The sequence below is a fragment of the Allolucifera butyrica genome, assembly GCF_900476375.1.
Classification (GTDB): Bacteria; Bacillota; Negativicutes; order Sporomusales; family UPPP01; genus Lucifera; species Lucifera butyrica.
The window spans coordinates 1-54,768 of record NZ_UPPP01000051.1; the positions used below are offsets into that span (position 1 = coordinate 1).

The 54,768-nt window shown below is 48.2% G+C and carries 76 protein-coding genes and 1 pseudogene (1 of these 77 only partly in view); 74 read left to right on the forward strand and 3 right to left on the reverse strand.

The genetic code is table 11. The annotated features are described in order from the left end of the window. The 39 genes from LUCIF_RS00185 to LUCIF_RS00375 all read left to right on the forward strand — a co-directional run. The coding region (locus LUCIF_RS00185; RefSeq protein ID WP_503100500.1) for an EF-Tu C-terminal domain-related protein at positions 1-263 on the forward strand (263 nt) is incomplete at its 5' end. A 172-nt stretch (positions 264-435) separates the two neighbouring features. Then, positions 436-747 carry a 30S ribosomal protein S10 gene (gene rpsJ / locus LUCIF_RS00190; RefSeq protein ID WP_093796591.1) on the forward strand — a complete coding sequence of 104 codons (312 nt, stop codon included), beginning with the start codon at positions 436-438 and terminating at the stop codon, positions 745-747. A 14-nt stretch (positions 748-761) separates the two neighbouring features. Then, positions 762-1,403: a 50S ribosomal protein L3 gene (gene rplC / locus LUCIF_RS00195; RefSeq protein ID WP_122625862.1), complete on the forward strand. Its 642-nt coding sequence runs from the start codon at positions 762-764 to the stop codon at positions 1,401-1,403. A gap of 51 nt (positions 1,404-1,454) precedes the next feature. After that, positions 1,455-2,081 (forward strand): 50S ribosomal protein L4, encoded by a 627-nt coding sequence (rplD, locus tag LUCIF_RS00200; RefSeq protein ID WP_122625863.1) that lies wholly within the window; start codon positions 1,455-1,457, stop codon positions 2,079-2,081. A gap of 5 nt (positions 2,082-2,086) precedes the next feature. Continuing rightward, positions 2,087-2,371 (forward strand): 50S ribosomal protein L23, encoded by a 285-nt coding sequence (gene rplW, locus LUCIF_RS00205; protein ID WP_122625996.1) that lies wholly within the window; start codon positions 2,087-2,089, stop codon positions 2,369-2,371. Between the two features lie 30 nt (positions 2,372-2,401). Continuing rightward, positions 2,402-3,229, forward strand: coding sequence for a 50S ribosomal protein L2 (gene rplB, locus LUCIF_RS00210; RefSeq protein WP_122625864.1), 828 nt, complete (start codon positions 2,402-2,404; stop codon positions 3,227-3,229). A 26-nt stretch (positions 3,230-3,255) separates the two neighbouring features. Further along, positions 3,256-3,540 carry a 30S ribosomal protein S19 gene (gene rpsS / locus LUCIF_RS00215; RefSeq protein WP_122625865.1) on the forward strand — a complete coding sequence of 95 codons (285 nt, stop codon included), beginning with the start codon at positions 3,256-3,258 and terminating at the stop codon, positions 3,538-3,540. 20 nt (positions 3,541-3,560) lie between these two features. Continuing rightward, complete coding sequence (gene rplV, locus LUCIF_RS00220; protein ID WP_122625866.1) at positions 3,561-3,893, forward strand: 50S ribosomal protein L22; 333 nt, start codon at positions 3,561-3,563, stop codon at positions 3,891-3,893. Between the two features lie 29 nt (positions 3,894-3,922). Further along, positions 3,923-4,591, forward strand: coding sequence for a 30S ribosomal protein S3 (gene rpsC / locus LUCIF_RS00225; protein ID WP_122625867.1), 669 nt, complete (start codon positions 3,923-3,925; stop codon positions 4,589-4,591). Continuing rightward, on the forward strand, positions 4,591-5,043 hold the full coding sequence (gene rplP / locus LUCIF_RS00230) for a 50S ribosomal protein L16 (RefSeq protein ID WP_122625868.1): 453 nt from the start codon (positions 4,591-4,593) through the stop codon (positions 5,041-5,043). Before rpsC ends, rplP begins: the two co-directional genes overlap by 1 nt. After that, on the forward strand, positions 5,033-5,236 hold the full coding sequence (gene rpmC / locus LUCIF_RS00235) for a 50S ribosomal protein L29 (protein WP_122625869.1): 204 nt from the start codon (positions 5,033-5,035) through the stop codon (positions 5,234-5,236). Before rplP ends, rpmC begins: the two co-directional genes overlap by 11 nt. Positions 5,237-5,256: 20 nt before the next feature. Further along, positions 5,257-5,514: a 30S ribosomal protein S17 gene (gene rpsQ, locus LUCIF_RS00240; protein ID WP_122625870.1), complete on the forward strand. Its 258-nt coding sequence runs from the start codon at positions 5,257-5,259 to the stop codon at positions 5,512-5,514. Positions 5,515-5,547: 33 nt separating this feature from the next. Next, positions 5,548-5,916: a 50S ribosomal protein L14 gene (rplN, locus tag LUCIF_RS00245; RefSeq protein ID WP_122625871.1), complete on the forward strand. Its 369-nt coding sequence runs from the start codon at positions 5,548-5,550 to the stop codon at positions 5,914-5,916. An 18-nt stretch (positions 5,917-5,934) separates the two neighbouring features. Next, on the forward strand, positions 5,935-6,273 hold the full coding sequence (rplX, locus tag LUCIF_RS00250) for a 50S ribosomal protein L24 (protein WP_122625872.1): 339 nt from the start codon (positions 5,935-5,937) through the stop codon (positions 6,271-6,273). 25 nt (positions 6,274-6,298) lie between these two features. After that, positions 6,299-6,838 carry a 50S ribosomal protein L5 gene (gene rplE / locus LUCIF_RS00255; protein WP_122625873.1) on the forward strand — a complete coding sequence of 180 codons (540 nt, stop codon included), beginning with the start codon at positions 6,299-6,301 and terminating at the stop codon, positions 6,836-6,838. Between the two features lie 15 nt (positions 6,839-6,853). Further along, positions 6,854-7,039, forward strand: a complete 186-nt coding sequence (locus tag LUCIF_RS00260) for a type Z 30S ribosomal protein S14 (RefSeq protein ID WP_122625874.1) — start codon at positions 6,854-6,856, stop codon at positions 7,037-7,039. Positions 7,040-7,065: 26 nt separating this feature from the next. Further along, the gene (gene rpsH / locus LUCIF_RS00265; RefSeq protein ID WP_122625875.1) at positions 7,066-7,464 is read left to right on the forward strand and encodes a 30S ribosomal protein S8; all 399 of its coding nucleotides are present in this window, start codon (positions 7,066-7,068) and stop codon (positions 7,462-7,464) included. Positions 7,465-7,488: 24 nt separating this feature from the next. Continuing rightward, the gene (rplF, locus tag LUCIF_RS00270; protein ID WP_122625876.1) at positions 7,489-8,037 is read left to right on the forward strand and encodes a 50S ribosomal protein L6; all 549 of its coding nucleotides are present in this window, start codon (positions 7,489-7,491) and stop codon (positions 8,035-8,037) included. Between the two features lie 17 nt (positions 8,038-8,054). Then, the gene (gene rplR, locus LUCIF_RS00275) at positions 8,055-8,432 is read left to right on the forward strand and encodes a 50S ribosomal protein L18 (protein ID WP_442404338.1); all 378 of its coding nucleotides are present in this window, start codon (positions 8,055-8,057) and stop codon (positions 8,430-8,432) included. 18 nt (positions 8,433-8,450) lie between these two features. After that, positions 8,451-8,951, forward strand: coding sequence for a 30S ribosomal protein S5 (rpsE, locus tag LUCIF_RS00280; protein ID WP_122625878.1), 501 nt, complete (start codon positions 8,451-8,453; stop codon positions 8,949-8,951). A gap of 12 nt (positions 8,952-8,963) precedes the next feature. Beyond that, entirely contained in the window at positions 8,964-9,149 is a 186-nt protein-coding gene (gene rpmD, locus LUCIF_RS00285) for a 50S ribosomal protein L30 (RefSeq protein ID WP_122625879.1), read from the forward strand. A 16-nt stretch (positions 9,150-9,165) separates the two neighbouring features. Next, positions 9,166-9,606 carry a 50S ribosomal protein L15 gene (gene rplO, locus LUCIF_RS00290; protein ID WP_122625880.1) on the forward strand — a complete coding sequence of 147 codons (441 nt, stop codon included), beginning with the start codon at positions 9,166-9,168 and terminating at the stop codon, positions 9,604-9,606. Continuing rightward, a complete protein-coding gene (gene secY / locus LUCIF_RS00295) occupies positions 9,607-10,863 on the forward strand; it encodes a preprotein translocase subunit SecY (protein WP_122625881.1) in 1,257 nt (418 codons plus the stop codon). Between the two features lie 13 nt (positions 10,864-10,876). Further along, a complete protein-coding gene (locus tag LUCIF_RS00300; RefSeq protein ID WP_122625882.1) occupies positions 10,877-11,530 on the forward strand; it encodes an adenylate kinase in 654 nt (217 codons plus the stop codon). After that, entirely contained in the window at positions 11,527-12,273 is a 747-nt protein-coding gene (gene map, locus LUCIF_RS00305) for a type I methionyl aminopeptidase (RefSeq protein ID WP_122625883.1), read from the forward strand. The genes LUCIF_RS00300 and map overlap by 4 nt, the downstream gene beginning before the upstream one ends. 64 nt (positions 12,274-12,337) lie before the next feature. Then, a complete protein-coding gene (gene infA / locus LUCIF_RS00310; RefSeq protein ID WP_091748077.1) occupies positions 12,338-12,556 on the forward strand; it encodes a translation initiation factor IF-1 in 219 nt (72 codons plus the stop codon). A gap of 50 nt (positions 12,557-12,606) precedes the next feature. Then, complete coding sequence (gene rpmJ, locus LUCIF_RS00315) at positions 12,607-12,720, forward strand: 50S ribosomal protein L36 (RefSeq protein WP_004092858.1); 114 nt, start codon at positions 12,607-12,609, stop codon at positions 12,718-12,720. 15 nt (positions 12,721-12,735) lie between these two features. After that, positions 12,736-13,107 carry a 30S ribosomal protein S13 gene (gene rpsM, locus LUCIF_RS00320; RefSeq protein ID WP_122625884.1) on the forward strand — a complete coding sequence of 124 codons (372 nt, stop codon included), beginning with the start codon at positions 12,736-12,738 and terminating at the stop codon, positions 13,105-13,107. A gap of 17 nt (positions 13,108-13,124) precedes the next feature. After that, positions 13,125-13,517, forward strand: a complete 393-nt coding sequence (rpsK, locus tag LUCIF_RS00325; RefSeq protein ID WP_122625885.1) for a 30S ribosomal protein S11 — start codon at positions 13,125-13,127, stop codon at positions 13,515-13,517. A 24-nt stretch (positions 13,518-13,541) separates the two neighbouring features. After that, entirely contained in the window at positions 13,542-14,168 is a 627-nt protein-coding gene (rpsD, locus tag LUCIF_RS00330; protein WP_122625886.1) for a 30S ribosomal protein S4, read from the forward strand. 63 nt (positions 14,169-14,231) lie between these two features. Beyond that, positions 14,232-15,191 (forward strand): DNA-directed RNA polymerase subunit alpha, encoded by a 960-nt coding sequence (locus tag LUCIF_RS00335; RefSeq protein WP_122625887.1) that lies wholly within the window; start codon positions 14,232-14,234, stop codon positions 15,189-15,191. A gap of 15 nt (positions 15,192-15,206) precedes the next feature. Beyond that, positions 15,207-15,545, forward strand: coding sequence for a 50S ribosomal protein L17 (gene rplQ, locus LUCIF_RS00340; protein ID WP_122625888.1), 339 nt, complete (start codon positions 15,207-15,209; stop codon positions 15,543-15,545). A 129-nt stretch (positions 15,546-15,674) separates the two neighbouring features. Continuing rightward, on the forward strand, positions 15,675-16,508 hold the full coding sequence (locus LUCIF_RS00345; RefSeq protein WP_122625889.1) for an energy-coupling factor transporter ATPase: 834 nt from the start codon (positions 15,675-15,677) through the stop codon (positions 16,506-16,508). Further along, entirely contained in the window at positions 16,499-17,365 is an 867-nt protein-coding gene (locus LUCIF_RS00350; protein ID WP_122625890.1) for an energy-coupling factor transporter ATPase, read from the forward strand. Before LUCIF_RS00345 ends, LUCIF_RS00350 begins: the two co-directional genes overlap by 10 nt. Beyond that, positions 17,359-18,159, forward strand: a complete 801-nt coding sequence (locus LUCIF_RS00355) for an energy-coupling factor transporter transmembrane component T family protein (RefSeq protein WP_122625891.1) — start codon at positions 17,359-17,361, stop codon at positions 18,157-18,159. The genes LUCIF_RS00350 and LUCIF_RS00355 overlap by 7 nt, the downstream gene beginning before the upstream one ends. A 25-nt stretch (positions 18,160-18,184) precedes the next feature. Further along, positions 18,185-18,919 carry a tRNA pseudouridine(38-40) synthase TruA gene (gene truA / locus LUCIF_RS00360; RefSeq protein ID WP_122625892.1) on the forward strand — a complete coding sequence of 245 codons (735 nt, stop codon included), beginning with the start codon at positions 18,185-18,187 and terminating at the stop codon, positions 18,917-18,919. Positions 18,920-19,078: 159 nt separating this feature from the next. Continuing rightward, positions 19,079-19,519: a 50S ribosomal protein L13 gene (gene rplM / locus LUCIF_RS00365; protein WP_122625893.1), complete on the forward strand. Its 441-nt coding sequence runs from the start codon at positions 19,079-19,081 to the stop codon at positions 19,517-19,519. 23 nt (positions 19,520-19,542) lie between these two features. Then, positions 19,543-19,935, forward strand: a complete 393-nt coding sequence (gene rpsI / locus LUCIF_RS00370) for a 30S ribosomal protein S9 (protein ID WP_122625894.1) — start codon at positions 19,543-19,545, stop codon at positions 19,933-19,935. Between the two features lie 136 nt (positions 19,936-20,071). Next, positions 20,072-20,803 carry an AAA family ATPase gene (locus LUCIF_RS00375; protein WP_243638619.1) on the forward strand — a complete coding sequence of 244 codons (732 nt, stop codon included), beginning with the start codon at positions 20,072-20,074 and terminating at the stop codon, positions 20,801-20,803. Positions 20,804-20,842: 39 nt separating this feature from the next. On the opposite strand, the gene LUCIF_RS00380 is transcribed toward LUCIF_RS00375, so the two are convergent. Next, positions 20,843-21,631: a transglycosylase domain-containing protein gene (locus LUCIF_RS00380; protein ID WP_122625895.1), complete on the reverse strand. Its 789-nt coding sequence runs from the start codon at positions 21,629-21,631 to the stop codon at positions 20,843-20,845. Positions 21,632-21,773: 142 nt separating this feature from the next. Between LUCIF_RS00380 and LUCIF_RS00385 the strand changes: the two genes are divergently transcribed. The 35 genes and pseudogenes from LUCIF_RS00385 to LUCIF_RS00540 all read left to right on the forward strand — a co-directional run bounded on the left by LUCIF_RS00385 (position 21,774) and on the right by LUCIF_RS00540 (position 53,843). Continuing rightward, entirely contained in the window at positions 21,774-22,487 is a 714-nt protein-coding gene (locus LUCIF_RS00385) for an N-acetylmuramoyl-L-alanine amidase family protein (RefSeq protein WP_122625896.1), read from the forward strand. A gap of 45 nt (positions 22,488-22,532) precedes the next feature. Then, positions 22,533-23,390 (forward strand): AmmeMemoRadiSam system protein B, encoded by an 858-nt coding sequence (amrB, locus tag LUCIF_RS26365; RefSeq protein WP_122625897.1) that lies wholly within the window; start codon positions 22,533-22,535, stop codon positions 23,388-23,390. Then, positions 23,380-23,895, forward strand: a complete 516-nt coding sequence (amrA, locus tag LUCIF_RS26370; protein ID WP_122625898.1) for an AmmeMemoRadiSam system protein A — start codon at positions 23,380-23,382, stop codon at positions 23,893-23,895. Before amrB ends, amrA begins: the two co-directional genes overlap by 11 nt. Positions 23,896-24,043: 148 nt before the next feature. After that, the gene (gene amrS, locus LUCIF_RS00400) at positions 24,044-25,051 is read left to right on the forward strand and encodes an AmmeMemoRadiSam system radical SAM enzyme (RefSeq protein ID WP_122625899.1); all 1,008 of its coding nucleotides are present in this window, start codon (positions 24,044-24,046) and stop codon (positions 25,049-25,051) included. Positions 25,052-25,309: 258 nt separating this feature from the next. Next, complete coding sequence (gene argC / locus LUCIF_RS00405) at positions 25,310-26,341, forward strand: N-acetyl-gamma-glutamyl-phosphate reductase (RefSeq protein ID WP_122625900.1); 1,032 nt, start codon at positions 25,310-25,312, stop codon at positions 26,339-26,341. Between the two features lie 158 nt (positions 26,342-26,499). Beyond that, positions 26,500-27,708, forward strand: a complete 1,209-nt coding sequence (gene argJ / locus LUCIF_RS00410; protein ID WP_122625901.1) for a bifunctional glutamate N-acetyltransferase/amino-acid acetyltransferase ArgJ — start codon at positions 26,500-26,502, stop codon at positions 27,706-27,708. 10 nt (positions 27,709-27,718) lie between these two features. Then, entirely contained in the window at positions 27,719-28,606 is an 888-nt protein-coding gene (gene argB, locus LUCIF_RS00415; protein WP_122625902.1) for an acetylglutamate kinase, read from the forward strand. A gap of 12 nt (positions 28,607-28,618) precedes the next feature. After that, a complete protein-coding gene (locus tag LUCIF_RS00420; protein ID WP_243638621.1) occupies positions 28,619-29,818 on the forward strand; it encodes an acetylornithine transaminase in 1,200 nt (399 codons plus the stop codon). Positions 29,819-29,871: 53 nt separating this feature from the next. Beyond that, positions 29,872-30,807 (forward strand): ornithine carbamoyltransferase, encoded by a 936-nt coding sequence (gene argF / locus LUCIF_RS00425; RefSeq protein ID WP_122625903.1) that lies wholly within the window; start codon positions 29,872-29,874, stop codon positions 30,805-30,807. 73 nt (positions 30,808-30,880) lie between these two features. Then, entirely contained in the window at positions 30,881-32,104 is a 1,224-nt protein-coding gene (locus LUCIF_RS00430) for an argininosuccinate synthase (RefSeq protein ID WP_122625904.1), read from the forward strand. Further along, the gene (gene argH, locus LUCIF_RS00435) at positions 32,101-33,516 is read left to right on the forward strand and encodes an argininosuccinate lyase (protein ID WP_122625905.1); all 1,416 of its coding nucleotides are present in this window, start codon (positions 32,101-32,103) and stop codon (positions 33,514-33,516) included. The genes LUCIF_RS00430 and argH overlap by 4 nt, the downstream gene beginning before the upstream one ends. A 49-nt stretch (positions 33,517-33,565) precedes the next feature. Continuing rightward, on the forward strand, positions 33,566-34,639 hold the full coding sequence (locus LUCIF_RS00440; protein WP_122625906.1) for a branched-chain amino acid aminotransferase: 1,074 nt from the start codon (positions 33,566-33,568) through the stop codon (positions 34,637-34,639). A 91-nt stretch (positions 34,640-34,730) separates the two neighbouring features. Continuing rightward, the gene (cdaA, locus tag LUCIF_RS00445; RefSeq protein ID WP_122625907.1) at positions 34,731-35,549 is read left to right on the forward strand and encodes a diadenylate cyclase CdaA; all 819 of its coding nucleotides are present in this window, start codon (positions 34,731-34,733) and stop codon (positions 35,547-35,549) included. Then, entirely contained in the window at positions 35,549-36,487 is a 939-nt protein-coding gene (locus LUCIF_RS00450; RefSeq protein WP_122625908.1) for a CdaR family protein, read from the forward strand. The genes cdaA and LUCIF_RS00450 overlap by 1 nt, the downstream gene beginning before the upstream one ends. A 29-nt stretch (positions 36,488-36,516) precedes the next feature. Further along, positions 36,517-38,112, forward strand: coding sequence for an NAD(P)/FAD-dependent oxidoreductase (locus LUCIF_RS00455; protein WP_122625909.1), 1,596 nt, complete (start codon positions 36,517-36,519; stop codon positions 38,110-38,112). An 11-nt stretch (positions 38,113-38,123) separates the two neighbouring features. After that, the gene (gene glmM / locus LUCIF_RS00460) at positions 38,124-39,464 is read left to right on the forward strand and encodes a phosphoglucosamine mutase (RefSeq protein WP_122625910.1); all 1,341 of its coding nucleotides are present in this window, start codon (positions 38,124-38,126) and stop codon (positions 39,462-39,464) included. 317 nt (positions 39,465-39,781) lie between these two features. Continuing rightward, positions 39,782-41,611 (forward strand): glutamine--fructose-6-phosphate transaminase (isomerizing), encoded by a 1,830-nt coding sequence (gene glmS / locus LUCIF_RS00465; RefSeq protein ID WP_122625911.1) that lies wholly within the window; start codon positions 39,782-39,784, stop codon positions 41,609-41,611. Between the two features lie 565 nt (positions 41,612-42,176). Then, a complete protein-coding gene (locus LUCIF_RS00470) occupies positions 42,177-42,602 on the forward strand; it encodes a MarR family winged helix-turn-helix transcriptional regulator (RefSeq protein ID WP_122625999.1) in 426 nt (141 codons plus the stop codon). Between the two features lie 182 nt (positions 42,603-42,784). Then, a complete protein-coding gene (gene dmpI, locus LUCIF_RS00475; protein WP_207856738.1) occupies positions 42,785-42,976 on the forward strand; it encodes a 4-oxalocrotonate tautomerase DmpI in 192 nt (63 codons plus the stop codon). A 108-nt stretch (positions 42,977-43,084) separates the two neighbouring features. Next, positions 43,085-43,828 carry a DUF169 domain-containing protein gene (locus tag LUCIF_RS00480; RefSeq protein ID WP_122625912.1) on the forward strand — a complete coding sequence of 248 codons (744 nt, stop codon included), beginning with the start codon at positions 43,085-43,087 and terminating at the stop codon, positions 43,826-43,828. Between the two features lie 38 nt (positions 43,829-43,866). Then, on the forward strand, positions 43,867-44,004 hold the full coding sequence (locus LUCIF_RS25880; RefSeq protein ID WP_165865825.1) for a hypothetical protein: 138 nt from the start codon (positions 43,867-43,869) through the stop codon (positions 44,002-44,004). After that, positions 43,982-44,848, forward strand: coding sequence for an SDR family oxidoreductase (locus tag LUCIF_RS00485; protein ID WP_122625913.1), 867 nt, complete (start codon positions 43,982-43,984; stop codon positions 44,846-44,848). Before LUCIF_RS25880 ends, LUCIF_RS00485 begins: the two co-directional genes overlap by 23 nt. 356 nt (positions 44,849-45,204) lie before the next feature. Beyond that, entirely contained in the window at positions 45,205-45,609 is a 405-nt protein-coding gene (locus LUCIF_RS00490; RefSeq protein WP_122625914.1) for a MerR family transcriptional regulator, read from the forward strand. A 315-nt stretch (positions 45,610-45,924) separates the two neighbouring features. Continuing rightward, complete coding sequence (locus LUCIF_RS26375) at positions 45,925-46,107, forward strand: NAD(P)H-dependent oxidoreductase (protein ID WP_207856740.1); 183 nt, start codon at positions 45,925-45,927, stop codon at positions 46,105-46,107. Positions 46,108-46,143: 36 nt separating this feature from the next. Next, positions 46,144-47,181 (forward strand): aldo/keto reductase, encoded by a 1,038-nt coding sequence (locus LUCIF_RS00500; RefSeq protein WP_122625915.1) that lies wholly within the window; start codon positions 46,144-46,146, stop codon positions 47,179-47,181. A gap of 79 nt (positions 47,182-47,260) precedes the next feature. Beyond that, a complete protein-coding gene (locus LUCIF_RS00505) occupies positions 47,261-47,563 on the forward strand; it encodes a YciI family protein (RefSeq protein ID WP_207856742.1) in 303 nt (100 codons plus the stop codon). Between the two features lie 254 nt (positions 47,564-47,817). Next, positions 47,818-48,366, forward strand: a complete 549-nt coding sequence (locus LUCIF_RS00510) for a flavodoxin family protein (RefSeq protein WP_122625916.1) — start codon at positions 47,818-47,820, stop codon at positions 48,364-48,366. Between the two features lie 158 nt (positions 48,367-48,524). Beyond that, a complete protein-coding gene (locus LUCIF_RS25885; RefSeq protein ID WP_165865826.1) occupies positions 48,525-48,716 on the forward strand; it encodes a hypothetical protein in 192 nt (63 codons plus the stop codon). Between the two features lie 227 nt (positions 48,717-48,943). After that, positions 48,944-49,117: a hypothetical protein gene (locus tag LUCIF_RS25890; RefSeq protein ID WP_165865827.1), complete on the forward strand. Its 174-nt coding sequence runs from the start codon at positions 48,944-48,946 to the stop codon at positions 49,115-49,117. A 266-nt stretch (positions 49,118-49,383) separates the two neighbouring features. Further along, entirely contained in the window at positions 49,384-50,367 is a 984-nt protein-coding gene (locus LUCIF_RS00520) for an aldo/keto reductase (RefSeq protein WP_122625918.1), read from the forward strand. 43 nt (positions 50,368-50,410) lie between these two features. Further along, positions 50,411-51,577, forward strand: coding sequence for an MFS transporter (locus tag LUCIF_RS00525; protein WP_122625919.1), 1,167 nt, complete (start codon positions 50,411-50,413; stop codon positions 51,575-51,577). A 200-nt stretch (positions 51,578-51,777) separates the two neighbouring features. Beyond that, positions 51,778-52,101 carry a MerR family transcriptional regulator gene (locus tag LUCIF_RS00530; protein WP_243638623.1) on the forward strand — a complete coding sequence of 108 codons (324 nt, stop codon included), beginning with the start codon at positions 51,778-51,780 and terminating at the stop codon, positions 52,099-52,101. 159 nt (positions 52,102-52,260) lie between these two features. Next, the gene (locus LUCIF_RS26380) at positions 52,261-52,563 is read left to right on the forward strand and encodes a hypothetical protein (protein ID WP_207856744.1); all 303 of its coding nucleotides are present in this window, start codon (positions 52,261-52,263) and stop codon (positions 52,561-52,563) included. A gap of 30 nt (positions 52,564-52,593) precedes the next feature. Beyond that, a pseudogene (locus LUCIF_RS26385) lies at positions 52,594-52,836 on the forward strand (MBL fold metallo-hydrolase); the annotation flags it as partial. Further along, positions 52,824-53,843, forward strand: coding sequence for an aldo/keto reductase (locus LUCIF_RS00540; RefSeq protein ID WP_207856748.1), 1,020 nt, complete (start codon positions 52,824-52,826; stop codon positions 53,841-53,843). The pseudogene LUCIF_RS26385 and the gene LUCIF_RS00540, both read left to right, overlap by 13 nt. 233 nt (positions 53,844-54,076) lie before the next feature. On the opposite strand, the gene LUCIF_RS00545 is transcribed toward LUCIF_RS00540, so the two are convergent. Together LUCIF_RS00545 and LUCIF_RS00550 are read right to left on the reverse strand one after the other, a co-directional pair. Then, entirely contained in the window at positions 54,077-54,706 is a 630-nt protein-coding gene (locus LUCIF_RS00545; protein WP_122625920.1) for a flavodoxin, read from the reverse strand. A gap of 49 nt (positions 54,707-54,755) precedes the next feature. Further along, positions 54,756-54,768, reverse strand: partial view of a flavodoxin family protein gene (locus LUCIF_RS00550; protein WP_122625921.1) — the end only. The gene runs 668 nt beyond the window's last position; the window shows 13 of its 681 coding nt (coding positions 669-681); the start codon falls outside the window, past its right edge — the gene reads right to left on this strand; the stop codon is at positions 54,756-54,758.

Genomic DNA, 54,768 nt, shown 5'->3' on the forward strand with positions numbered 1-54,768 from the left:
AAGTATACGTACTGTCGAAGGAAGAAGGAGGCCGTCATACGCCGTTCTTCAATGGATACCGTCCGCAGTTCTACTTCCGGACGACGGACGTGACCGGAGTGGTAACGCTGCCGGAGGGAGTAGAAATGGTAATGCCTGGCGACAACATTCAGATGGCAATCGAACTGATTACGCCGATTGCCATTGAAGAGGGCCTGCGTTTTGCTATCCGCGAAGGCGGCCGTACGGTTGGCGCCGGTGTTGTAACCGCTATCAATGCGTAGAATAGGTTTTAATCTGGTATGGGCGGCCTAATGGGTCGCCCCTTGCCAGGGTTTTTAGGCCGGATGGGGATTCGGCCGCAAGCGATGACGCGGAAGGTTGCCTTTGTTAAGAAGGGGAAATTTCCGCGGAGAATGTCCGTTCAGAGAAACTGGGCGATAAGGAGGAAACACAATGGCCAAACAGCAAAAAATCAGAATTCGCCTCAAAGCGTATGACCACAAAGCGCTTGACCAAAGCGCCGTTAAAATTGTTGAAACTGCCAAAAGAACCGGAGCAATGGTTTCCGGCCCTATTCCACTTCCCACCGAGAAGAATATTTTCACGATTCTACGTTCACCCCATGTCAATAAAGACTCCCGGGAACAATTCGAAATGCGCACTCATAAACGTCTTATTGACATCCTGGAGCCGACCCCGAAGACGGTGGACGCCTTGATGCGTCTTGATCTTCCGGCTGGTGTGGACATAGAGATCAAGCTGTAGGAGGAGGTGCAATAATGGCTAAAGGAATTTTAGGAAAAAAACTGGGTATGACGCAAATCTTTACACCGGAAGGGAAATTGCTTCCTGTTACTGTGGTGGAAGCGGGACAATGTGTTGTCCTGCTGAATCGAACCGTTGAAAATGATGGCTATAACGCAGTGCAATTGGGTGTAGGCACTGTTAAAGATAAAAAAGTGACCAAGCCGATGAAAGGGCATTTTGCAAAAGCCGGCGTGAAACCTGTTAAATTTATCCGCGAAATGCGCCTGCCCGGAGCATCTGATTATACGGTCGGTCAAGTGGTCGGACCGGATGTTTTCAGCGACGGCGAAGTAGTTGACGTAACCGGCACCGCAAAAGGAAAAGGCTTTGCCGGCGGAATTAAGCGTCACAATTTTAAACGCGGACCGATGGCTCACGGTTCCAAATCACATCGCGAACCTGGTTCTATAGGACCCAGAATGAGTGGCGGCGGCGGTAAAGTATTTAAAGGAAAAAAACTCCCTGGTCGAATGGGTGGGCATAAAGTTACTGTGCAGCGTCTGAGCATCGCCAGAGTGGATGCAGCCCGCAACCTGATTTTGATCAAAGGTGCTATTCCCGGACCCAAAGGCAGCTATGTTGTCATTCGGAATACGGTTAAACCGGGAAAATAGAGCCGTGTGTTCGGGCGGTAAACTTCGAACATCGAAAGGAGGACGTGTTATATGCCTAAAGTAGCAGTATATGATATTAACGGCGCACAAACCGGTGATATCGAGTTAAACGATAATGTATTTGGCGTAGAAATTAATGACGCTTTGGTGCATCAGGCGGTTGTTATGCAACTGGCCAACCAGCGGTTGGGCACAGCGGCTACCAAAACCAGAGGCCTGGTACGCGGTGGCGGCAGAAAACCATGGAAACAAAAAGGTACCGGCCGGGCCCGGTCCGGTAGCATTCGTTCCCCGTTATGGGTGGGCGGTGGCACCGTATTTGGTCCTCAACCCCGCAGTTATGCCTTTACCATGCCGCGTAAAGCTCGCCGGCTGGCAATTAAATCGGCGCTGACAGCCAAAGTGCAAAATGGAAATTTGGTAGTACTGGAAGACGTTCAGTTCGCCGAACCGAAGACGAAAAATGTGGTAAAAATGCTGGATAATCTCCAGTCGACTGATAATAAGAACCTTATTGTGGTTGCCAATGTGGACGACAATCTGAAAAAATCGGCGCGTAATATTCCGGGCGTAAAGACGATCGACAATTTAGGGCTGAATGTATACGACATTTTGTATCATGATAAAGTGTTTGTTACCAAAGATGCGGTTGCCCGGATTGAGGAGGTGCTGGCGTAATGGCAGTGAATCCGCGTGATGTATTGATCCGCCCGCTAATTACCGAAAAAGCTACCAGTCTGATGCAAGAAAATAAATATACCTTTGTTGTAGCGCCGAAAGCCAATAAAGTGGAAATTCGCCAAGCTGTGGAACAAATCTTCAAAGTAAAAGTTTTGGCGGTAAACACCATCCGGGTAATGGGGAAAACCAAACGGATGGGTCGCTTCGAAGGCAAGCGCCCGGACTATAAAAAAGCCATTGTGAAGTTGGCTCCCGGCGAGCGTATTGAATTCTTTGAAGGTGTATAATCGTAGGCTTCAAGAAAAGGAGGGACACCAATGCCTGTAAAAAGTTTTAAACCCTATGCTCCGGGAAGACGGTTCATGACTGTGGCCGACTTTTCCGATATTACGGCGGACCGGCCGGAACGTTCGCTTGTTGAACGCTTACAGAAACATGCCGGACGTAATCAGCAGGGGCGCCTGACCGTTAGGCATCAAGGCGGCGGCCATAAACGTCTTTATAGAATTATTGATTTCAAACGGAATAAGGACAATGTTCCGGCCAAGGTTGCAACCATCGAATACGACCCCAACCGTTCGGCCCGTATTGCTCTGCTCCACTATGTAGACGGGGAAAAGCGTTATATTTTGGCACCGAACGGATTAAATGTCGGTGATGTTATCATGAGCGGTCCCGAGGCCGATATTAAAGTGGGCAACGCACTGCCGATCCTCAAGATTCCGGTAGGTACCATGCTCCATAATATTGAACTGAAAATCGGCAAAGGCGGTCAATTAGTCCGTTCAGCCGGTGCCGGTGCTCAATTGATGGCTAAGGAAGGCGACTATGCACTCCTGCGGCTGCCATCGGGCGAGCTCCGCAAGGTACATGTTAACTGTAAAGCAACAATCGGCCAGGTAGGTAATCTGGAACATGAAAATATCTCTATTGGTAAAGCCGGTCGTTCCCGCTGGATGGGTATTCGTCCTGCCAACCGCGGTGTAGCCATGAACCCGATTGACCATCCGCATGGCGGTGGTGAAGGACGTTCGCCTGTCGGTCGGAAGCATCCGGTCACACCTTGGGGCAAACATGCGATGGGAGCGAAGACCCGCCGCAATAAATCTTCAGATAAGATGATTGTAAAAAGACGGACGAAATAACCGGCTAGAGAAGGGAGGCTAATCAAGTGTCCAGATCCATAAAAAAAGGACCTTACGTTCATGAAAGTCTGTTGAAAAAGATTGATGCCATGAATGAAAAGAACGATAAAAAGGTTATTAAGACCTGGTCGCGCAGTTCTACCATCCTTCCGTCCTTTGTGGGACATACCATTGCCGTGCATGATGGACGCAAACATGTACCGGTTTATATTACGGAAGACATGGTTGGACATAAACTGGGCGAATTTGCCGTGACCCGGACTTTCAAAGGTCACGGTTCGCATACTGAACGGTCGACATCACTTAAATAGTATCGAGAGGGGGGTTACGAATGGAAGCTAAGGCAATTGCCACGCATGTTCGCATTGCGCCCCGCAAAATCCGGATTGTAATTGATCTAATCCGTGGTAAAAGCGTGGGAGAAGCGTTTGCGATTTTAAAACACACCCCTAAAATAGGGAGTGAAGTCGTGGAAAAGGTGCTCAAGTCGGCTGTCGCCAATGCCGAGCACAATTATGATATGAACTCCGATAAATTGTATGTTGCTGCTGCTTACGTTGATCAAGGCCCGACCCTGAAGCGTATTCATCCGCGCTCCCGTGGTCAGGCATTCAAAATTTTGAAACGGACCAGTCACGTAACGGTTGTCGTTGACGAAAGATAACGAGCGAAAGGCAAAGGAGGGAAATTGTAGTGGGTCAAAAAGTTAATCCGCATGGTCTTCGTCTCGGTATCATTAAAACTTGGGATGCTAAGTGGTATGCCGATAAAGATTATGCTGCAAATTTACATGAGGATATCAAAATCCGTAAGTATTTGAAAGAAAAGCTCTTTGCAACCGGAATCTCCCGGATTGAAATTGAACGGGCGGCTAACCGGATCAAAGTGACGATTTCCACGGCGAAGCCCGGCATGGTGATCGGTCGTGGCGGCTCCGGCATCGAAGAAATTAAAAGAGGTTTGAAAAAACTGACTGATAAACAGATTGATGTAAGCATTGCGGAAGTGAAACAGCCGGAACTCAATGCCACCTTAGTGGCGGAGAACATTGCCGCGCAGTTGGAAAAGCGGATTGCATTCCGTCGTGCCATGAAACAGTCTGTAACCCGGACTATGCGTATGGGCGCAAAGGGAATTAAAGTAATGGTTGGCGGCCGCTTGGGCGGAGCGGAAATAGCCCGGTCGGAGGGATACAGAGAAGGGAGTATTCCCTTGCATACACTGCGGGCCGACATTGATTATGGTACTGCCGAAGCCCACACGACCTACGGCCGTATTGGCGTAAAGGTGTGGATATATAAAGGTGAGGTTCTGCCGGAAGCTAAAAAGACCGCTGCCGTTACCGAAGGGAGCGAGAAATAATGCTGATTCCGAAAAGAGTAAAGCACCGGAAACAATTTCGCGGCCGTATGAAGGGTAAGGCAAACCGCGGCAATAAAGTGGCTCATGGCGAATACGGACTGGCGGCGCTGGAGCCGGCTTGGATTACCAACCGTCAAATCGAAGCAGCCCGTATTGCGATGACGCGTTTTATCAAACGGGGCGGCCAAGTTTGGATTAAAATATTTCCCGATAAGCCGATTACTGCGAAACCCGCTGAAACCCGTATGGGTAGCGGCAAAGGATCGCCGGAGTATTGGGTTGCTGTTGTAAAGCCGGGCCGGGTTATGTTTGAACTGGCCGGCGTTCCGGAAGAAGTGGCGCGTGAAGCCATGCGTTTGGCGGCGCACAAACTTCCTATTAAAACGAGGTTTGTCAAACGGGAAGAAACAGTCAATGAGCAAGAAGTGGGTGGTGAAGTAGATGAAGGTTAAAGATGTTCGTGAATTAAGTGCAGCAGAGCTCGAACAGAAAGTCGCCGGACTCAAGGATGAGCTGTTTAACCTGAGATTTCAACTTGCTACCGGACAACTGGAAAACCCGATGCGGATCCGCGAAGTCAAAAAAAGCATCGCCCGCATTAAAACCATCCAGCGTGAGCGTGAACTGAAAGCCGATCAAGCGTGACGGGAAGGAGGCTATAGGACGTGACCGAAAGAAACGAGCGTAAAATTCGTATTGGTAAAGTGGTCAGCGATAAAATGCAGAAAACAGTGGTAGTGGCTGTGGAACGCCTGGTACAACATCCACTGTATGGTAAAGCAGTTAAAGAGACTGTGAAGTTTAAAGCCCATGACGAGAATAACGAAAGTCATATTGGGGATACCGTAAAAATTATGGAAACTCGTCCATTGTCTAAAGACAAACGCTGGAGAGTCGTTGAAATTGTTGAAAAAGCAAAATAAAGTGACTCCCAGTATCGTAAAGGAGGGATAAGGATGATTCAACAACAGACCATACTGAATGTTGCTGATAATACCGGTGCGAAACAAATCATGTGTATTCGGGTACTGGGCGGTTCTTACCGCAAATATGCCAATATCGGCGACGTGATTGTTGCAGCAGTGAAAGATGCTTCTCCTGGCGGAGTAGTGAAAAAAGGCGATGTCGTCAAGGCTGTTGTGGTACGTTCGCAAAAAGGCCTGCGCCGTCAAGACGGTTCCTATATCCGCTTTGATGAAAATGCCGCAGTTGTAATAAAAGAAGATAAAAGCCCCAGAGGCACGCGTATCTTTGGTCCGGTAGCGAGAGAATTGCGGGAAAAAGATTTTATGAAGATTATCTCGCTAGCACCGGAAGTAATCTAGTTTAAGGGGGTGTCCGGATTGGCAGAGACGAAGAAACTACACGTCAGAAAAGGCGATACGGTAGTTGTATTGTCCGGCAAGGACAAGGGCAAAAAAGGCAAAGTCATAGAAGCATTGCCGAAAAAAGCGAAGGTTGTTGTTGAAGGTGTAAACAAAGTTAAGCGCCACACCAAAGCAAGTCAGAAAGTGCCCCAAGGCGGCATTGTGGTAAAGGAAGCACCTCTCGCATCCTCCAAGGTTATGCTGGTATGCCCGGAATGTGACAAACCGACCCGCATTCAAAAGACAGCACTGGCCAGTGGAACGAAGGTGCGTGTTTGTAAAAAATGCGGTGAATTTATTGATAAAGACAAGTAATCTCGCGGAAAGGAGGTAACTCTACGTGGCCAGATTAAAAGATAAATATTATAATGATGTAGCCAAAGCGTTAATGGAAAAGTTTGGCTATCAAAATGTGATGGAAATTCCTAAAGTGGAAAAAGTCATTCTCAATATGGGCGTGGGCGAAGCAGTCGGCAATCCGAAAGTTTTAGATGCAGCAGTCAATGATATGACCCTTATTGCCGGCCAAAAGCCGGTAGTAACACGGGCGAAAAAATCCATTGCTGCTTTTAAAATCCGTGAAGGTATGCCGATCGGGGCCAAAGTTACCCTGCGTGGTGAGCGGATGTATGAGTTTCTGGATAAACTGCTTAATGTTACGCTGCCGCGGGTACGTGACTTCCGGGGCGTGAGTCCCCGCTCTTTTGATGGCCGGGGTAATTACACGATGGGCGTGAAAGAACAGTTGATTTTCCCGGAAATTGAGTACGATAAAGTGGATAAAATCCGGGGTATGGATATTATCATTGTTACGACTGCCAAAACGGATGAAGAAGCACGGGAACTGCTCAAATTAATGGGTATGCCCTTTAGTGCGTAAAAAGGAGGGACACTTGTGGCCAAAAAGGCTTTAATTGAAAAATGGAGTCATGCACCCAAATTTAAAGTACGCCGTTACAATCGTTGCAAAATTTGCGGTCGCCCCCATGGGTATATGCGCAAGTTTGAAATGTGCCGGATTTGTTTTCGAGAATTAAGCTACAAAGGGGCCATTCCAGGGGTCACCAAAGCTAGCTGGTAGATGAACAGGAAGGGGGTTATGTTCAAATGGTAATGACCGATCCTATTGCTGATATGCTAACCCGTATTCGCAATGCCAACTCGGTTTATCATGATAAAGTTGAGATTCCTGCCTCCAAAATGAAGCAGGCTGTCGCTCAGATATTGAAAAATGAAGGCTTTATCAAAGATTTCGAGATGATTGCCGATAACAAGCAGGGGATATTGCGGATTAGTTTAAAATATGGTGCAAATCGTGAAAAAGTAATTACCGGCATCAAACGGATTTCTAAGCCCGGTTTGCGTGTATATGCTAAGAAAGAGCAATTGCCGCGTGTTTTAGGTGGTTTGGGTATAGCGATTATATCCACGTCGAAGGGCATTATGACGGATAAGCAAGCCCGCAGAGATGCGCTGGGCGGCGAAGTGCTGGCCTACGTTTGGTAGTCTTTCAGAACAGGAGGTGGAAATATGTCGAGAATTGGTAGAATGCCGATTACCGTACCGCAAGGCGTAACAGTTACTATTAGCGGCAATGTGGTGGCGGTAAAAGGACCCAAGGGCGAACTTTCTCGTATGATTCATAAAGATATGATTGTTGAAAAAGAAAACGATACGATTCTGGTTAAGCGTCCTTCCGATAACAAGGAACATAGGTCGTTGCACGGATTGACCCGGACACTGATCGATAACATGATAACGGGGGTAACCAAAGGATTTTCCAAAACTTTGGAAATTGCCGGTGTTGGCTATCGCGCAGCGAAGGCAGGCACCAAAGTCAATTTGACGCTTGGTTTTTCCCACCCCGTGGAAGTGGAGCCACCCAAAGGAATTACGCTGGATGTGCCGGCGCCGAATAGAATCGTTGTTTCCGGCATTGATAAAGAGGCTGTTGGCGAATTGGCGGCGAAAATTCGCGGTTATAGAGAGCCTGAACCTTATAAAGGCAAGGGAATCAAGTACGAAGGTGAAGTGATCCGCCGTAAAGTCGGTAAGGCAGGCGGTAAAGGTAAGAAGTAGGATGTTAACGGAAAGGAGTGAATACCTTGCTTCGTAAAGAGGTAAAAAATAAGTCCCGTCAAAAACGGCATTTACGAGTGCGGAAAACCGTGACTGGCACAGCCGAAAGACCACGCTTGAATGTTTTTCGCAGTCTAAATCATATTTACGCTCAAATCATTGACGACCAGGCAGGAAAAACGCTTGTTGCAGCCAGTACGATGGATAAAGAAATTGGCGCCGGTGTAAAATACGGCGGTAATATTGAAGCGGCTAAACTGGTAGGGGCGGCCATTGCCAAACGGGCAACGGCAAAAGGAATCAGCAAAGTGGTTTTTGACCGCGGCGGTTACATCTATCACGGCAGAGTTGCGGCGCTGGCTGAGGCCGCACGTGAAGCAGGGCTTGAATTCTAGAAAGAAGGAGGGAACGAAATGGCCAGAATTGACTACTCAACTCTTGAACTTAAAGAGAAAGTCGTTTTCATAAACAGGGTTGCCAAAGTCGTAAAAGGCGGCCGGCGTTTTTCTTTTAGCGCGCTGGTAGTTGTTGGCGACGAAAACGGTCACGTCGGCGTAGGACTTGGCAAAGCCGCCGAAGTACCGGAGGCAATTCGCAAAGGTGTGGAAGACGCGAAAAAGAATTTAATCAAAGTTCCATTGGTAGGCACTACCATCCCACATGAGATTATCGGCGAATTTGGTGCCGGTAAAGTGCTTCTGAAGCCTGCTGCGGAAGGTACCGGAGTTATTGCCGGCGGCCCGGCACGTGCGGTATTGGAGCTTGCCGGAATTCACGACATTTTGACCAAGTCGCTTGGTTCTTCTAATGCCAACAATATGGTACGGGCGACCATCAGTGGGTTAGACCAGCTCAAGCGGGCAGAAAAAGTGGCAGAACTCCGCGGTAAGACCGTTCAGGAACTGTTGGGCTAAGGAGGGAACACGATGGCAAAACTCAAAATTACCCTGACCCGGAGTCTTATTGGCCGTCCGGAAGACCAACGCGCCACGGTAAAAGCTTTGGGCTTAGGTAAAACAAATAGTTCGGTTGTGCAGGATGATAATGCGGTGATTCGGGGAATGATCCGTAAAGTGGAACATCTTGTTAGTGTAATAGAAGTACAAGACTAGTAAGGAGGTGCTACTGATGAAATTGCACGAATTAGCTCCGGCGCCCGGTTCTAAGAGAGAACGCACGCGGGTTGGACGCGGACTCGGGTCGGGACTTGGCAAAACGGCCGGTAAGGGTCATAAAGGACAGAATGCCCGTGCTGGCGGCGGCGTTCGGCCAGGCTTTGAAGGCGGTCAGATGCCAATCTACAGAAGATTGCCCAAACGGGGATTCTTTAATAAATTTGGCAAAGATTATGTAGAACTGAATGTGGCCGTGCTGAACCGTTTCGAGAACGGCACAGTGATTGACCCCGTGGTTTTAGTAGAATACGGCGTAGTAAAAAATGTTCGTGACGGAGTGCGTATTCTGGGCAATGGCAGCCTGGAAAAGGCATTGACGGTGAAAGCCAATGGATTCACCAAGTCGGCCGTAGAAAAGATTGAGGCAGCCGGCGGAAAAGTTGAGGTGATCTAAGTGCTTGCAGCCCTGTCTAACATACTCAAGATTACTGAGCTCAGGCAAAAGATCGTTTTTACGCTGACTATGTTTTTAGTGTTCAGAGCGGGGGCGCACATCCCGGTACCGGGTGTGGATGTCAAGGTTATTGAACAACTATTTACTACCGGCAACTTGTTTGGTCTACTCGACTTGTTTTCCGGCGGAGCCTTAAGTAAGTTCTCAGTGTTTGCAATGAGTATTACGCCTTACATCAACGCATCGATTATCATGCAATTATTAACGGTCGTTGTGCCCAAGTTTGAACAATGGGCGAAGGAAGGCGAAGAAGGGCGGAAGAAAATCACCCAGATTACCCGTTACGGTACCGTTGTCCTCGGATTTATTCAGGCTATCGGTATGGCTTTCGGCCTGCGCGCGGCGATTATTCATCCGGGGATCGGGTCTATTCTGCTGATTGCTCTAACTCTTACGGCTGGGACTACTTTTCTCATGTGGTTAGGCGAACAGATTACGGAAAAAGGGATCGGCAACGGTATATCATTGATCATTTTTGCCGGTATTGTATCCCGGATGCCTAATGGTTTGTATGTTATTTATCAATATTTAACAGCAGGAACCATTAGTGTTTTTAACGTATTGCTTTTTGCGATTATTGCGGTAGTCATGATTGTGTTTGTAATTGCCATTCAACAAGGACAGCGCAAAATTCCAGTGCAATATGCCAAACGTGTTGTTGGCCGCAAAATGTACGGTGGTCATTCCACTCATATTCCGCTTAAAGTCAATCAAGCGGGTGTTATTCCGATAATCTTTGCGTCATCCGTGCTCATGTTTCCGGTGACCATTGCCCAGTTTATTAATGTTCCCTGGGTAAAAACAGTGGCAGGATGGTTTGCGTGGGGGACGCCGCTGCAGACTTCTCTGTATGCGCTCTTAATCATCTTCTTCACGTATTTCTATACTGCGGTTACCATGAACATATCGGATATGGCAGAGAACATGAAAAAATACGGTGGTTTCATTCCAGGACTGCGCCCGGGTAAACCGACCGCTGACTATTTGGATCGCGTTATGACCCGAATTACCCTTGCCGGATCTATCTTTCTGGCTTTAATTGCAATATTGCCGAACTTTGTTGTTTGGTTTACCAATATTCAGGGTGTTTATTTCGGCGGAACGGCTCTTCTGATCGTAGTCGGTGTGGCCCTTGATACAATGAAGCAGATTGAAGCGCTGGTACTAATGCGGCACTATCAAGGCTTCATGAAGTAAGGAGGTATCCATGATGCATATTCTGCTAATGGGACCGCCCGGCGCCGGAAAGGGTACCCAGGCGGCCAAACTGGTGGAGCAGTTTCAAATTCCCCATATCTCAACGGGAGATATGTTCCGGGCTGCTGTAAAAGAAGGCACGGAGCTCGGCAAGCAAGCCAAAAAATGCATGGACGCGGGACAACTGGTACCGGACAGCGTAACAATTGGTATTGTGAAAGAACGGTTAGCCAAGCCGGATTGCCAAAACGGGTTCATTCTGGATGGATTCCCCCGCACCATAGAACAGGCAAATGCCTTGGACCATACATTAAATGAACTGGAGATCAAAGTTGACCGGGTCGTTAACATCACGGTACCGTCCGGCGATCTTGTCAGCCGGATAACAGGACGACGCATCTGTAAAGGCTGCGGTGCTACTTATCATATACAGTTCAATTCTCCGGCAACGGAAGGTAAGTGTGATGAATGCGGCGGTGAGTTGTATCAGCGCGATGACGACCGGGAAGAAACGGTGACGAAACGTCTTACGGTATATACTTCGCAGACCCGGCCTTTAATTGAGTACTATCAGGATAAGGGGCTCTATACTGAAGTTGACGGACGCCAGCCGATTGATACTGTATTTGCTGCTATTGTTTCCAGCCTGCGAGGCGAAGCGGAATGATCATATTAAAATCCGCGAGGGAGATTAACTACTTGCGTGATGCCGGACATATTGTCACCAAAGCGCTGCAGGAAGTAAAAAAGGCTGTCAAGCCGGATGTTACGACACTGGAACTGGACCGGGTCGCCGAAGAATATATTGAAAGCTGTGGGGCAATTCCGGCTTTTAAGGGGTACCACGGTTTTCCCGGTAACATCTGTGCGTCCGTGAACGAAGAAGTGGTACACGGGATTCCCGGGTTAAGAAAGTTAAAAACTGGAGATAATGTTAGTATTGACATTGGGGCGGTAATTAATGGTTATAATGGGGACGCCGCCATTACCGTACCGGTTGGTGAAGTAGATGCCGAAGTACAGCACCTTCTGGATGTGACGGAAGAATCACTGTACCAAGGAATCGAGCAGGCTGTATTGGGCAACCGCCTTAGCGATATCTCGCATGCGATTCAGACTCACGCCGAGAAATATAATTATGGCGTAGTACGTGATTTCGTAGGCCATGGTATCGGCAGAAACATGCATGAAGACCCGCAGGTGCCGAACTATGGTCCCCCTGGCCGTGGCCCACGTTTGAAATCGGGGATGACATTAGCGATTGAACCAATGATTAACATGGGCACTCATGAAGTACGGACGTTGGACGATGGGTGGACGGTAGTCACAACTGACGGGAAACGGTCAGCCCATTTTGAACATACCATCGTTATTACGCCCGAAGGGCCGGAAATCCTGACCAAACTATGAAAGTACGGTCCCGTGCCATTGGCACATTTGATAATTTGTGAGAGCGGACGAGGAGGGAGATCCCGTGTCCAAGCAAGACGTGATTGAAGTTGAGGGTACGGTTGTGGAAGCGCTGCCCAATGCTATGTTTCAGGTAAAACTGGAAAATGGACATATCGTTTTGGCGCATGTTTCCGGTAAAATTCGTATGAATTTTATTCGTATATTGCCTGGCGACAAAGTGACTGTGGAGCTTACGCCTTATGATTTAAAGCGCGGCCGTATCACTTACCGTTTCAAATAGCATGCTCGAGGTCCGGTCGTTTTCGGACCCGTGAGAAGGAGGTTTTCAGTATGAAGGTAAGACCGTCGGTTAAGCCCATATGTGAAAAATGTAAGGTTATTAAACGCAAAGGACATGTAATGGTGATTTGCGAAAATCCCAAACATAAACAAAAACAAGGTTAGGGGGTGGATGATTAGATGGCACGTATTGCCGGTGTGGATTTACCACGCGATAAACGAATCGAAATTGCGTTGACATATATCTATGGTATTGGTCTTACGCTTTCGAAGGAAATACTGGCTGCGACCGGTATCAATCCTGATACGCGGACTCGTGATTTAACAGAAGAAGAAGTCTCCAAGCTGCGTGAAATTATTGATAAAAGTTACAAGGTGGAAGGAGACCTTCGCCGGGAAGAATCCTTAAATATCAAACGGCTGATCGAAATCGGCTCCTATCGGGGCAGACGGCATCGTATGGGTTTGCCGGTTCGTGGTCAACGTACCAAAACCAATGCCCGTAGCCGTAAAGGACCGAAGAAAACGGTTGGCGCCAAACGGAAAAAGTAGTAAAGGAGGGATAACGCTTGGCTACAAAAAAAGCTGTAAGACCGAAACGGAAAGAACGTAAAAATATAGAACATGGGGTAGCTCATATTCGCTCCACGTTTAATAACACAATCGTCACCATTACCGACACGAAGGGAAATGCTCTTTCCTGGGCAAGTGCCGGGGGAATGGGTTTTAGAGGTTCAAGAAAAAGTACGCCTTTCGCGGCCCAAATGGCAGCGGAACAAGCTGCTAAAGCGGCTATGGAACATGGTCTGAAAGAAATTGAGGTATTTGTTAAAGGACCGGGGGCTGGCCGGGAAGCTGCCATCCGCTCATTGCAGGCAGCCGGTTTGGAGGTCAATATGATCAAAGATGTGACTCCCATTCCTCATAATGGTTGCCGTCCGCCTAAGCGCAGAAGAGTATAAGATTTCGGGAGGTGTTACACGTAAATGGCGAGATATATAGGACCTGTTTGCAGACAGTGCCGCCGGGAAGGAGTCAAGCTCTACCTCAAAGGCGACAGATGCTATAGTGATAAATGCGCGTTTAGTAAACGCGGCTATGCTCCTGGCCAACACGGCCAGGGCCGTAAAAAAGTTTCGGAATATGGTATCCAATTGCGGGAAAAACAGAAAGCCCGCCGTATTTACGGTGTTTTGGAACGCCAGTTCCGGGCCTATTTTGACAAGGCTGAGCGCCAAAAGGGCGTTACCGGTGAGAACTTGCTGGTACTCTTGGAGAGACGCCTGGATAATGTCGTGTACCGTCTGGGGTTTGCCAACAGCCGGACTCAGGCAAGACAATTGGTTCGCCATGGCCATTTTACGGTGAATGGCCGTAAAGTCAACATTCCGTCGTACCTGATCAAAGCGGGTGACGTAATTCAAGTTCCTGAGTCCAGCAAAGAATCACCGCTGATTAAAGAAATTGCAGAAGGCCTTAGTCAGAAAACCACTCCGGCCTGGCTGGAAATGTCAGCGCAGGACATGAACGGTAAAGTGGTACGCTACCCCACCAGGGAGGAAATTGACATTCCGATCCAAGAGCATTTAATTATTGAATTGTACTCGAGATAATGTACCCTCAACCGTGGAGATGGCGTGACTTAGGAGTTTCGCAAATGAGGAGGGTTTTTCCGGATGATCGAAATCGAAAAACCGAAGATTGAGATAGTGGAAATCAGTGAAGACAACCGGTATGGAAAATTTGTTTGGGAACCGTTGGAGAGAGGATATGGCATAACCCTGGGTAACAGCCTGCGGCGCGTGCTGTTGTCTTCTCTTTCCGGAGCCGCTGTTACCTCCGTCAAAATTGACGGTGTGCTTCATGAGTTTTCTACTATTCCAGGTGTTCGGGAAGACGTAACCGACGTAATTTTGAATTTAAAAGAACTGTGTCTGAAAATGCACAGTGACGAACCGAAAGTCTTGCGAATAGAGGCTCTGGGAGAGGCTGAAGTCACGGCAGGGGATATTATCGTTAGCCCCGATGTAGAGGTTTTGAATCCCGAACTGCACCTAGCGACCGTCGGTACCGGCGGTTCGTTAAAAATGGAAATCACCGTGGAACGTGGCCGTGGTTATGTGCCGGCCGACAAAAATAAAAAGTCCGACCATACCATCGGCGTCATTCCGGTTGATTCCATTTTTTCACCGGTCGTAAAAGTAAACTATGCTGTTACCGATACCCGGGTAGGGAATGTAACAGACTATGATAAGCTTACCTTGGAGGTCTGGACGGATGGCAGTGTCCGCCCGGAAGAGGCGGTTAGCAAGGCGGCCGGCATTATGGTGGCTCATTTGAAGCTGTTCCAGAATATGGCCGGTACGCCGGTTGAGGAAGAAGGCACAGAAGGCACTTTTGCCGAACAGCCTGAAGACGGTACCGCCAAAACGATGGAAATGACCATTGAAGACCTGGATCTGTCGGTACGTTCCTATAACTGCTTAAAACGGGCCGGAATCAATACGGTAGCAGAGCTGGTTCAGAAAACCGAGGAAGACATGATGAAGGTACGCAACCTCGGCCGCAAGTCATTGGAAGAAGTGAAGAAAAAACTGATTGAATTAGGGTTATCACTGGCCGAAATTGAGGAGTAAGAGGGGGGAAGACGTATGGCCTACAGAAAGTTAGGACGTGACAGTAGCGCGCGGAAAGCGCTATTTCGCAGTATCTTAACTTCCTTCTTTGAATACGAGCGTATTGAAACTACGGAGGCTAAGGCAAAGGAAATCAGTGGTCTGGCTGATAAAATGGTTACCCTGGCTAAACGGGGAGATTTGCATGCACGCCGTCAGGTTTTATCATACCTCATGGATGAAGAAGTCACGAAAAAACTGTTTGACACGATTGCACCCAAGTATGCTGACCGCAACGGCGGATACACGCGGATTATGAAACTGGGTCCGCGCCGCGGCGATGCTGCACCGATGGCAATATTGGAATTAGTGTAACGGAAGTGAAGGGGGCGACCTGCATAAGTTGGTCGCCCTTGCTGTATTTTGGCATCTGCTTGATCTCTCAGGAGAATTCTTATCGAGTGACGGAGGCCTGCGAAAAGCAGGATAAAAAGAGGTAACAATATGCAGGAATTTATAAAAATGGAAGATCTGTGTCATGCTTATACAAGTTATGAAGGAAATCAAGTCGTGGCACTTGACCATATAAACCTGTCGGTTGCCAAGGGCGAATTTGTCGCTGTAATCGGCGCCAACGGCTCCGGCAAATCAACGCTGGCCAAACACTTAAACGCCCTGCTGCTGCCTACGTCGGGAACCTGTCATATTAAGGGCCATGACACGGCGGTAATAGAAAATCTGTGGGCGGTCCGGCAGACAGTGGGAATGGTATTTCAAAATCCCGACAATCAGATCGTAGCAGCGGTTGTCGAGGAGGATGTGGCCTTTGGTCCGGAAAACCTTGGCATTGAGCCGGCTGCTATTCAAAAGCGGGTAAGCGAAGCGCTGGCGGCTGTGGATATGGAAGCCTACCGGCATCACGCGCCCCATCTTTTATCGGGGGGACAAAAACAGCGGATCGCCATCGCCGGTGTATTAGCTATGCAGTCTGAATGCCTGGTGCTTGACGAGCCAACGGCCATGCTCGACCCGCAGGGACGGCTGGAAGTGCTGCAGGCTGTCAAAAGACTGAATCAGGAGCAGGGAATTACGGTCATTTACATTACTCATTTTATGGAAGAAGCCCTGGCCGCCGACCGGGTGATTGTAATGGAGGGCGGCAAAATTATTATGCAAGGAACGCCGGTTACTATTTTCAGCCAGGTAGCCTATTTGAAAAGTCTGGGGCTCGATGTTCCGGTCAGTGCCGAGGTTGGCTACTATCTGCGGCAGAATGGGCTCAAACTGCCCGATTCCATTATTACCGATGAGGAATTGGTGGTGGCTCTATGTCCATAGTACTTAAAAATGTTACCTATACTTATATGCCGGGAACGCCGTTTGAAAAAGTGGCTTTAAAGGGGATCAATCTGGAAATCAGCCAGGGAGAATTTGTTGGCATTATTGGTCATACGGGCTCCGGCAAATCGACGCTGGTTCAGCACTTGAACGGATTGCTGAAACCAACGGCGGGGGAAGTGACGGTGGAAGGCGTCAGCCTCCAGGGCAAGGACGCTGCTGCCAAGAATATCCGCCGTAAAGTCGGCATGGTGTTCCAATATCCGGAGCATCAATTGTTTGAAGAAACTGTGTTTGAGGACATTGCTTTCGGTCCCCGGAACCTCGGTTGTCCGGAAGACGTTGTGACCGACAGGGTAAAGCGGGCTATGGAATTTGTCAAGCTGGATTTTGAACTGTTTAGCAAACGCTCGCCTTTTCATTTAAGCGGGGGACAAATGCGGCGGGTGGCCATTGCGGGAGTTATTGCTCTGGAACCGGAATATCTGGTGCTGGACGAGCCGTCGGCCGGATTGGACCCGCGGGGGCGGGAGGAAATTTTCAGTCAGATTTTACAATTGTACCAAAGCGCAGGAATCACGGTGATTCTTGTTTCCCATAACATGGAGGACATCGCCCGGATGGCCAACCGCCTGATCGTCATGCACCAGGGTTCTGTCCGGCTTGACGGGGAACCGCTCTTTATTTTTCAGAACTATGCCGATGTTTTGACTGAATGCGGCGTCGCCATGCCGCAAGTGACCAGACTATTGACTAAATTAAAGCAGAAAGGCCTTGCCGTAGCGAACCGGGCTGCCACCCCGGAACAAGCGGCCAGGGAGATTCTGCAGGCTTTGGGGAGGGGAGCCGCATGCTGACGGATATTACGCTGGGGCAGTATTTTCCCGGCAATTCCTTTGTTCACCGGCTGGATCCCCGTACTAAGATTATTGCCACCATTCTTTTTATCAGCAGTATTTTTCTGGCGGAACGGTACCTTGCCTATGGGCTTTTAGCCGGATATGTAGTTTTAATCACGCTGGTTTCCAGGATTCCGTTCCGGTTTGTTCTCCGGTCTATACGGCCGCTGTGGTTTATTATTCTGTTGACCTTAGGCATTCATATTTTTATGACCCCGGGGAAAATAGTTTACACATTCGGACCGTTGATTGCAACGATGGAGGGAATTCGGCAGGGGTTATTAATGGCCTTCAGGCTGGTACTGCTGATTGTCGTTTCCTCTCTGCTGACCTTTACCACGTCACCCATTGCCCTGACCGACGGGATTGAGCAACTGCTGAATCCTTTCCGGCGCTTTGGGCTGCCGGCGCATGAACTGGCTATGATGATGACTATTGCCCTGCGATTCATCCCCACTCTGCTGGAGGAAACAGACCGCATTATGAAGGCGCAGATGGCCCGGGGCGCCGATTTCGGCTCGGGCAACATTTTTAAGCGCGCCAAAAATATGGTGCCTCTATTGGTCCCCCTGTTTATCAGCGCGTTTCGCCGGGCCGACGAACTGGCTACGGCAATGGAAGCCCGCTGCTACCGGGGCGGTGAAAACCGGACGCGGATGAAAGAACTGCAGCTTGCCGGCCGGGATTGGCTTGCCGCATTCACCCTGATTCTCATAATCGGCCTGCTGGGGTATTTACGCTATGGCGGCTGACAAGGAGGGGCGGTATTGCTGAGCCATGAAAAACCTGAAACTGATTTTGGCCTATGATGGCACGGCTTATCACGGATTTCAGCGGCAAGCCAATGCACTGACTGTTCAGCAGGTAGTGGAGGAGCGCTTGGCGAGGATTTTCGGCCATAAAATAACCTTGACCGGAGCCGCCCGGACCGATGCTGGCGTGCATGCCTACGGCCAAGTAGTCAACTTTTATACCGGCGGGTCGATTCCCGTGGAGCGGATTCCGGCAGCGGCACAAGGATTGCTGCCGCGAGACATTGTTGTTTGTTCGGCCGAGGAAGTCGACGCAGATTTCCACGCGCGCTACAATGCTAAAAGCAAGATTTATCAATATAAAATTTATACCGGTCCAATAGCGGATCCCTTCCTGCGCAATTATGCCTGGCACATTACCCGGCCGCTCTGTGTCGACACTATGGACCGCGTTGTTTCCCAGGTGAAAGGCACCCATGACTTTTCCGCTTTTAGAGCGGCGGGCAGTGCGCCGGTGAATCCGGTGCGGACGATCCTGGACGCAGCGTGCCGGAACAATGGGAGTATGATTGAGATTATGTTTTGGGGCACCGGCTTTTTATATCACATGGTTCGCAATTTAGTGGGCACACTGATTGATGTAGGAACAGGCAAAATTACGGTGGATGACTTTGCTGCTATCCTGGCCGCCAAAGACCGGAATGCTGCCGGTATGACCGCTCCGCCGCAGGGACTTTTTCTTCAACGGATATTTTATTAAAAAAAGTTTCATTTATAAGGATTAATCCTTGACATTGACAAGCCAGTTTATTACAATTACTTTATGAGATTTGTGCCATGAATTCCATTAGCCCCGGAGCTCAAGGACAACAAAATCGACCAACTGGATCATGTACGCTGTGAGACAAGGAGGGATATGATGAAAACCACATATATGGCAAAAGCTGCCGATATAGAGCGCAAGTGGTATGTTATCGACGCAGAAGGCAAAACGCTGGGACGTTTGGCTGCCGAAGCCGCTAAAATTCTGCGTGGTAAAAATAAACCGATTTTTACACCGCATGTGGATACGGGTGATCATGTAATCATCGTTAACGCCGATAAGGTTGTTTTGACCGGTAAAAAACTGATTCAAAAAACCTATTTCCGTCATTCCGGCTATCCCGGCGGAACTACTTTTACAACGGCCGGCAAAATGCTGGCTGAAAAGCCGGAACGAGTGCTGGAACTGGCAATTAAAGGCATGTTGCCCAAGAATACGCTGGGCCGCCAAATGTACCGCAAGCTGAAAGTATACCGTGGTGCAGAGCATCCGCATGCTGCGCAGCAACCGGAAAAATTGGAAATTGATGTGAGATAATCACCGGAAAGGAGGAACATAGAATGGCATTGGTTAGCTACTATGGCACAGGCCGTAGAAAAACCTCGGTTGCCAGAGTTCGTCTGGTTCCGGGAGAAGGTAATATTGTTGTCAATAACCGTCAGCTGCTTGATTATTTCGGATTGAAAACTCTGGAACTGATCATTAAACAACCGCTGAATGTGACGGAGACTCTTGGCAAATATGATGTTCTGGCAAAAGTGGAAGGTGGCGGTCCGTCCGGTCAGGCCGGCGCAATCCGTCATGGCATCGCCCGCGCTCTCTTGAAGGTGGATGCGGAATATCGTCCTTCCTTAAAGAAAGCCGGTCTTTTGACCCGCGACCCGCGAGAAAAGGAACGCCGCAAATACGGTCTTAAAAAAGCCCGGAAAGCATCGCAGTTCTCCAAACGTTAATTTGGAAAAAACGAACCCGTACAAACTCAATGTTTGTACGGGTTTTTACTTTGTTAAGAACATGTAAAAACATATGAATTTTATTTGCTGGTGACAAACTAGTGACGAAGGAATTATGACAAGGAGGAAAATTATTTTGGTTTTGCCAATGACAGGACAATATTTACGGGCAATAAAATTATTGCGGAATGAAATAGGGGAAAATAGTAGATCTTATCCATTTTCCTTGCCGATTTTCTCCAAATTTGACGAATTAGAATTTGATTCCTGTGTAACGATTATTGTTGGAGAAAATGGAGCAGGAAAATCAACCTTATTGGAAGCGATTGCTGTGGCATGGGGATTTAATCCGGAAGGTGGAACCCGTGATATGAAATTTACAACACAAGATACTCATTCCAATTTGTATGAATATATCCGCCTGATAAAAGGGGTAAAAAAGCCGAATGATGGATATTTCTTAAGAGCAGAAAGTTTTTATAATGTGGCAACTCAGGCAGATAATTATGGCGTTAGTGATTATTATGGGGGATCGCTGCATTTAAAGTCCCATGGAGAAGCTTTTTTTGCAACTTTGATGAATAAATTTAGGGGAAAGGGATTTTATCTTTTAGATGAACCGGAAGCGGCCTTGTCGCCAATGCGTCAAATGGCGATACTATCAAGAATCCATGAATTGGTCGAGAATGAGTCACAATTTATTATTGCAACGCATTCGCCAATTATTATGGCATACCCCGGGGCAAAAATATTACAATTATCAGATAACGGTATAGAAGCTATTGAATATGAAGATACAGAACATTATAGAATTACTAAGCAATTTATTAATAATCGTGAAAGTATATTAAAAGTGTTAATGGAATAAAAGTGAAAATCGCAAGCCGCTTTAAAGCGGTCTTGCTTTTTACTGCCGGGCCAGTTTTAAAGGGGCAACTCTGGCCTCCTGGGCCAAAGAGGGTCCGATATAGCCATTGCGCACCATGGCGGCAAGAACGACGGCTTGGCGCTGTTTGGCCGCTGCATAATTGACATAAGGAGAATATATAGAGGGTGCATTCGGCAAGCCGGCCAGGAGAGCGCACTCGGCCAGGTTAAGAGATGACGGCGGTTTGGCAAAATAAATATGGGAAGCGGGACCAATCCCATAAGCATTGGACCCGAAATAGATGGTGTTTAAGTACATTTCCAAAATTTCGTCTTTGGAATAATGCAGCTCCATATCTAAGGCCAGAAGCACTTCCTCCAGTTTTCGGCCCATCGTTTGTTCCTGTGAGAGGAATAAATTTTTTACCAGCTGCTGGGTAATTGTGCTGCCGCCTTCCAGAACGCTGCCGGTTTGCAGATTGACTAGAGCGGCCCGGAAAATTCCTTCCATATCGAGGCCGAAATGATGGTAAAACCGGTTGTCTTCCACGGCGATTACGGCCTGTTGGAGAGGCAGCGGAATATTTTTAAGCGGCACATAATCTTTTTTAGCCGGCGCCAATTTAGCCGCTACGGCTTTCTTAAAAAAAATAATCCGGTAGAGGCGGCTGCCGAACGTGGCGGCATGCCCGGAAACAGTCAAAGTTTGCTGCAGGGGAAGGTCGGATTTGAAGGAAGTCGCGGCAGGTAAAATCGCATTGCCGCCGGCCCACCAGAATGATGCAAAAAATAAAATCACCAGCAAGATAATCAATCGGTGAAACCGCATAGATGCCTCCTTTTAGTTTCTATTCATGCTTCTATTCTATCCTACTTGTCCCAATTTGGCTAGAGTTGGCAGCCCTGTATTTCCGGCATAGGATACCGTTGACGGGCATATGGTTAAACAAAGAACAGAGGGGGGCGGGAATATGTTGATGATTTTACGGCAGCAGCAGGTAAGACGGCTGGCCGTGTTCAGCATTGCCACCGTAATTTTAAATTTGGCGGCGATCCGTTATCTGGTAAGGGATGATCTGGAGACGGTAAATCTGGCAGCCCTAAAGGGGCATAAAATTATTATCGATGCCGGTCATGGCGGGATTGACAGCGGCGCCAGCCAGAACGGAGTGGTAGAGAAAGATGTCAATTTAGCGATTGCCCGGAAATTAGGCCGGGTCTTGGAGGATAATGGCAGTGGTGTCAGTTTTACCCGGGAAGATGATATTGACTATTATACCCGGGGGAAAGGCGGCAAGCGCAGTGACCTTATGAAACGGGTAGAAATGATTAATGCCGCGGGAGCCGAAGTCTTTGTCAGCATTCATGTCAATGCAATCCGTCAAACCGAGCTCAAGGGCGCGCAAGTTTTTTACAATCCCCAGAAAGCGTCGAGCAAAGTATTGGCGGAAACCATGCAGCGGGCTTTAAAAGATTTTCCCCCCGGAAATAAACGTCAGGCTAAGCAGGATTTAGGGATTTTACTGTTGAATGCAACTACGATACCTGGAGTATTGGTTGAAACTGGTTATGTCACTAATAAGGAAGAAGCAGTCCGCTTGGCTGATCCGGTCTATCAGCAGAAACTGGCAGAACAGATTGCCAGAGCGCTGGCGTATCATTTCAGCCAAAATGCGGGAAGATAAGTTTAACTTACGGCAGTAAACAAAGAGCGCCGAGGGAGTGATGCTATGAACAATTTGGTAGGATGCGCTTTAATGCCTCATCCGCCGATCATGATACCGGAGGTGGGAAAAGACGAACTGGCGACAATCAGCGCCACGGTAACGGCAATGGACCAGGCCGCTCATGCATTAAAAGAATATAATCCTCAAACCGTCGTTATTATGAGTCCCCATGGACCGGTATTTAAAGATGCGGTCAGCATTAGCATTCATCCGCGTCTTAAAGGAAACTTCAGCGCTTTTGGCGCACCCGATGTTTCCCTGGGGTTTGAAGCGGACAGCCTCATTGTGCGGCATATACTGAAAAAAGCGGAACGGCTGGGTATCAATCTGGTGGAATTGACCGAGGATGTGGCGAAGAATTACCGGTTAAGCCTGCAACTGGACCACGGGGCGATGGTACCGCTTTATTACCTGCATAAAGCCGGTTTTAAGGGTCAGCTTGTCCACCTTTCCGTCGGTATGCTGGCTTATGAAGAAATGTATACTCTGGGTAAGGCGGTGCAAACGGCGGTTCATATGGTGGACAAGAAGGTGGCGGTCATCGCGTCGGGCGACCTGTCGCACCGGTTAACACCCGATGCTCCGGCCGGGTACAGTCCGCGGGGCCAGGAATTTGACCGGCAGGTATTGGATGCGCTGGGCAAGCTGGACGTAAAACAACTGCTGGCTATGGACCACAGTCTTATTGAGGAAGCCGGCGAGTGCGGCTTGCGTCCCATTTTCTTCCTCATGGGAGTATTGGGAGGCCTGGAAGTTACGCCGAAAATTTTGTCCTATGAAGGACCCTTCGGTGTTGGTTATGCGGTCGGTTTATTTTCCGTTAAGACAGGCAAGGGAGGAGCTGGAGCCAATGGCCGATAACAGTATCTACGTTCAATTGGCCAGGCAAAGCCTGAACTATTTTCTGCAGCATCGCAGCGTAATGCCTGTGCCGGCAGATATTCCACCTTCGCTGAAAGCACAAGCCGGCGTATTTGTATCCTTAAAGAAAAAAGGACAACTGCGTGGCTGTATCGGCACCTTTTTGCCGGTACAGGCCAGTATTGCCGCGGAAGTAATTACGAACGTCGTCAGCGCCGGCACGGAAGATCCCCGTTTTTCTCCCGTAACCCCGGCGGAACTGGCGGAGTTGGATATATCCGTTGACGTATTGGCCCCGCCGGAGGCGGTCAACAGTCTGGATGAGCTGGACCCGCAAAAATATGGCGTTATCGTGCGGCGGGGACACCGCAGCGGTTTACTGCTGCCGATGCTGGACGGGGTGGATACGGTGGAAGAGCAGGTTGGCATCGCTATGCAGAAGGCGGGAATTGCCCCTGGGGAAGAGATCGACCTATATCGTTTTACCGTGCACCGTTATACTTAGCTAAAAGAGCCTGCTTAAAAAGCGCGTCTACGTTGTTGCGGCTGCGCGTTCTCACTCAACGTACGTCTGAGTACGCCTTCGTTCGAATGCTCGCCGCGCCTAGTAGCCACATCTTTTTAAGCAGGCTCGGAAAAGGGTGAACAGGGAAATGCTGCATGAAGCGCTTTATTATACCAGGCAGGACCATAATGTACGGTGTGATTTATGTCCCAAAACCTGTTTGATTCCACCGGACAAGACCGGCTTTTGCCGGGTGCGCCGGAACCGGGACGGCAAACTGATGACGGAAAACTACGGAGCCTGTTCCTCTTGGGCGCTGGACCCGATTGAGAAGAAACCGCTCTATCACTTTTATCCCGGCAGTCATATCTTTTCAATTGGCACGTGGGGCTGTAATTTCGCCTGTCAATTTTGTCAAAACTGGCAGATTGCCCAAAAGAGCCCGCCAACGGAAGAACTGGCGCCGGGTGAGGCCGTGGCGATGGCCGTGCGGGCGGGACGGAATAATATCGGCATTGCCTATACCTACTCCGAGCCCAGTGTCTGGTACGAATATATCCGGGATACGGCCCTCCTGGCCCGGCAGGAACAACTGAAAAATGTCATGATTACCAATGGCTATATTAATGCCGGACCGCTGCAGGAACTGCTGCCGCTGATTGACGCCATGAACATCGATGTCAAAGCGTTCAATGCTCCTTTTTACCGCCAAATGTGTGCCGGCGAGCTGGAAAGAGTCAAAGAAACGGTTGAGTTGGCGGCTGAGTCCTGCCATGTGGAAGTGACGACCCTCTTAATTCCCGGTCAAAATGACAAACGGCAGGAAATTGCCGCTTTGGCCAAATGGCTTGCTTCTATAGATAAGAATATACCGCTGCATTTTTCCCGCTATTTTCCCAACTATCAGATGGAGCTGCCGCCTACGCCGGCGGCTACCCTGGAAATGGCGTACGAAGAGGCCAGGCAATATCTGTCCTATGTATATTTAGGCAATCTGGCCGGCCGCGGCGTCAATACATATTGTCCCGCTTGCGGTCAGCTTATTATTGACCGGCAAACCGGCTGCAGCTATGCTACACCGGACCAGGAATGCCCACGGTGCCGGGAACCGGTTTCCGTCATTGGTCCAATTTACTTGCGAGGCTGTCATGCATAATGAACAGTCTCTTTTTATTTTAAAAAAATAAATCATGTGTCCCACTTTTTGCAGCCATCTGTCACTCGGCAATAATTCTCCTGAGAAAGATAAAGTGAGTGGATTTTAAACGAAATATAAGTCAGTATTTACTTTGCGGCTATAAATTGGGAGAAATATTGTCGCTATAAATTCGGAGTGCGAAATGTGGGATTATACAAAAAACTATTGCATTATTATTCAGTCATATTGTATAATTATGAGCAAGGAGGCATTCACATGAAAGTTAGTATTATTGGTGCCACCGGGTATACCGGCGCGGAACTTCTGCGAATTTTAAACATGCATCCGGCGGTGGAAATCAGTTATCTTACATCGGAAAGCCACACGGGTGCGGCCATCAATACAATATACCCCCACCTAAGCGGAGTGTATGACCGATGTCTGGTAAGTATGCAGGCGATGGAGGACATTGGCCGGGAGAGCGATGTGGTATTTATCGGTCTGCCCCATGGGCACGCCATGGAAGTAGGAAAAAAATTGGCCGGTACGGTTAAAATCATTGATTTAGGCGCCGACTATCGGTTTTATAATACAGCAACCTATGAAACGTGGTATAAAGTACCCCATACGCACAAAGAGTCCGGCGCTGTCTATGGCCTGACCGAGTTGTACCGGGAAAAAGTCAAGGCGGCGTCCATCGTGGGCAATCCCGGCTGTTATACTACAGCCAGCATATTGGCGCTGGCGCCGCTGGTGCAGAAACAACTGGTGGATGTGACCACACTGGTGGTGGATGCCAAGTCCGGGGTTTCCGGCGCAGGCCGGGGCCTTAGCCTGGGGTCTCACTTCACGGAAGTATTTGAAAGTGTAAAAGCTTACAACATTGGGGGGCATCGCCACACGCCGGAAATTGAGCAGGCTCTCAGCGAGCTTGCCGGCACAGAAGTGGTTATCAGTTTTACACCCCATCTGATTCCCATGGCCCGGGGTATTTTAAGCACCTGTTATGCCAAACTAAAACCGGGTGTGACACCGGAGCAGGTTGACCAGGCCTTTGCCGACCTGTACGGCCGCGAATATTTTATCCGGCTGTTAGGGCGGGGCGGTTATCCGGCGACCAAGAACACCCGGGGCTCCAACTTCTGTGACCTGGGATGGCATGTGGATGCCCGCACCGGCAGGGTGATTGTGGTAGCCGCCATTGACAATCTGGTAAAAGGCGCTGCCGGTCAGGCCGTGCAAAATATGAATGTTATGTTTGACTTGGACGAAAAAACCGGACTGAATCAGGTGCCGGTATATCCCTAATTTTGCTTTAATGGCCTAGGGCGTACGCTCGCCACTGTTTTGCAGCCGGTCCGCGCTACGTCCTCGCCATTGATATAATTTATTGGCTTAATTCTAAAATTTTAGTTTGAATAAAAGGAAGGATGGACAGTTTGACTGTCCATATGGAGGTATAGAGGATGTTACAGGCAATTGACGGCGGGATTACCGCCGCGAAAGGATTTAAAGCTGCCGGTGTCAAAGCGGGGATTAAAAAAAGCGGCAAGGAAGATGTCGCTTTAATTGTCAGTGAAGTTCCCGCGGCGGCGGCAGCCGTATTTACTACCAACACCATGGCGGCGGCGCCGGTCATTGTATCCCGCCGGGCCGTGGAAAAAGGCTCGATTGGCGCCGTGGTGGTAAATTCCGGCTGCGCCAATGCCTGCACCGGACAGCAAGGCATGGTAGACGCACAGTCCATGGCGCATATGACGGCATCCTTACTGGGGCTGGACGATGACGAAGTCATTGTCGCCTCTACCGGGATTATCGGTGTTCCCCTGCCAATGGGAAAAGTCGCCGCCGGCATCAAACAGGCGGTACAGGAACTATCCCTTAGCGGCCACGACAAAGCAATGCAGGCCATTATGACGACAGATACCTTTGTTAAACAGTGCAGCTATCAGTTTATGCTGGAAGGCGTACCGGTGAAAATTGGCGGCATGGCGAAAGGCGCGGGCATGATCCATCCCAATATGGCCACCATGCTGGCTTTTGTCACGACCGACGCCGCCATCGCGCAGCCACTCCTCAACCAAGCGCTGCAAGAAGCGGTTGAGATATCGTTTAATATGACTTCGGTGGACGGCGACACCAGTACCAACGACATGCTGTGTGTGCTGGCCAACGGAATGGCCGGCAATACACCCGTTGAAGATACGGGCAGCGAAAGTTATCAGGTTTTTTTGGCCGCCCTCAAACAAGTATGCACTTATTTGGCGCAGCAGATAGTCCGGGACGGCGAAGGAGCTACCAAATTTATTGAAATTAATGTGACCGGCGCCGGGACTTTTGCCGACGCCAAACAGGCAGCCATGGCCATTGCCAAATCGCCGCTGGTCAAAACCGCTTTTTTCGGAGAAGACCCGAATTGGGGCCGGATTTTATGCGCCGTAGGCTATGCGGGAATTGGCGCCGATCCGGAACAAACCTCTCTGGCCATTGGCGGCATCCCCATTGTGCAGGACGGCCTGGGGACTCAGTATGACGAACAGGCCTTGCGGAATGTTATGGCCGCCAAAGATATTGCCGTAACGGTTACGTTGGGTATGGGCAACGCGGCAGCGACCGTATGGACATGTGATTTTTCGTATGAATATGTTAAAATCAATGGAGAATACCATACATGAGGTGATATACATGATTAATTCGGTCGAAAAAGCGGACGTATTGATTGAGGCCCTGCCATATATGCAGAAGTTTGCCGGTAAGACCATTGTTGTTAAATACGGCGGCAACGCCATGGTCAGTGAAGAGCTGAAACGGAATGTGATTCAGGACATTATTTTAATGAAATATGTCGGGATGCGTCCCGTGGTCATTCATGGGGGCGGCCCGGAAATTACCGCCATGCTGCGGCAGTTGGGTAAAGAAACCACGTTTACCGGCGGGCTGCGGATTACGGACCCGGAAACGGTATCGGTCGCAGAAATGGTTCTTGTCGGCAAGATCAATACGGAAATTGTTACTCTTCTCAACCAGTACGGCGGGCGGGCTGTAGGCCTGAACGGTAAAGACGCCGACCTGATTGTAGCCCAAAAGCACTGGGCCAAGGTCACCGAGAATGGCAAGACGAAAGAAGCGGATATCGGCATGGTTGGCGACGTCGACCGGATTAATAAAGGAATTTTGCTAACTTTGCTGGATCAGGGCTATATTCCGGTGATTGCTCCCATTGGCGTTGGGCTGAAGGGAGAAACCTACAATATCAACGCCGACTCGGTAGCCGGTGAAATTGCCGGCGCGCTGGCGGCGGAAAAGCTGCTGCTGCTGACGGATGTGGAAGGCATTTACCGTGATTATCAGGATAAAAGCACGTTTGTCTCCACCTTGTCTTTCGGGGAGGCCCAGGAAATGATTCAAAGCGGCAGTATTGACGGCGGCATGATTCCTAAAGTGGAAGCCTGCATACAGGCCCTGAAAAAGGGAGCGGCTAAAACACACATCGTTGACGGACGGCAGCCCCATTCTTTATTGCTGGAGATCTTCACCAACAAAGGGATTGGCACCGAAGTAGTGAAAGAGTAGGAGGGAACGAAGGTGAACCAAGAGCAAGTATTTGCCTGGGACCATGCGTATTATATGCCGGTATTTGCCCGGTATCCGATTGTTTTATCCCATGGGGAAGGCCCTTACGTTTATGACACGGAAGGGAAAAAATATCTCGACTTTTTGGCAGGTATTGCCGTTAATATATTAGGCCACGCCCATCCGGCGCTGGTCCGGGCGGTCAGTGAACAGGCCGCCAAAATGATTCATTGTTCCAATTTGTATTATACCGAGGCCCAAGCGACCCTGGCCCGGAGTCTGGCAACACTGAGCGGTCTCGGTAAGGTGTTTATTGCCAACAGCGGCGCGGAAGCCAATGAAGGCGCAATCAAGCTGGCCCGCAAATATGCCAAGGCCATTCATCCGGATAAAGTGGAAATTATAACGGCGGAGCACTGTTTCCACGGCCGCACGCTGGCGACTATTACCGCTACGGCCCAGCCTAAATACCAGGCCGGTTATGAACCGCTGCCGGGAGGATTCAAATATGTGGCTTATAATGACATAGCCGCGCTGCAAGCGGTTATGTCGGCAAAGACCTGCGCCGTAATGCTGGAGCCCATCCAGGGCGAAGGCGGCATTCATGTTCCGGACCCCGGCTATCTCGGCCAAGTGCGCCAATTATGCGATCAATATGGCGCCCTCCTTATTTTCGATGAAATCCAGAGCGGCATGGGCCGTACCGGGAAAATGTTTGCCTACGAGCATGAGAACGTAGTCCCGGATATCGCGACCCTGGCCAAAGGCCTGGGCGGCGGGGTGCCCATCGGGGCGTTTATGGCGGCGGACAAGGTGGCGGCGGCCTTTAAGCCCGGCGATCATGGCACGACGTTTGGCGGCAATCCGTTGGCTTCCGCCGCGGCCAATGCCGTCTTAAAGACCATGCAGGAAGAAAAGATCCTGGCCAATGTAACCGCTGTCGGCAATTATATGGTAAAACAACTGAATGGTCTGAAGGATGCCTACCCGGCGCTGATTACGAAAGTGCGGGGCAAAGGCCTGATGCTGGGAATGCAGCTGTCCCGTCCCGGACGGGAAATTGTCCAAACCTGTATGGAACGGGGTCTGATCATTAATTGTACGGCCGGCGATGTGCTGCGTTTCGTGCCGCCCCTGATTATCACCCGGGAACATGTGGACGAAATGGTGGCGGTCCTCGACAGTGTGCTGGCCGGGGCGGTAAAACAATAGGCGCGGAAGAATTCACGCAAGTCTGTAGGATTTGATTTAGGGGGTAAACGGCTATGAGCCTTAAGGGGAAAGATTTACTGTCCATTCATGATTTAACGGCCGATGAGGTTTATGAAATACTGGACCTTGCCAAAACATTGAAGGCGAAACAGAAGGCGGGTGAACCGCACCATCTGCTGCAGGGAAAAACACTGGGTATGATTTTTCAAAAATCGTCCACCCGTACCAGAGTATCGTTCGAAACGGGCATTTACCAGCTGGGCGGCATGGGGCTGTTCCTGAACGCCAATGACCTGCAGATCGGCCGGGGTGAACCGGTAAAAGATACGGCCCGGGTATTGTCCCGCTATGTGGATGGGATTATGATCCGTACATTTTCCCATAAAGAAGTGGAAGAACTGGCCCATTATTCATCGGTGCCCATCATCAATGGTCTGACCGACCTTATGCATCCCTGTCAAGCATTGGCCGATCTTTTTACCGCTGTAGAATACAAAGGCAGTCTAAAAGGCAAGAAACTGGCTTTTATCGGGGACGGCAACAACATGGCCCACTCGCTGCTGCACGGTTGCGCCAAAATGGGGATGGATATTGCTGTGGCAACACCGCCCGGCTATGAACCCGCGGCGCGGATTGTGGCGGAAGCTAAAGCCGACGCCGCGAAAACGGGCAGTCAGGTTATTATTGTGAATGATCCGCTGGAAGCCGCGAAGAATGCGGATGTTCTTTACACCGATGTATGGGCCAGCATGGGCCAGGAAACGGAGCAGATGGCCCGTAAACGTATTTTTGTTGATTTTCAGATCAATCAGAGCGTGTTGGCGGTGGCTCATCCGGAATCCATTGTCATGCATTGCCTGCCTGCCCACCGGGGAGAAGAAATTACGGACGAAGTCATGGAAGGACCGCATTCGGTCGTATTTGACGAAGCAGAAAACCGTCTTCATGTGCAAAAAGCAATTATGGCTCTGTTAATGGGCAAGAAATAGAGGAGTTTAACGGGAAAAAACGAAACAAATCCCGATGAAACCGGAGTTATCGTATAATAAGGAGGAACTGGTTATGAGCGACATTAAGAAAATTGTACTGGCCTATTCGGGCGGACTGGATACATCCGTCATCATTCCCTGGCTGAAGGAAAATTACCATTGCCAGGTGATTGCGGTCTGCGCCGATGTAGGCCAGGGCGACGAACTGGCGCCGGTCCGGGAAAAAGCCGTCAAATCCGGTGCGGATAAAGTATATATCGAGGATTTGAAACAGGAATTCCTGGAGGAATATGTGTGGCCGACCCTGAAGGCCGGCGCCGTCTACGAAGGTAAGTACCTGCTGGGGACATCTTTTGCCAGACCGGTTATAGCCAAGGCGTTAGTGAAAATTGCCGAACAGGAAGGCGCCGACGCCATCTGCCATGGCGCTACCGGCAAAGGCAACGACCAGGTGCGGTTTGAACTGACGGTTAAGGCCCTTGCGCCGCACCTTAAAATCGTTGCTCCCTGGCGGCTGTGGGATATCCGTTCCCGGGAAGATGCCATTGACTATGCGGAAAAGCATAATATTCCCGTTCCGGTTACCAAAAAACGCCCTTACAGCATGGACCGGAATATCTGGCACCTCAGCCATGAAGGGGCAGATCTGGAAAATCCCTGGAATGAACCGAAAGACGATGTCTACATGGTCACTAAGACACCCGAGCAGGCGCCGGACAAACCCACTTATGTGGAGATTACGTTTGAAAAGGGCATTCCTGTAGCGGTGGACGGTGTGAAACTGGGCGCAGTGGCTTTGCTGGAGAAACTGAACGACTTAGGCGCTGCTAATGGCATTGGCATTGCGGACATTGCCGAAAACCGTTTAGTTGGCATGAAATCCCGCGGCGTATATGAAAACCCCGGCGGAGCCATCCTATATTATGCGCACCGGGAACTGGAATACCTGACCTTGGACCGGGCCACCATGCACTATAAGGAACAAGTGGCTGTACGTTATGCAGAACTGGTGTATGACGGCATGTGGTTCTCACCCTTGCGGGAAGCCCTGGATGCTTTTGTCAACGCCACCCAGGCAACCGTTACCGGTTTGGTCCGCTTAAAACTGTATAAGGGAAATATCATGAGCGCCGGTTCTAAATCGCCCTATTCCTTATACCATGAAGAATTTGTCACCTTTGGACGGGATGAAGTATACAATCAAAAAGACGCCGAAGGATTTATCAACCTGTTCGGACTGCCTTTAAAGATCCGGGCGCTTATGCAACAGTCGCAGAAAGAGGGAAAAGGGCAATGACGAAACTTTGGGGCGGTCGATTCGCCAAAAGTACGGACGGAATGGTGGAGGAGTTTACCTCCTCCATTTCTTTTGACAGCCGCATGTACCGGCAGGATATTGCCGGCAGCATCGCTCATGCAAAAATGCTGGCCCGCTGCGGCATTATCGGCGGGGAAGAGGCCGGACGGATTGTGGAGGGGCTGACGGGCATTCTCCATGATATTGAAGCCGGCCGGTTCAGTTTTGAAGTGTCCCTGGAAGATATCCACATGAATATTGAAAAGCGGCTGACCGAGCGCATCGGTCCCGTAGGCGGCAAGCTTCATACCGCCCGGAGCCGCAATGACCAGGTGGCCCTGGATACGCATATGTATCTGAAACAGGAAATCGCCGTGATTGCCGGTTTGCTGACGGATTTGCAGCAGGCCGTCCTTGACGCGGCGGAAAAATATCCTGCGGTCATTATGCCCGGCTATACCCATTTGCAGCGGGCGCAGCCCATTTTGTTCTCTCATCATCTCATGGCTTATTTCTTCATGCTGGTCCGGGATTTCAGCCGCCTGGAAGGAGTATGGAGCCGGACCGACCTGATGCCGCTGGGCGCGGGAGCGCTGGCGGGCACCACTTTCCCCATCGACCGGCATTGGGTAGCGGAAGAACTCAAATTTGGCGGGCTCTATGACAACAGTCTGGATGCTGTCAGCGACCGGGACTACATTCTGGAGTTTTTGTCTTTCGCCTCCATCCTGATGATGCATCTGAGCCGTCTCAGTGAGGAAATCATTCTTTGGTCTTCGGCGGAATTTTCCTTTATCGAACTGGACGATGCCCATTGCACCGGGTCCAGCATTATGCCGCAGAAAAAAAATCCCGACGTGTCGGAACTGGTGCGGGGCAAAACCGGCCGGGTATTCGGCCATTTGATGGCCATGCTGACCGTGGCCAAGGGTCTGCCTCTGGCGTACAATAAAGATTTACAGGAAGATAAAGAGGGGCTGTTTGATACCATTGATACGGTCAAATTCAGTCTGACTGTGTACGCTTCCCTGCTGCGGGCCATGAAAGTGAATGCGGACCGCATGTCCGAGGCGGTGCGCCATGATTTTTCCAATGCCACCGACATGGCCGATTATCTGGTGAAAAAAGGCTTGCCGTTCCGGCAGGCCCACGAAGTGGTGGGCAAGGCGGTATTATACTGTATTGAACAGAACAAATGGCTCATGGACTTATCATTGAGCGAATTTCAACAGCTGTCGCCCCTGTTTGAGATCGATATCCTGGAGGCATTAAAGGTGGAGACCTGTGTAGAAGCCCGCAATTCTTTCGGCGGAACTTCTCCCCTTCAGGTCGGACAGGCCATAACCAAAGGCAAAGGGATTATTTTCCGGCAGAAAAGTGTACTTGACACGTATACAAAAAGCAATATATAATAATTCTAATCTAAAATCTGGCAATAGACAAAGTTGAGGAGGGAAACAAATGACCAACATACCGGTGACCCCGGCGGGCCGGAAGAGTATGGTGCCGCCGGCTGATCAGCTTGGGTTTGGTAAGATTTTTACTGATCATATGTTTGTCATGGATTATGAAACCGGTAAGGGGTGGCATTCGCCGCAAATTGTGCCCTATGACCAGTTCTCCCTTTATCCCGCCGCCATGGTCCTTCATTATGGGCAAGCCATTTTTGAAGGGATGAAAGCCTTTAAGACGGAGGATAACCGGATTGTCGTATTTCGTCCCCAGGAATATTTAAACCGTTTTAACCGTTCGGCGGAGATCCTGTGTATTCCGCGTATGGATGTTGCCGTATTGCACCAAGGTTTGAAGCAACTGCTGGAAATTGAGAAACAATGGGTTCCTGGCAAGCTGGGAACCAGTTTGTATATCCGGCCCTTTGTGATTGCCACGGATCCCTATGTGGGTGTTAAATTATCCGATGCTTATAAACTGTTTATTATTCTTTCTCCGGTTGGCGCCTACTACGCCGCCGGTTTTAACCCGGTCAGCATTAAAGTGGAAGATAAATATATCCGGGCCGTACCGGGCGGGTTAGGCGAAGCGAAGACGCCCGCCAATTATGCGGCCAGTCTGCGGGCCCAGCAGGAGGCGAAAAAGGAAGGCTTTGCCCAGGTGCTGTGGCTGGATGCGGTAGAGCGGAAATATATCGAAGAAGTCGGCACTATGAATATCTTTTTCAAAATTAACGGGGAAATTATTACCCCGGCCCTAAACGGCAGCATCTTAGGGGGAATTACCCGTAAGACAGTTCTGGAGACGGCCAGACACTGGGGTATGAAGGCAACGGAACGGAAAATTTCCGTTGAGGAAGTATTTGCGGCTCATGACCAGGGCCAGTTGGAGGAAGTGTTCGGTTCCGGCACGGCCGCAGTCATTTCGCCGGTAGGTGAATTGTCCTGGAAGGGCCGTAAAATTACGATTAACAACAATCAGACCGGTGAAACGTCCCAAAAATTATTTGACTATGTTACCGGGTTGCAGTATGGAAAAGTCGCCGATAAACACGGCTGGGTGGAAGAAATGGCCCGGCTGTAAAAAATTGTGCCTTCCGCGCAAACTGCGCGGGAGGTTTTTCTTATGAATGGGTAGAATAGTTTTATGGACTAATAATTGAGGTGTTTTGTTTATGCTGCTGCAAATCAAGGGCGTTTTAGCTACGATTAGCCTGCTGGATATTGCCGATATTCTAATTGTAGCCTATTTCCTGTACAAATTGTATGTAGTGATCAAAGACACGCGCGCGGTGGCTCTGTTAAAAGGGATTATCGTTCTGCTGATGGCGACACTGGTGAGCAAATGGCTGGGGCTTAATGTGATTAACTGGCTGCTGCAAAAAACGATGACCGTTATGCTGGTCGCCCTGCCGGTTGTCTTTCAGCCGGAGCTGCGGCGAGCTCTCGAACAGCTGGGCCGGGGACGCTTTTTTCATAAAAGCAATTTTCTGAACGAAGAAGAGACCGAAACCTTACTGAACGAAATATCGCGTACTGTCTCCGTACTGTCTAAAAACAAAATTGGCGCACTCATCGTGATCGAGCGGGAAACGGGCTTAAACGATTATATTGAAACCGGTTTGAAAGTCGATGGACTGGTATCCAGCGAGTTTTTGATTAATGTGTTCATTCCGAATACTCCCATGCATGACGGCGCGGTGATTATCCGCGGCAACCGGGTCATGGCTGCGGGCTGTCTTTTGCCGCTGACGGAGGATCGTACCCTGAACAAGGAATTGGGGACCCGGCACCGGGCCGCCATTGGCGTTACGGAGCAAACCGACGCCGTAGTTATTATCGTCAGCGAAGAGACGGGCATTATTTCCGTTGCCCGGAGCGGGCATCTTATGCGCTATTTTGATGCCGAAACCCTGAAAGACAATCTGCGTCCTTTGTTTACAACCAAACATACTTCGTTTAGTGATTATTTTAACTGGAGGTCTCCTTCATAATGGATAGAATTCCAGGGAAGAATATTACTGCCAAAATACTGGCGCTCATTCTGGCTACTGTCCTGTGGCTTTATGTGATGAACGAACAAAATCCGCCGATCGAAGCCGGTTTTACCGCTATGCTGGAAACACGCAACGCCGACGGAGGGTATATCGTTACGAATGCGCCCGATGCCATTCAGGTTAAAGTCCGGGGGCCCCGCAGCATTATTGCCGGCTTACAGGCCCGGGACATCCGGGCCTATCTTGATATCCGCGGCTTGGGTGAGGGAAAGCATACGGTGAAAGTCCACGCGTCCGTTCCGGCCAGTCTGGAACTGGTGGAAGTAAATCCCGACACGGTATCTGTCACAATTGAAAAGGCGATTAATAAACAGCTGCCGGTGGAAGTCAGTCTGAGCGGAACGCCGGCGGACAGTTTGGTGGTAGGAAAGGCAGTGGCGAATCCGCAGCAAGTGACGGTGGAAGGGCCGAAATCGCTGGTGAACGAAGCGCAAAGAGTCGTTGCCCCGGTTGATCTGACGGGCAAGAACGGCGACTTCGATGTGAGCGTACCGCTTCGTATACTGGGAAGAGACGGGAAGGAAATAAAAGGATTGACTCTGTATCCCGGCCAGGTATCTGTGTCTCTGAACCTGATGAAAGGGGTAAACAAGAAGATACTGGATATAAAGACCATCGTTTTCGGCAATTTAACGCCCGGTGTTACCTTGAAGCGCATTATTACCGAACCGGATAAGATCGAAGTAAGCGGACCGAATGACGTCCTGGACAAACTGGATTCGGTTTATACCGAACCGATTAATGTTACGGGGATTACGAAAGACACGGCCAGGGAAGTCAAATTGCAAATTAAAGAAGGCCTGGTCGCATCGCAAAATTCAGTGATTGTACATATTTCGGTAGAGCCTAAGCCGGCCGTGCCGCCGCCGCATTAGGCGGAGTATACTATAAGGAGAAATCAGGTTTGCTCAGAATCAATAATTTGCGGGTGTCTCTCACGGATGACACGGATCTTAAAACGCTTGCGGCCAGGCGGCTGAAGCTGCCGCCCGGCGCCATCGCCGGCGTTGAGATTGTACGCCGCGCTTTGGATGCCCGGCGCAAGCAGAATATTAGTTTTGTCTATTCCCTGGACGTGACGCTGACGGTTGCGGAGGGGCAAGTTTTATCGCGCCTGCGGGGTGACCGGGACATTGCCGTCACTGCTATATCGCCGCCGGAAGAACTGGTTCCCGGTTCGGCCGTTCTTGACGGACGCCCCGTGGTTATCGGCGCCGGCCCGGCCGGATTGCTGGCAGCCTATACACTGGCCCGCCATGGATACCGGCCGCTCCTTTTGGAACGGGGCCGGGATGTGGATGCCCGCACCCGGGATGTGGCCCAATTCTGGCAGACCGGCCAGTTTAATCCGGTATCGAATGTGCAGTTTGGCGAAGGAGGCGCCGGTACTTTTTCCGACGGCAAATTGACTACCCGGGTAACCGACCCCTATATGCGGGAGGTATTGGATATTTTCATTGCCGCCGGTGCGCCGGCGGCAATCCGGTATGTACATAAACCGCACATCGGCACCGATCAGCTGCGGCGGGTTGTGAAGAAGATCCGTCAGGAGATTCTGGCCATGGGCGGGGAAGTGAAATTTGAAACGCAAGTGACGGGGCTGGTTGTCAAAGACGGTAAGCTCACCGGTTTAACGTTAAATCATAATGAAACGGTTTCCTGCCCTCTGGCTCTGGTTGCTATCGGCCACAGTGCCAGAGATACCTATGAGATGCTTTACCGGCAGGGAGTCACCATGGAGCCGAAGGCTTTCGCCATCGGCGTGCGCATTGAACATTTCCAGGAAATAATTGATAAGGCCCAGTACGGGCCTATGGCCGGGCATCCCAAGCTGGGACCGGCGGACTACGCGCTGGTCTATCACGACCGCCGCAACGGACGGACCGCTTATTCTTTTTGTATGTGTCCCGGCGGGGTAGTGGTGGCCGCCGCCTCGGAAGCGGGCGGAGTGGTTGCGAACGGTATGAGCCTGTATAGCCGGGATTCCGGGCTGGCCAACAGTGCCCTGGTAGTTAATGTGAATCCTGCCGACTGCGGCGCGCACGTGCTGAGCGGCATTGAATTTCAGCGCCGGTACGAGAAACTGGCCTTTACCTGCGCCGGGGAGAATTATTATGCGCCGGTCCAGACCGTGGGCGATTTTTTAGGTATGCAAGGCCAAAACGGCTCTTTTTTATGCGAACCCAGTTACCGGCCGGGAACAGTACCCGTTGACCTCCACCGGTGTCTGCCGCGTTTCGTTACGGATACGCTGGCCGGAGCTTTGCCGGACTTTGGCCGGAAAATAGAAGGCTTTGACCATCCCGCCGCGGTATTAACGGGAGTGGAGACCCGTACGTCGGCGCCGGTCCGGCTGGTGCGGCAGCCGGATTATGTTTCTGCCGGTCTGGAGGGATTGTATCCTATCGGAGAAGGCGCAGGCTATGCCGGTGGAATTATGAGCGCGGCCCTGGACGGTCTTCGTGCCGCCATGGCCGTAATAAAAAAATATAAAGTATGAGGAGTAAACAAATGGGGAAACTTTTTGGCACGGATGGCGTACGGGGTGTCGCCAATAAGGAACTTACATCGGAATTAGCGTTTACACTGGGGCGGGCCGCTACGGCCTTTTTTGGGCGAGAGCACGAGCGGCCGGTTTTTTTGATTGGCCGTGATACAAGAATATCCGGACAAATGCTGGAATCATCCCTGGCAGCCGGGATTTGTTCCGCCGGCGGCCAGGCGGTTATAGCCGGGGTCATGCCGACGCCGGCAGTTGCCTATTTGACACGCAAACTGAATGCGCAGGCGGGAATTGTAATTTCCGCTTCCCATAATCCCTATCCCGATAACGGTATTAAGTTTTTTGCGGCCAGCGGCTATAAGCTGCCGGACGCTACGGAAGACCAACTGGAAGAAATGGTACTGGCTCCGTCCGATACTATGCCCCGGCCTACGGGAGATAAGGTCGGCACCGTAGTGTTTCACCACGATTTGTTGCGGGAATATATTAATTACGCCATCGGTACGGTGGATACCGATTTTAAAGGACTAAAAATTGTTGTCGACTGTGCCAACGGCGCGGCCTATGAAGCAGCCCCGGTGGTTCTTAAACGGCTGGGGGCGGAAGTGATAGTCCTTAATAATCAGCCCAATGGAGTTAATATCAATGATTGCTGCGGCTCAACCCATCTGGAACAGATCCGGCAAGCCGTGCTGGACCATAAAGCGGATTTGGGAATTGCCCATGACGGCGACGCCGACCGGTGTCTGGCGATTGACGAAAAGGGCCAGGTTGTGGATGGTGACCAGATTATGGTCATCTGTGCCCTGAACCTGATGAAAAATCAGCATTTAAAACAAAATACCCTGGTAACCACGGTCATGAGCAATATTGGCTTGCATCAGGCGGTAAAAAAGGCTGGCGGCAATGTATTGGTCACCCCGGTGGGGGACCGTTACGTGCTGGAGGCCATGCGGGAAAAGGACCTGTCTCTGGGCGGCGAGCAGTCGGGACATATCATTTTCAGTGATTACAGCACCACTGGTGACGGCATTCTTACCGCCCTGCAACTGATTACGGCGCTGCGCAAGAGCGGTAAAAAGCTGTCGGAACTGGCCGGACTCATGACCCGCTTTCCCCAAACGCTGATCAATGTGCGGTTAAAAACAAAAGAAGGCTGGCAGGAAAATCGGGCCATTGCCGCTGCTATTCAGGCGGGAGAAAAAGAATTGGGCGAGAACGGCCGGATTTTAGTCCGCGCCTCCGGTACCGAACCGCTCCTTAGGGTCATGGCGGAAGGGCCGGACATGCCTCAACTGGAAAGCATCGTACAGATGATTGTGGACGTGGTCAAAAAAGAGCTGGCTTAGTTGACCAAACTCCGTTCTTATAATAAAATAGGTTATATGCAAGGGAGCACTGCCATGTGCTCCTTTGCATATATATAGATATCACTTTTTAAAGGGGGTGGGCTATGGATAGAGCGATGCATTTCGTAAACACTATAATTGAAGCGCTGGTACTTGCGGCAAGCCGCAAGTAGACGAGGAAGAGGTTTATCGAGTCGGTCAGCGGATGCCTCTCGGCTTACTGCGGTCGTAAACAGTCGACAAAACCGCCGGGTGACCGGTGGGACAAAACGCCTGTGGCAGTTAAGCATCGATATTTTTTAGGAGGAATTTACACTATGTGTGGCATTGTAGGGTATATTGGCCCGAAACAGGCTGCCCCGTTTTTGTTTGAAGGGTTAAGCAAACTGGAATATCGCGGTTATGATTCGGCAGGAATTGCCGTATTTGATGGAAATAGAATTAATGTGGAAAAAAGTGTAGGCCGGTTGAACGCCTTGGAGAAGAAAGTGGAAAAGGCGCTGCCCGTTGGCCAGGTTGGGATTGGTCATACCCGTTGGGCTACGCACGGACGGCCCTCGGATGTCAACTCGCATCCGCATACGGATTGTTCCGGCCGTTTCGTGGTCGTGCATAACGGGATTATCGAAAACTATCTCCATATTAAAGAGAAACTAGTTGCCAAGGGACACGTTTTTACTTCCGAAACCGATACGGAAGTGGTGGCGCATCTCCTGGAAGAGTATTATCAGGGGAATTTTGAAGAGACCGTCAAAAAAGTCCTTTCCGAGATTGAAGGCTCCTATGCGCTGGTATTCCTGTGCGAACAGGAGCCGGATAAGATCATTTGCAGCAAACAGGATAACCCGCTGGTTATCGGCCTGGGCGAGGGCGAAAACTATATCGCTTCCGATATTCCCGCCATTATTAACCACACCCGCAAAACGTATATTTTAAGCGACGGTGAAATGGCGATTGTAACCAAGGACTCGGTGTGGGTGATGAACCGGCAGGGAGTGCCTGTTTCCAAGAAAGTGTTTGAAGTGCACTGGGATGCGGAAGCGGCGGAAAAAGGCGGCTATGAGCATTTCATGATTAAGGAGATCTATGAGCAGCCCAAGGCGATCCGGGAAACCATGACCGGGCGGCTGGCCAAAGACGACAGCGCCGTTCTGTTTGAAGAACTGAAATGGACGCCGGAGGATGTGGCTGCTATCCGCAAAATCGTTATAGTAGCCTGCGGCACCGCTTATCATGCCGGGATTGTCGGCAAGTACTTTTTTGAACAGCTGGCGCGGATGCCGGTGGAAGTGGATATTGCGTCGGAATTCCGCTACCGTTCGCCCTTGATTGATGACAGTACGCTGGCGATCGTCATCAGCCAGTCCGGCGAAACGAGCGACACCCTGGCCGCCCTGAAAGAGGCGAAACGCCTGGGCGCCAGAACGCTGGCGGTAACCAATGTGGTCAGTTCCTCCATTGCCCGGGAGGCTGATCAGGTCATTTACACCTGGGCCGGCCCGGAAATTGCCGTGGCCTCCACCAAAGCCTATACGACCCAGCTCATCAGCATGTGCCTGCTGGCTGTTTATATTGCCTCCCTGCGGGGTACCATGCCGGCGGAACGGGTTAAAGAGCTGATCCGCGGTCTAAAAGAACTGCCGTCGCAGGCGCATGAACTGCTGGAAGACGTGGAACCCATCAAGACCTTTGCCCAGAAATACGGCTTCAACGAGGATGTCTTCTTCATTGGCCGTTCCCTGGATTACGCCGTGGCCCTGGAAGGGGCCCTGAAACTCAAGGAAATTTCTTATATTCATGCCGAAGCCTACGCCGCCGGCGAACTCAAACACGGCACCCTAGCCCTTATCATCGAAGGCGTGCCGGTCATTGCCCTGGCGACCCAGCGCGATGTATACGAGAAGACCTTGAGCAATATCAAAGAAGTAAAAGCACGCGACGCCGTCGTCATCGGCCTGGCCATGAAAGGCGATGAGCAGCTGCAAAAATACGTTGACCATACCATCTATATTCCCGCTACCGACAAATACTTGACGCCGATTCTGACGGTGATTCCCTTGCAGCTTTTAGCTTACTACGCCGCCGTAACCCGGGGCTGCGACGTGGATAAACCCCGGAACTTGGCCAAGAGCGTGACCGTGGAATAAGAGGCAGGTTTTCTGCAAGTTGTTGTTCAGGGACAAAAAAAGTTCTTAACTGAATTTAACATAATATTTGTTTCACCCATAGTATAGCTGTGGGTGATATTTTTTTACCGCTTATAGGTTACGATAGTCTGGTCTTTGAAGAAAATACGCTGCCGGAATTGTCGATGCGTTCTCTCACTCGTACCACATTGAGTCGGTAGTACGGCTGCAAAGAAAACACGTCCCTTGAAGCCTTGTGTAGCAAGGTTTCAAGGGACGTGGTAAAAAATGGTATATGTTTCCTTAGACATGGTTAGAAAACATCTGCCGAGCGGTTCGTAGAAACCATACCACTCAGGGATACACTTATGCCCGTTACTTCCTAGTAACGGGCATTTTTAATTAAGAGAATTTTATCGGACTATCCAAGAATATAGAAGCATGTGAGTTGGGCTATCTTGCTATGCCGGCATAACATATTATTTGTCATTATATTTGCTGCGAAAAGGGAAAGATTATGATTGACAAACAGACAATTTATTCCTATAATATAGTTGTCTTAACAACTACGTTATGGGAGATAGAAATGAGATTTAAATTGGATGATTCATTAGGGTTTATTCTAAGTAAAGCTAATATAAAACTAAAAAATGAATTGTTTCAACGGTTTAAGGAATATGATATTACGCCAGAGCAATGGGCTATATTATGCTGTTTATGGGAACAAGAAGGTATTACCCCTAAAGAGCTGTCAGATTTGACCTGTAAAGATAAACCGAACACGAATCGCATTTTGGAGAAGCTAATAATAAAGGGGTTAGTTGTTCGAAATCCTCATCCAGTGGATAAGAGAGCGTTTCAAATATTTTTGACGGACAAGGGACGGGCATTGCGGGAGCAATTAATCCCCAAGGCTAACCAGCTTATAGAAAAAGCAACAACAGGAATAGAAGAACATAAAGTGGTAGAATTAAAGAAAATGTTAAATCAAATATATGATAATATCAAGTAACTATTTTTTTGCAATTATAGTTGTCTTGACAACTATAATTATCACTATTAAGATGATTGTTGTCTGTGCTTTAGACTGTAGTTAATTTCCGAAGGGAGAATGTTTATACCTATAGCAAGATGAATGATTGATTGGTTTGGGTGCTAATCAAGTTGAAAATCTATTATGAATGGAGGTGAAAAATGATGCCGGTAATTACCATTGACGGTCCTAAAATTACGAGAGAACAAAAGGCCAAGCTTGTAAAAAAGCTTGTTACCAAAGCAAGTGAAATACTTAATATCCCTGAACAGCATTTTGTTACTTCAATTAAAGAGAACGATTTCGATAACATAGGTAACGGAACGAAACTACTATCGGACAGAGGCGAGTAACCCATACAGTAAAGGTCATGATGAACCCGCATACCAAATAGCACCGACCCCAAACAAGTGATATTCGTGGAGCCATGTTAATTACAAAATGAGATGGAGGAAAATAATATGGAAAGCCGTTTAGTTAAAGAATTAAGTTTGCGTTTTGAACCGGTAGCTGTCTTGTTTAGCAATGAAAAACCTGAAGGAGCACTTCAGAGCAAAGGAGATCGTTGGAGTTGCATAATTCCACTATTTATTGCTGCAGCAAAAGGTAAGACGGCAGTTTTTGAGCGTAAAACAACAGTCTGTCCTGGCGGAAAAGTAGGCTTAGGGTTTGGTCAGTATCCTAATCCTATGCCACAGTTTCCAGGTGGAATTGAGGAATTTCTATCAACTGGTAAAGGTGAAATTGAAGGAGAGGGTTATATAAAAGACTCAGAGCTAGGTAAAGAATTTGTTGAATGCCTGCCAATAACAAATATTCCTTATCAGTACGTAATTTTAAAACCAATGTCACAAGTTGATACTACCAAAGAAAAGCCAGAGCTTATTATATTTTATGTCAATAACGACCAGTTATCAACACTTACAGTACTTGCTAACTATTACAGACCGGGAAATGAAAACGTTGTGATTCCTCAGAGTTCAGGATGTCAGTCTGCTTTTCTTATTCCCTACGCCGAAGCTCAAAAGGAAAATCCGAGAGCAGTGGTAGGTTTGACCGATATTACCGTGCGCCCCATGGTCGATCCTGATATGCTTTCGTTTTCTGTGTCCTATGCAATGTTTTTAGATATGGAAAAGAACGTTGCAGGAAGTTTCATGGAAAAGGACGTGTGGCATAAGATAGTGGCGAGAATGAAAAAATAGTACAGCATCTGACGCGGGTTGCGAAAAGACCTGAATTAATGAAAGTGATTATCCGTTTAGGAATGCGGTATAATACAAACAACGCCATTCCAAATTGGAGCGGCATTGTAAGACAGACCATCGGCATTAACAATATTAAGGGGACGTGTGATTATGATTCTTGTAACCGGAGCTAACGGGAAAACTGGTCAAGCGATAATTCGAAATTTATTATCGAAAGGAGAGAAAGTACGGGCTTTTGTTCATAAAGCCGAACATATTCAGGCACTTAAATCCTTGGGCGTGCAGGAAGCGCTTGCAGGAGACATGATGGATCAAGCGGCAGTGAATGAAGCATTTAAGGGAATTCGGGCCGCATATCATATTTGTTCCGCCGTAAATCCTGATGAAGTCCAGATAGGACAAATCGCAATAAACGCTGCCCGTTCCGCCCAAATAGAACATTTTGTATACCATTCGGTGCTTCATTCTGTACTTCAGGATTTACCGCATCATCAGAAAAAACTTATGGTCGAGGAAATAGTGGTGAACGCAGGTATACCATATACCATTATTCAACCTGCAATATTAATGCAGAATATACTTGAAGGTTGGAAGTTGCTTAGTGGAGAGGGGATATTTGAACAGAGATTTTTTACGTCAAAAGAAACACGCATTTGTATGGTTGACTTAGAAGATTTGGCAGAGGCTGCTTCTATAATTCTCACCAAGCCAGGCCATACGGGTGCCACTTATGAACTATGCGGACCTGAAAATTTATCTTTGGCTGATATGTTAGCCGCTTTTAAACAGAATTTTGGTCGTGAAGTCAAAGCTCAAACAACTCCAGATGAACTGTGGGCAGCACAATTGAAAAAGCATGGAGTAGGAGACTATCAAATTAATACACTATTAACGATGTTTCATCATTATAATGAACATGGGTTTGCTGGTAATCTAAATGTTTTGACATGGATACTGGGCCGAAGACCAAATAATTTTGCATCCTTTATTCAAAGGACAATGCAAAGCAAAAGATAATCTCTAGCTTAAAAAATGAATAATTGTGCGCGGTAAAAGGGATGAGTTTTGGCCACTGAAATTGGATAATGAGTAAGTTGCTAGTCGGTTGCAGGGATGAACCTTCAGCCCAATTTTTTTATTGGCTTTGTTAATGGTTGCATAATCGTGAATATTGTGGTGAATGATTTTTATAAAACCGCAAATTCTTGAATTTTGTTGTTAAGCCCGAGTTAAGTACTGGAAAAGTTGTCAGCCTAAATATTGATTTCTTAGAATATCTGTTTGACCTGAAGTTTACTTCAGGGTTTATAATCATATAATAGATAATTAAGGATATTGGTTACCAAAACACCTGCATAAAGGAGGTATCATATTTGAACATAAAAGAAGCTGCAGAGATAACAGGTATTTCTATTGATAATCTTCGTTATTATGAAAGAATAGGTCTAATTCCTGAAGTTCCAAGGACTACAACGGGAATCAGAGATTATGATGAAATGTCACTGCATTGGATAGAATTTGCCATGCGCTTTAAAAGAGCAGGAATGCCGTTGGATTCAATTCGTGAATATATTCAATTGGCTTTGAAGGGCGAAGCAACCAAGGAGGCCAGGCGGGAAATCCTGTTAGAGACGAAAGAAAGCATGGTAGAAAAAGTGAGAGTGATACAGGAAAGTTTGGATATTATCAATTATAAGCTGGATACTTATGATAAGAAATGTGAACCAGTTACCAAAGAATTAATAGAAGCGTGGAAAACAAGTAAGCGCGAAATTTAGGTATGTTCCGTCAGTTAAAACTAACCGATTTACAAGGCTGAAAAGGCCCAAGAATTTTTGATTTCCGGCGCTTTTAATGCCATAAATATCAGTTCGTTATGTAAAGGTAGAAAATACGGATAGTAAAGGTTATTAAAATATTTCCTCTTCATGATTTGTTAGATGTATTCGATCATGAGGGGAATTTTTTGTAATATTTTTTGGAAAAGAAAAATTTAAATTTGAAAAAGGTACTTGACCTTAAGCCGACTTAAGGGTCTATAGTCAAAGTGCCGGTAAAAATTAAGTAAAAAATGGTTTTTGACGGGGAGAAAGATGAAAGTAACAGTAATAACAGGAAGCCCACATAAGAATGGTACATCTGCTATTTTAGCAGATAAATTTATTGAAGGAGCAAAAGACGCGGGACATGAGGTAATGTATCAATTGCACTTAAAGAAAAGTCAACTCTATGAAAAACATCGCTTGGCATCGAGTCGACTTATGGCTTTAGAATGAAGTCATAGCAAACAATGAAAGGTGATGAGATAAAATATGGATTATGTAAAGTTTGTCAATTCAGATTTACAGGTATCTCGTATCTGCCTTGGTTGTATGGGATTTGGTGATACACAGCGTGGACAGCACAGCTGGACCTTGGATGAAGAACATTCAAGAGTAGTCATCAAGCATGCATTAGAGCTGGGGGTGAACTTCTTTGACACGGCTATTGGCTATCAGAGTGGGACCAGTGAGCAGTATGTAGGCCGAGCTCTCAAGGATTTTTCAGCACGTGACAAGGTGATAGTGGCGACAAAGTTCTTGCCGCGCAGCCAGGAAGAAATTGCTGATAGAGTAACTGGTCAGCAGCACATTGCGCGAATGATTGATAAGAGTCTGCAGAACCTTGGTATGGATTATGTGGATCTCTACATCTATCACATGTGGGATTACAATACACCGTTAGAAGATTTGATGGAAGGTCTTAATAACGCTGTAAAAGCAGGAAAAGTTCGTTATATCGGTATAGCCAACTGCTTTGCATGGCAGTTGGCTGAGGCTAATGCTATGGCAGAGAGCAAGGGGTGGGCAAAATTTGTTTCCGTACAGAACCATTATAATATGATTTTCCGCGAGGAAGAGCGGGAGATGGCACCATATTGCCAGATGAAAAATATTGCAATGACCCCATACAGTTCGTTGGCTAGCGGTCGTTTGTCCCGTCGTCCTGGTGAAACCTCGAAACGCTTGCAGGAGGATAGCTATGCAAAATTCAAATACGATGCGACAACTGAACAGGATGAAACAGTGATTTGCCGAGTCATGGAACTGGCTGATCGTCATGGCGTTTCCATGACAGAAATAGCTATTGCATGGCTTTTAACTAAGGTTACTTCTCCAATTGTTGGTGCGACTAAGCTTCACCATGTAGATACGCCTGTTAAAGGGGTTGATTTAAGGCTTACGGAAGAGGAAATTTTTTACTTGGAAGAGCTGTATGTTCCGCATACGTTAGTAGGTGTAATGGCACAGAACAAGCCGGAAACAAGTAATGAGAAGAAAGTTTGGTCTGTTGGAGATCAAAAAATTTGATCATACTGAGAGTTAGATAGTACATGCAGATGCTATTATACAATCGAAATAAATCTGGCTTATAGGCAAGAATGAAGGATTGAAAAATATCAATATATCATTAAAAGTCGATAAAGTGCCTACGGAACAAGCGGATGCTATGTTTAACCAACACCGCGCGTGGTTTGCAAAAAACTTTCAACAAGGAAACTTTTTGCTGTTAGGGCCGTATCAAGACAAGGAACATGCAGGAGTAATTATCGCTCAAGCCGAAAGTCGTGAAGCTTTAGACAAGGTATTGTCGGAAGATGTGTACTATCCGCTTGACTTGGCAACCTATGAAGTCCACGAGTTTAAAGCGGCGATGGTGGCGGAAAATATCAAAGAATTTCAAGGTAGGTAATGCAAACTATATAGTGCCATCTTGTATACTCCGAAGGACGCACAGTTAATACACGGAAGGTTTTTTATTGCTTAACAACCAAAAATCCTGTTCCGTGGGAACTCAAAGATGAGGGGCTAACACTAGCCCCTCGAAAGATATACTTGAGAGGTGTGTGCACTAATCCCCCAACGCTGAGTTTTAGCGTAAAGCTCTTTGCTAATGCGCGATATTTTGAAGGTAATGATGAGTTGAAGTTTTAGGGAGGAATATATATGTCAAAAAATATACTTGTATTAACAGGCAGCCCCAGAAAAGGCGGCAATAGCGATCAGTTAGCGGATGCATTTATTGCCGGTGCTCAGCAGGCTGGTCATACAGTTGTGAAATATGTAACCGCAGATAAAAAGATCAAGGGTTGTATAGCCTGTTACACTTGTTTCAGCAAGGGCACCGCTTGCTCTATTCCGGATGATTTTAATGACCTTGCACCGCTAGTGGAAAATGCCGATATGATTGTGTTTGCAACACCGATATTCTGGTTTTCGTTCCCAATGCAGCTTAAAGCGGCTTTTGACAAATTCTTTTCGTTTTTGATTGGACAAAAGACACTGAAGATAAAAGACTGTGCGCTTCTAGCTTGTGCAGGGGATAAAAGTGAAACCTGCTTTGAGGGTCTTGTTACGACTTATAAGCAGGTTGCCGGACACATGGGTTGGAAGGATAGCGGTACAATCCTTGTACCGGGGCTTATGGCCAAAGATGATATATTAAAGACCGATGGGCTAAAGAGAGCCGAAGAATTAGGCAAAAACATACTTTAAAAATTGAGCCGAGAAACCTTGCGTGCCAAGGATTTCTCGGTTTTTACTAGACCGAGTCCTTGCCTGTCTATCTGCTAAAGACTATAAAAGATTAACGACTATATCTAAAGGAGCTATTATATCATGAATGAATCAGATAAATTAATACTGGCATTGAAATGGACTCATCTCTGTTTGGCGTACCTTTTACTGTGATTTGTATACCTGTTTGCAATCAAGATGGCATAGCCATTGGCGCTTTTGGTATTAATACGCAGGAAAACATCGCAAAAAAACGCGCTGAGTTGGAAAAAATATCAAAAGGACTCATGAACAGCGTGTCCACCTTTGCGAGTACCGCTGAAGAATAAGAGTTAGAAGCTAGTTACAGCAAGTTTGAGAAGTATACGGAGCGGGTGGAAAGAGTTTTTACTGGTGATAAAAAACAATTGGAAGAGCTAAATGAGCAGTTTTACCGTTGGAAGGCGTATAGCCTTGAGACAGTGCGTTTAGTGCGTGAAAAACAGACAGACCAGGATATAGCCCGGATAGCGAATGGGGTCGGCAATCCAGGTAGTAACTGGCGGTGCAATTTGACATGGCGTTTGAACAATTCCGGCAAAATTCAGCGGTGTTTTTTGGGGTAGCGCAGCAGGATTACCAGCGAGAGGCAGTCATAGTTGTTTGGCAATTGGCATGGCTGGTGGTAGTTACCGGACTGCTGGTGTTTATGCTGTCGCGCTCTATCACTAAGCCATTGGCAAAACTGTAGCAGGATATTTCTGATATTGCGGAAGGCAAACTGGAAAGACCGGTGCAATATGTGGACACGGGCAATGAGTTTGGTGAAATAGCCCGCTCACTGGAAAGCTTGCGGGTGCTGTCCGGTGTACAGAAACTGCAGAAATAATAATAATGATTGTTGTCCAGTAAAAAAAGGTCCATTGAAAATGCGCTTGACTTGGAGTTAACTCCAAATGCTACACTTGAATCTCAAAGAAGAAAACATAGTGAAAGGATATTAAAGGAGGATTAATTATGAAATATCGAGCAATAGGGAAAACGGGAGTTCAGGTTTCAAGTTTATGTTTTGGTACGATGTCTTTTGGCGGAAACGCTGATGAAGAAGCATCAAAGGCAATGTTTAAGCGCTGTCGTGAAGTCGGTATTAATTTTTTTGATACGGCTGATGTTTATAGTCAGGGACGTTCTGAAGAAATTCTGGGAAAATGTATCGCTCATGAACGCGATAATGTCGTGTTATCCACAAAAGTATTTTGGCCGACAAGTGCTGATGTTAATGGGCGAGGTTTGTCACGGCGTCACATTATACAGGGTGTGGAAGCCAGTCTGCGGCGATTAAAAACTGATTACATTGATTTTTATTTCGTCCATGACTTTGATCCCCGGACGCCAATGGAGGAAACTATCCAGGTACTGGATGACTTGCAACGACAGGGTAAGATTCTCTATTCGGCGGTAAGTAACTGGGCAGCCTGGCAAATTGCCATGGCGTTAGGAATTTCTGCAAGAGAGCATCTTGCTTGTTTTGAATTAATCCAACCAATGTACAACTTAGTAAAGCGTCAAGCAGAAGTCGAAATCTTGCCTTTTGCCGTTTCTCAGCAAATTGGTGTTATTTCTTATAGTCCTTTAGGAGCGGGACTTCTTACCGGAAAATATGGGGTGAATAAGCGGCCGAATCAAGGTCGTTTAGTTCAAGAAAAAAGATATACCGATCGCTATGGGGATGAAATGAATTTTATTGTGGCTGAGCGATTTACTGCATATGCTTCCGAACGTGGTATACATCCTGCAACGCTTGCAGTTGCATGGGTAATGGCCAACCCCGCAATCACCGCGCCCATTATTGGGGCAAGAAATTTAGAACAGTTCGAGTATTCGCTTGCCGCTATTGATATAGATATGACACCAGAGTGGCGAGATGAAATTTCTGCACTTTCTATTACTCCTGCACCTGCAACGGATCGCACCGAAACACTGCTACCTATATGGACATGATTTCAAATAATGCAATTTATACAAGTAGAGTAGGTGAAGCATCGTGAACAATACCTGGAAAATTTACATGTTAACCTTTATCAGTTTCGTGGTTGGCACGACACAATTCGTTATCGTTGGAATTCTGGATAAAATCGCTGCTTCTTTCGGTGTATCGGTTTCGACTGCGGGACAGCTTGGTTCAGCATTCTCGCTTGCTTATGCGATCGGTACGCCGATTGTCATGGTGGCGACGGCGAAGATAGATCGGCGCAAGCAACTGCTGCTGGGGCTCGCGGTCCTATTACTCGGTATCGTTTTGACGGTCGCCATTCCGGGCTTCGTCTTTTTGATGGCCTCCCGAGTCATACTTGGAGTTGGTGCGGGTGTCATTACTGTCACCGCCTATGCAACAGCAGCTAAGATGGCTCCTCCCGGACGTCAGGCCGGAGCGGTGTCCAACGTCACGTTGGGCTTTAGCGCATCCATCGTCTTTGGCGTCCCCATCGGCCGAGTTGTCGCTGCGGCGTATGATTGGATAGCGATTTTTTGGGGCATCGGCCTCTTAAGCATGATGTCAATCGTCGCCATAATGCGGACGATTCCGGCTATGGAAGGTGAAGCACCAGTACCCATCGGCAAGCAACTAGCTTTCTTGAAAAAGCCAAAGATCGCAATTGCTTTTAGCTTAACATTATTAACGTATCTTAGCTATTCAGTAGTCTATACGTATATCACCCCCTTCCTAGCTTCTGTAGCGCCGAAGAGTGAACAGGGAATGAGCAGCATTCTCTTCGCCTTGGGAATAGCGAGCTTGATTGGTTCTAAACTTGGCGGTTTCTTGGCAGATCGGACCGGTACCGCGTACACACTCGTCGGAGGCATGGTCGTCCAAGCCATCGCTCTCGTATTACTATCCATCGTTTCTGGATCGGTGTCTGTTACAGTCTCATTGCTTATGGCTTGGATGATCGCCTCCTTGGCGTTCATGCCCGCCCAGACTTTAAACTTAATCACGCTTGCTCCGGAAGCTTCTGGTATCATGCTTAGTTTGAACGGTTCCTTCATTCAGTTCGGCTTTGCTCTGGGCGCCGGCATCGGGGGGATTGCGGTGGGCGGTACGTCGATCATGGCGATCAGCTGGATCGGTGCAGCCTCAATCGCGCTTGCGGCTGTCCTTGCGGTCATCTCTTTTGGTCTTACCCGTTCGTTTTCAGACGTACGACAATAAGCTCCTGGAGGCGGCTCTGGCAGATTGTCGGCTTTCGAGAGCTGCAAATGATTTATAGGAAGTTTACTTTTAATTGAACAACTAATCACGAGTCTGAAAAATTTGCAAAGTAATATTTCTGAGGGTAATATTTCTGAGTGACTCTTGATTTAAAGTTAACTCCAAGTATTATAATATCGAATATCAGGAGGTGAACCCGTATGACCATTTCAGAAGTAAGTGAAAAATTTGATATTCATCAGGATACACTCCGCTATTATGAACGCATCGGACTGATTCCTCATGTGAACCGCAATAAAAGCGGAATCAGGGATTATACGGAAGAAGACTGTAATTGGGTTGAATTTATCAAGTGTATGCGAAGCGCCGGTCTGCCGATTGAAGTATTGATTGAGTATGTTGCGCTGTTTCAACAGGGCGATGAAACCCTTGAGGCTAGAAAAAAACTCTTTATTGAGCAGCGTAGGCAACTCCTTAAAAGAATGGAAGACATGCAAAAAAACGCTGGAACGTCTAGATTATAAGATTGCCGTATTTGATCAGAAGATAGTAGAAGCGGAAAAAACACTGAAAAGACCAGAGAACTAGTTTTGGGTAAAATAATATTAATAAAACTAACGAGGTACAAGGTATATTTTCATTACATTGTGTAACTCATATTCATAAAGTATCGGAGACATTATATGAAAAGATGGGTAAGAAAAATGCTATTAGCCTTGTTAATTAGCGTCGTCATATTGGCTCTCGGTATAGGTCTTTATATACAGCAGCCTAAGTTCGGAACGTTGCCCCAAGGTGCCCGTCTTGAAAGAATCGAAAGATCACCTAATTACGTTAACGGGCAATTTCAGAATCTGGTTCCAACTCCTCAATTTAGCGAAGGAAACAGCACTGTTTCCGTGTGGTGGTATTTTCTTTTTGCTAAAAAAGAACGGTTGGCACCAATAGCTTCTATTCCTGCAGTAAAAACCGATTTAAAGACCTAGGACAAAGACAAGAATGTAGTCGTTTGGCTTGGTCATTCGTCGTACTTTATGCAGCTAGGCGGCAAAAGGATTCTGATTGATCCTGTGTTTAGTGCTTATGCTTCACCTGTTTTTTTCGCAAACAAGGCTTTTGCTGGAACCAATCCATACACAGCGGAAGATATGCCGGAAATCGATTATTTGCTCATTTCCCACGATCATTGGGATCACTTGGATTATCCCACTGTCACCGCTTTGAAACCCAAAGTCAAAAATGTGATATGCGGTTTATGATGTGTAAGCTAAAAGAAAGGAACAAGGTTATGCCAAAAAGAAAATTAAGGAATCTGGAAGTATCCGCAATTGGTCTTGGATGTATGGGGTTTAGCCACGGATATGGTCCTGGGCCGGATAAAAATGAGGCAATTAAACTGATTCGTCAGGCGTATGATTTGGGCTGCACCTTTTTTGACACAGCCGAGGGCTATGGGCTCGGTTCCAATGAAGAACTGGTGGGAGAAGCACTAAAACCCATCAGGGACAAGGTTATTATCGCCACTAAGTTTAGGGTTGCGGATAGTGAATACGGTTCAAAAAAGAAGACGCTGCGTAGCGTCCGGTCGCATTTGGATGCTTCTCTAAAAAGGCTCGGGACAGAGCATGTGGAGTTGTATTACCAGCACAGGATAAACAAAAATGTCCCCGTTGAAGAAATCGCCTATTGCATGGGCGAGCTGATTAGAGAGGGGAAAATTCTTGGCTGGGGGCAGTCACAGTCGACGGAGGATGAGATCCGCCGCGCTCATGCTGTAACGCCATTGACTGCGATTCAAAGTGAGTATTCCATCATGGAGCGGATGTTTGAAAAGGATGTTATCCCTGCCTGTGAGGAGCTTGGCATTGGCTTCGTTCCGTTCTCTCCCCTTGCCAGTGGATTCTTGTCGGGGAAAGTCAATGCAGATACCCAATATGTAGGGGATGATGTGAGAAGAGTCATTACCCGCTTTAACAGAGAGAACATCCTGGCCAATCAGTCGCTGCTGGATTTGATCACTCGATTTGCAGAAATGAAGGGTGCCACTCCGGCGCAGATTTCTCTCGCATGGATGCTGCATAAAAAAGATTTTATTGTACCGATACCCGGTTCACGAAAGCTTGAACGGATTGGGGAAAACCTGGGAGCAGCCGATGTGGAATTGACTGAGGAAGAATTTACTCAGATCGAAGCCGAGCTTGCAAAAATTGAGGTTCATGGCAATCGAACTGATGAGGATATTGCAAAGTTGAGATGGCTCAAATGAGGGTTATCGTGATAAAGGGAGCTCCGGAAAAACTGGAATATTGGCACCTGATCAGTAACGTGGGGAAGGTGTTGCTTGTGATAAGTGTGTAGTAAGGGCGGAAAGAAAACAAAGCTAATTAGGCCTTGCACAGCACTGCTAAACGAAAGGCCCTATACAGCAGAAGATAAAACTTTTGCTGTATAGGGCCTTTTGCTTTATATGAAATTGCCATCTGTGGACGGATTCGTAAATCAAAGCATTCCGAGCTTGGACAGCCAAGGTTTGATGTCGTTGAGATTATTGGCTGTGAGTCCCTGCAACACGGTGGAATTTGGGCAGAGGCTTTTGATGGCGGGCATGCTTTCGGCAACGTCACTGCCGGCGCTGGTGCAGAAGGGTATTACTGTTTTACCGGAAAGATCGTAGGTTTCGAGAAAAGTATGAATCGCCATCGGCGCTGTGTACCACCAAATCGGATAGCCCACGAAAATCACATCATAGCTGCCCATATTTTCTACCTTTGTAGAAAGCTTCGGCCTGGCATTTGACTCTTTTTCCCGTTTGGCAAGATCGGTGCATTCGTTATAATTTGTTGGATAAGGCGTTTCAGTCTTGATCTCGATGATGTTGCCACCAACAAGCTCGTGAATTTGATTAGCGGCTTTCCGTGTATTTCCCGTATGTGAAAAATACACTATGAGGATTTTTTTACCGCCTTTTTCTGCAATCTTGGCATTCGATGCATCTGAAGTGTTTTTATCATTGGAGGTAGATGCAGTCTGCTGTGGTGAAGAGTTGGAAACTGTAGAAGTTCTATTTCCACAGCCTATTAGAGAGAAAAGCATGAGGGCGGACAAGAGCAAGGTCAATATTTTCTTCATGTGATATACTCTTTTTTTATTTTATTTTTCTTTAAATTAAAAATAATTTTTAAACTTTCAGA

Bases quoted from the DNA above. Each gene is read 5' to 3' on its own strand.
- rpsJ (WP_093796591.1), top strand. From the start codon at position 436: ATGGCCAAACAGCAAAAAATCAGAATTCGCCTCAAAGCGTATGACCAC.
- rplC (WP_122625862.1), top strand. From the start codon at position 762: ATGGCTAAAGGAATTTTAGGAAAAAAACTGGGTATGACGCAAATCTTT.
- rplD (WP_122625863.1), top strand. From the start codon at position 1,455: ATGCCTAAAGTAGCAGTATATGATATTAACGGCGCACAAACCGGTGAT.
- rplB (WP_122625864.1), top strand. From the start codon at position 2,402: ATGCCTGTAAAAAGTTTTAAACCCTATGCTCCGGGAAGACGGTTCATG.
- rplV (WP_122625866.1), top strand. From the start codon at position 3,561: ATGGAAGCTAAGGCAATTGCCACGCATGTTCGCATTGCGCCCCGCAAA.
- rplP (WP_122625868.1), top strand. From the start codon at position 4,591: ATGCTGATTCCGAAAAGAGTAAAGCACCGGAAACAATTTCGCGGCCGT.
- rpmC (WP_122625869.1), top strand. From the start codon at position 5,033: ATGAAGGTTAAAGATGTTCGTGAATTAAGTGCAGCAGAGCTCGAACAG.
- rplN (WP_122625871.1), top strand. From the start codon at position 5,548: ATGATTCAACAACAGACCATACTGAATGTTGCTGATAATACCGGTGCG.
- rpsH (WP_122625875.1), top strand. From the start codon at position 7,066: ATGGTAATGACCGATCCTATTGCTGATATGCTAACCCGTATTCGCAAT.
- rplF (WP_122625876.1), top strand. From the start codon at position 7,489: ATGTCGAGAATTGGTAGAATGCCGATTACCGTACCGCAAGGCGTAACA.
- rpsE (WP_122625878.1), top strand. From the start codon at position 8,451: ATGGCCAGAATTGACTACTCAACTCTTGAACTTAAAGAGAAAGTCGTT.
- rpmD (WP_122625879.1), top strand. From the start codon at position 8,964: ATGGCAAAACTCAAAATTACCCTGACCCGGAGTCTTATTGGCCGTCCG.
- rplO (WP_122625880.1), top strand. From the start codon at position 9,166: ATGAAATTGCACGAATTAGCTCCGGCGCCCGGTTCTAAGAGAGAACGC.
- LUCIF_RS00300 (WP_122625882.1), top strand. From the start codon at position 10,877: ATGCATATTCTGCTAATGGGACCGCCCGGCGCCGGAAAGGGTACCCAG.
- map (WP_122625883.1), top strand. From the start codon at position 11,527: ATGATCATATTAAAATCCGCGAGGGAGATTAACTACTTGCGTGATGCC.
- rpmJ (WP_004092858.1), top strand. From the start codon at position 12,607: ATGAAGGTAAGACCGTCGGTTAAGCCCATATGTGAAAAATGTAAGGTT.
- rpsM (WP_122625884.1), top strand. From the start codon at position 12,736: ATGGCACGTATTGCCGGTGTGGATTTACCACGCGATAAACGAATCGAA.
- rpsD (WP_122625886.1), top strand. From the start codon at position 13,542: ATGGCGAGATATATAGGACCTGTTTGCAGACAGTGCCGCCGGGAAGGA.
- LUCIF_RS00335 (WP_122625887.1), top strand. From the start codon at position 14,232: ATGATCGAAATCGAAAAACCGAAGATTGAGATAGTGGAAATCAGTGAA.
- rplQ (WP_122625888.1), top strand. From the start codon at position 15,207: ATGGCCTACAGAAAGTTAGGACGTGACAGTAGCGCGCGGAAAGCGCTA.
- LUCIF_RS00345 (WP_122625889.1), top strand. From the start codon at position 15,675: ATGCAGGAATTTATAAAAATGGAAGATCTGTGTCATGCTTATACAAGT.
- LUCIF_RS00350 (WP_122625890.1), top strand. From the start codon at position 16,499: ATGTCCATAGTACTTAAAAATGTTACCTATACTTATATGCCGGGAACG.
- LUCIF_RS00355 (WP_122625891.1), top strand. From the start codon at position 17,359: ATGCTGACGGATATTACGCTGGGGCAGTATTTTCCCGGCAATTCCTTT.
- truA (WP_122625892.1), top strand. From the start codon at position 18,185: ATGAAAAACCTGAAACTGATTTTGGCCTATGATGGCACGGCTTATCAC.
- rplM (WP_122625893.1), top strand. From the start codon at position 19,079: ATGAAAACCACATATATGGCAAAAGCTGCCGATATAGAGCGCAAGTGG.
- rpsI (WP_122625894.1), top strand. From the start codon at position 19,543: ATGGCATTGGTTAGCTACTATGGCACAGGCCGTAGAAAAACCTCGGTT.
- LUCIF_RS00380 (WP_122625895.1), bottom strand. From the start codon at position 21,631: ATGCGGTTTCACCGATTGATTATCTTGCTGGTGATTTTATTTTTTGCA.
- LUCIF_RS00385 (WP_122625896.1), top strand. From the start codon at position 21,774: ATGTTGATGATTTTACGGCAGCAGCAGGTAAGACGGCTGGCCGTGTTC.
- amrB (WP_122625897.1), top strand. From the start codon at position 22,533: ATGAACAATTTGGTAGGATGCGCTTTAATGCCTCATCCGCCGATCATG.
- amrA (WP_122625898.1), top strand. From the start codon at position 23,380: ATGGCCGATAACAGTATCTACGTTCAATTGGCCAGGCAAAGCCTGAAC.
- amrS (WP_122625899.1), top strand. From the start codon at position 24,044: ATGCTGCATGAAGCGCTTTATTATACCAGGCAGGACCATAATGTACGG.
- argC (WP_122625900.1), top strand. From the start codon at position 25,310: ATGAAAGTTAGTATTATTGGTGCCACCGGGTATACCGGCGCGGAACTT.
- argJ (WP_122625901.1), top strand. From the start codon at position 26,500: ATGTTACAGGCAATTGACGGCGGGATTACCGCCGCGAAAGGATTTAAA.
- argB (WP_122625902.1), top strand. From the start codon at position 27,719: ATGATTAATTCGGTCGAAAAAGCGGACGTATTGATTGAGGCCCTGCCA.
- argF (WP_122625903.1), top strand. From the start codon at position 29,872: ATGAGCCTTAAGGGGAAAGATTTACTGTCCATTCATGATTTAACGGCC.
- LUCIF_RS00430 (WP_122625904.1), top strand. From the start codon at position 30,881: ATGAGCGACATTAAGAAAATTGTACTGGCCTATTCGGGCGGACTGGAT.
- argH (WP_122625905.1), top strand. From the start codon at position 32,101: ATGACGAAACTTTGGGGCGGTCGATTCGCCAAAAGTACGGACGGAATG.
- LUCIF_RS00440 (WP_122625906.1), top strand. From the start codon at position 33,566: ATGACCAACATACCGGTGACCCCGGCGGGCCGGAAGAGTATGGTGCCG.
- cdaA (WP_122625907.1), top strand. From the start codon at position 34,731: ATGCTGCTGCAAATCAAGGGCGTTTTAGCTACGATTAGCCTGCTGGAT.
- LUCIF_RS00450 (WP_122625908.1), top strand. From the start codon at position 35,549: ATGGATAGAATTCCAGGGAAGAATATTACTGCCAAAATACTGGCGCTC.
- glmM (WP_122625910.1), top strand. From the start codon at position 38,124: ATGGGGAAACTTTTTGGCACGGATGGCGTACGGGGTGTCGCCAATAAG.
- glmS (WP_122625911.1), top strand. From the start codon at position 39,782: ATGTGTGGCATTGTAGGGTATATTGGCCCGAAACAGGCTGCCCCGTTT.
- LUCIF_RS00470 (WP_122625999.1), top strand. From the start codon at position 42,177: ATGAGATTTAAATTGGATGATTCATTAGGGTTTATTCTAAGTAAAGCT.
- dmpI (WP_207856738.1), top strand. From the start codon at position 42,785: ATGATGCCGGTAATTACCATTGACGGTCCTAAAATTACGAGAGAACAA.
- LUCIF_RS00480 (WP_122625912.1), top strand. From the start codon at position 43,085: ATGGAAAGCCGTTTAGTTAAAGAATTAAGTTTGCGTTTTGAACCGGTA.
- LUCIF_RS25880 (WP_165865825.1), top strand. From the start codon at position 43,867: ATGAAAGTGATTATCCGTTTAGGAATGCGGTATAATACAAACAACGCC.
- LUCIF_RS00485 (WP_122625913.1), top strand. From the start codon at position 43,982: ATGATTCTTGTAACCGGAGCTAACGGGAAAACTGGTCAAGCGATAATT.
- LUCIF_RS26375 (WP_207856740.1), top strand. From the start codon at position 45,925: ATGAAAGTAACAGTAATAACAGGAAGCCCACATAAGAATGGTACATCT.
- LUCIF_RS00500 (WP_122625915.1), top strand. From the start codon at position 46,144: ATGGATTATGTAAAGTTTGTCAATTCAGATTTACAGGTATCTCGTATC.
- LUCIF_RS00510 (WP_122625916.1), top strand. From the start codon at position 47,818: ATGTCAAAAAATATACTTGTATTAACAGGCAGCCCCAGAAAAGGCGGC.
- LUCIF_RS25885 (WP_165865826.1), top strand. From the start codon at position 48,525: ATGGACTCATCTCTGTTTGGCGTACCTTTTACTGTGATTTGTATACCT.
- LUCIF_RS25890 (WP_165865827.1), top strand. From the start codon at position 48,944: ATGGCGTTTGAACAATTCCGGCAAAATTCAGCGGTGTTTTTTGGGGTA.
- LUCIF_RS00520 (WP_122625918.1), top strand. From the start codon at position 49,384: ATGAAATATCGAGCAATAGGGAAAACGGGAGTTCAGGTTTCAAGTTTA.
- LUCIF_RS00530 (WP_243638623.1), top strand. From the start codon at position 51,778: ATGACCATTTCAGAAGTAAGTGAAAAATTTGATATTCATCAGGATACA.
- LUCIF_RS26380 (WP_207856744.1), top strand. From the start codon at position 52,261: ATGAAAAGATGGGTAAGAAAAATGCTATTAGCCTTGTTAATTAGCGTC.
- LUCIF_RS00540 (WP_207856748.1), top strand. From the start codon at position 52,824: ATGCGGTTTATGATGTGTAAGCTAAAAGAAAGGAACAAGGTTATGCCA.
- LUCIF_RS00545 (WP_122625920.1), bottom strand. From the start codon at position 54,706: ATGAAGAAAATATTGACCTTGCTCTTGTCCGCCCTCATGCTTTTCTCT.